The sequence below is a fragment of the Gammaproteobacteria bacterium genome, from assembly GCA_030680605.1.
GTDB lineage: Bacteria > Pseudomonadota > Gammaproteobacteria > SURF-13 > SURF-13 > JAQBXX01.
The window spans coordinates 172279-228555 of sequence record JAUXUQ010000002.1 but is presented as its reverse complement, the minus strand read 5'-3'; the positions used below and the strand labels follow the sequence as shown (position 1 = coordinate 228555).

Here is a 56277-nt window from a genome sequence, read left to right as displayed (position 1 = left end):
AGCCAGGCTTCTGCCGGCACGATCCGTTGCCCCTGCGTGGCGGCGGCGGTGACAACGTCATACGCCGCCAGCAGAACCCGCGCATTGTCCGCCAGCCGTGGCAACAACCTGTCCGGCCCCGGACGCGGATCGACTCGATGCTGGTCCGCCAGCGTGACCGCGTGACGCTTCAGTTGCTCGATACTGAACAGCTCCGAGCGCAGCAACTCGGTATCCCGGTCGTGACGCAGCGCATTGCGTGTGTGCGCCGAAAATCCGAACTCTTTGATGGCTATGACATGCTCCTTGTTCGAACTTTGGATGGTCAACGCAGCCCCGGCCTTATGACCGGTATTTGCCGAAAACGCATCCCACGTGCTTGCGGACCCTCAGCCTTTATCGGCTGATTCTGTCACAATTTATTGTATGCTGTTTTGGCAGGAATTGCGGTCGTCAAGGTGGAAATGAACAGTGGCGTATCGTCCCCGGTGGCCAGACCTGTGCATTCAAAGACACCGAAATTGCGAGCGAGAGAAATAGACCGAACAGCCATCCACCGCCACGGCCAGAGGCCCCTCACTCCCACTCTATTGTTGCGGGCGGCTTGCCGGAAATGTCATAGACCACGCGGCTGACGCCGGGCACTTCGTTGATGATGCGGGTGGAGATGGTGTCGAGCACGTCATAGGGCAGGTGCGCCCAGTGGGCAGTCATGAAATCCACCGTTTCCACGGCGCGCAGGGCAATCACGTGGTCATAGCGCCGCGCGTCGCCCATCACGCCCACCGATTTCACCGGCAGGAACACCGCAAAGGCCTGACTCACCTTGTCGTACAGCGCGTGCCTGTGCAGTTCTTCCATGAGGATGGCGTCCGCCTTGCGCAGGGTGTCGGCATAGGTCTTTTGCACCTCGCCCAGAATGCGCACGCCGAGGCCGGGGCCGGGGAATGGGTGGCGGTAGACCATTTCATACGGCAGCCCCAGCTCCAGGCCGAGCCGACGTACTTCGTCCTTGAACAGTTCGCGCAACGGCTCGACCAGTTGCAACTTCATCTTTTCCGGCAGGCCGCCGACGTTGTGGTGTGACTTGATGACATGCGCCTTGCCCGATTTGGCGGCGGCCGATTCAATCACATCGGGGTAGATGGTGCCCTGCGCCAGCCATTGAATGTTGCGCAGCTTGGCGGCTTCTTCATCAAACACGTCGATAAACAGGCGGCCGATGTGTTTGCGCTTGTCTTCCGGGTCGGCCACCCCCTTCAGCGCAGCGAGAAAACGTTCCTCGGCATCTACCCGCAATACCTTGATGCCCATGTGTTTGGCAAAGGTCGCCATCACCTGATCGCCTTCATGCAGGCGCAGCAGACCGTTGTCCACGAATACACAGGTGAGCTGATCGCCGATGGCCTTATGCAACAGCGCGGCCACTACGGAGGAATCCACACCGCCGGACAACCCCAACAGCACTTCGCTATCACCTACCTGCTGGCGCACCTGCGCGATGCTGTCTTCGATGATGTTGTGCGCGGTCCACAGTGCGGCACAGCCACAGATGTCCAGCGCAAAGCGCTGGAGGATGCGCGCGCCCTGGCGTGTGTGGGTAACCTCGGGATGGAATTGCAGGCCGTAAAAATGACGCGCCTCGTCGGCCATGCCTGCGAGCGGCGCGGACGGCGTACTTGCCATGGCCTTGAAACCCTCCGGCAGCCGTGACACGCGGTCGCCGTGACTCATCCACACATCGAGCAGGCCGTGGCCTTCCGCATTGGTGCGGTCTTCGATATCGCGCAGCAGTTCGGTATGACCGCGTGCGCGTACCTCGGCGTAACCAAACTCGCGCTGCTCGGAACTCTCGACCTCGCCCCCCAGCTGTGCCGCCATGGTCTGCATACCGTAGCAGATGCCGAGCACCGGCACACCGAGGGTAAACACCGCCTGCGGGGCGCGCGGGGTACCGGCCAGCGTCACCGACTCCGGCCCGCCGGAGAGAATCACGCCTCTGGGGGCAAAGGCGCGCAGCGCGTCGTCGCTGATGTCCCACGGGTGTATCTCGCAATAGACGCCGAACTCACGCACGCGGCGGGCGATAAGTTGGGTGTATTGCGACCCGAAGTCGAGGATGAGGATGCGGTCGGCGTGAATGTTAATCATAAAAAAACAGTGGCGAGTAGCCTAGTGGCGAGTAGCGAGTAAAGACCTTTGTTTTTCATGGCTACTCGTCACTCGTTACTGTATTTAATCTATCCTGTAATTCGGCGCTTCCTTGGTGATGGTTACATCGTGCACATGGCTCTCGCGCATGCCCGCTGTGCTGACGCGCACGAAGTGCGGCTTGGTGCGCAGGGCATCGATGGTGCGGCAACCGGTATAGCCCATGCTGGCGCGCAACCCGCCCATGAGCTGGTGCACGATGGCGTGCATGCTGCCTTTGTAGGGCACACGGCCTTCGATGCCTTCCGGCACCAGTTTTTCGGCCTGCCCGATGTCGTCCTGAAAGTAACGCTCGCTGGCGCCGCGCCCCTGCGTCATGGCGCCGAGCGAACCCATGCCGCGGTAGGATTTATAGGAACGACCCTGATACAACTCGACCTCGCCCGGCGCCTCTTCGGTGCCCGCGAACAGGCTGCCAATCATGACCGAGTACGCGCCTGCGGCCAGCGCCTTGGCCAGATCGCCCGAGTAACGTATACCGCCATCGGAAATCAGCGGCACACCACTGGACGCCAGCGCCTTGGCGACATCCATGACCGCGCTCATCTGCGGCACACCCACACCGGTGACGATGCGCGTGGTGCAGATCGAGCCCGGGCCGATGCCGACCTTGATGCCGTCAGCACCCGCCTCGACCAGCGCCAGTGCCGCCGCGCCGGTGGCGACGTTGCCGCCGATGATTTGCAGGTCGCGGTAGGCCTTGCGCAACTGGCGCACGCGGTCGATGACAAACTGCGAGTGGCCGTGCGCAGTGTCCACCACGATCACGTCCACACCAGCCTCCACCAGCGCAGCGACGCGCTCATCGGTCTCCGCGCCGGTGCCGACGGCGGCACCGACCCGCAAGCGCCCCTGTGAGTCCTTGCAGGCGTAGGGATTTTCCTTGGCCTTCTGGATGTCCTTGAAGGTGATCAGGCCGCGCAACTGAAATTTGTCGTTCACCACCAGCACCTTCTCAATGCGGTGCTGGTGCAGCAGTTGCACCACTTCTTCACGCTCGGCGCCTTCGCGCACCGTGACCAGTCGTTCCTTGGGCGTCATGATGCTGGAGACGGGCGCGTCACTCTGTGGCTCGAAGCGCAAGTCGCGCCCGGTGACGATACCTACCAGCTTCGTGCCTTCCACGATTGGCACGCCGGAGATGTTGTTGGCGCGGGTGATGGCGAGCACCTCGCCGATGCTGGTATCAGGCGACACACAGACCGGGTCCTTGATGACGCCACTCTCAAATTTCTTGACCAGACGCACCTGTCGCGCCTGCTCTTCGATGCTCATGTTTTTGTGTACGATGCCGATGCCGCCTTCCTGTGCCATGCTGATGGCAAGTCGGGCCTCGGTAACGCTGTCCATGGCGGCAGACAGCAGGGGGATATGGAGCTTGATTTCGCGCGTGAGCCAGCTGCCGAGCTCGGCCTGCTTGGGCAAGAGATTAGAATGCGCCGGCACCAGCAGCACATCATCAAAGGTCAGACCTTGCTCGGCTACTACGCGCATGGCAGGGTTCCAGATAAAACCAAGCGGCTAATTATAGGGCAAATCGCATTGATTGAGCTATGATTCACGCTATATTATGAGCCTCCCGACCCCCGAAACCGTCCTGCAACGTGATGTCTACAGTGTTTCCCGCCTGAACCGGGAGGCCTGTGAGCTGCTGGAAGGCACTTTCCCGCTGATCTGGGTGGAGGGGGAGATTTCCAACCTCGCCCGCCCCAGCTCCGGGCACCTCTATTTCGCACTCAAGGACGCGGCGGCACAGGTGCGTTGCGCGCTGTTCCGCAACCGCACGCGGCTGCCGTTCACGCCCGAAAACGGCATGCAGGTACTGGCACGGGTGAACGTGAGCCTGTACGAGCAGCGGGGTGAATATCAGCTCATCGTCGAGCACCTGGAACAGGCCGGGGACGGCGCCCTGCTGCGCGCCTTCGAGCAGCTCAAACAACGCCTCGCGGCGGCAGGGCTGTTCGACCCGGCGCATAAACAATCGCTGCCTGCCCTGCCACAGCGCATCGGTGTCATCACCTCGCCCACCGGCGCCGCCGTGCGCGACATCCTCACCACGTTACGCCGCCGCTTCCCTGCCCTGCCGGTGCTGATTTATCCGGTGCCGGTGCAAGGCGCAGTTGCGGCAGAGAAAATCGCGGCCGCTATCCGCCTCGCCGACCAACGCCGCGACTGCGATGTACTGATTGTGGCACGCGGCGGCGGTTCACTCGAAGACTTGTGGGCCTTCAATGAAGAGGTGGTGGCGCACGCCATTCATGCCTGCGGTATCCCCGTCGTCACCGGCATCGGCCATGAGATTGACCTCACCATTGCCGACCTGGTTGCCGACCAGCGCGCACCTACCCCCACCGCAGCGGCGGAACTGGTCAGCCCCGAGACAGGGGTATGGCGGCAGACGCTCGCACGCTTGCAGGCGCGGCTGACGTTCCTGCTGCGCACCCAAATCACTCAGTCACAACAATCGCTGCGCTTTCTGCAGCAACGCCTGCAGCACCCCGGCCAGCGCCTGCGCGAACGCGCGCAACAGCTCGATGGCCTGGAGCAACGCCTGCACCGCGCCCGGTCAGCACTGCTACAGCAGCACAGGCGGCGCATCGCGGAGTTGCAACTGCGGCTCCAGCACCAGACCCCGCGCTACCGCCTACAGCGCTTGCGTGTCCTGCATGACACACTGACACTGCGGCTGGGCTCGGCCATGCGATATCAATTGGGGCAGCAGCGCGCGCGCCTTACCACCCTCACCCGTGCACTGGAGGGCGTCAGCCCACTCGCGACGCTGGCGCGTGGCTATGCCATTGTGCAGCGACTGCCGCAGCATGCACTGCTGCGCTCGGCGCATGACGTCAGTCCCGGAGACCGCATCGAGGCCCGGCTGGGTACGGGCCGCCTGCTCTGTCATGTTGAGAAAACCTTAGATGAATAGGCTGTTACGGGTCGTACTGCTCATCCTGCCGCTGCCTGCACTGGGATTGCCGCAGGCCGAGCCGGTGCCGGGTGGCATCGCCATTCTCCCGCTGGCAGCAGGCAGCAGTGATCGCGCACCGCAGGTGAGCTTCAATGGCGTGCGGGTGCTGGTCGTGCGCGAGGGCGGTCAGTGGCAGGCGGTGGTGGGTCTTCCGCTCGACACCCCGGCCGGTGAGTACAGCGTACGCGTGCAACAGGGCAGCAAGGCGCAAACACTCCCCTTCCAGGTGCGCGACAAGGCTTACGCCACCCAGCATCTCACACTCAAGGACAAACGCAAGGTAGAACCGACAGCGGAAGACTTGGTGCGCATCCAGCATGAAACAGCCGAGATCAAGGCCGCACTGGCCCACTGGAGCGAGGCCGCCTCCGTCGAGACCACCTTCACCCTGCCCGTCGATGGCCGCAGCAGCAGTTCCTTCGGCCTGCGTCGCTACTTCAACGGCCAGCCGCGCAAACCCCACAGCGGGCTCGACATCGCCGCCACGCAAGGCACGCCGGTGGCCGCCCCGGCAGCAGGCACGGTAATCAGTACCGGCGACTACTTCTTTAACGGCAATACGGTGTTTATTGACCACGGCCAGGGACTGGTGACCATGTACTGCCACCTCTTGCGCATCGATGTCCAACCCGGCCAGCAACTCGGCCATGGCGAAGCCCTGGGCACGGTAGGCATGTCCGGGCGCGCCACCGGCCCCCACCTGCACTGGGGGGTGAGCCTGAACCAGGCCATGGTCGACCCAGCCCTGTTTCTGGCCCCAACCACCCCTCACCCTTCGGCCCCGGCTGCCGATATTGAATAGCGGGCGATTTATGTCATAATCGTGCTGTGCTGGGGAGCGTTACCTTCCTGTGGCCATGAAAAAACATCAAATAATAGTTTAAAGATAAGGCACATGAATCCTATACACCTTGCCAAGCTGACACCCTGTCTGGGGCTTGCAGTCGCCTTCACGCTGCTCTCCGGTTGCGCCGTCAACCAGCACACGGATGACAAAAATGACCCGCTAGAGGGCTTCAACCGGGCGATGTACGGCTTTAACGAGACGGTCGACAAGGCCCTGATCAAGCCTCTCGCCGTGGGCTATGAGACTGCCATACCACAGCCAGCGCGTACCGGCGTGGGCAATTTCTTCAACAATCTTGCCTACCCCATCGTCATCATCAACTCATTCCTGCAAGGCAAGTTTGAGCAAGGCGCTGAAGATCTACAACGCTTTATCTATAACTCGACCTTCGGACTGGCTGGCCTGATCGACATCGCCACCCCCATGGGCCTCGAGGCAAATAACGAGGACTTTGGCCAGACGTTCGGCTATTGGGGTTTTGGCAGAGGCTACTACCTGGTGTTGCCATTCTTTGGCCCCAGCACGGTGCGTGACGGCATAGGGCTGTATGTGGATGCACAGTTCGATCTACTCCAGCACCACTCTGATGTCGCCGAGCGCAACCAGCTATGGGCGATCAAGATCATCGACCGACGTGCGCGCTTCCTGGGTGCAGAACGCGTGCTGGAAGCAGCCGCACTTGACCCCTATGTTTTCACGCGCGAGGCCTATTTGCAGCGACGTGACAGTCTGATTCGCGATGGCGTAGCAGCGCCCCGCGAGGAAGACGACGATGACGATGAGGAGGCCTTCGATCCCGGCGCCAAGCACCTGATCGCGCCGTAGTCAGCCGCGCGGCTTGCTCGCGTAGGGGTTGTCCCCGCTCCGGAACTCCACCCTCAGGGGCGTCCCCACCAGCTTGAGTGCACTGCGGAAGCTGTTCACCAGATAACGTTTGTATGATTCAGGAACCGATATAATACGGTTGCCGTGAATCACAATCACCGGCGGATTGTGCCCCCCCTGATGCGCATAACGCAGCTTGATACTGCGGCCCTGCACCAGTGGCGGCTGATGAGCGGCCAGCGCCTTTTCCAGCAGGCGTGTCAGCTCCCCGGTTTCCAGCTTGCGCATGGCCGAGGCATAGGCCTTGTCTACCGAAGTGAATAATTCCGCCACCCGTGTACCGCGCAGTGCCGAGATGAAATGCGTACGGGCAAAATCCACAAATGACAGTCTACGCTCAAACTCCTGCTTGATCCGCGCGCGCTGATCCGCATCCGCGCCATCCCACTTGTTTACGGCGATCACCAGCGCTCGCCCCGACTCCAGCACCAACCCCAGCAACGACGCATCCAGCTCCGTGACACCTTCCGTAGCATCAAGCATCAGGATAATCACATTGGCATCATCAATGGCACGCAGTGTCTTGATCACGCTCAGCTTCTCGATACCTTCGCCCACCCGGCTCTTTCTGCGCACACCCGCCGTGTCGATAAGCGTGTAGTGTGTGCCCTTGCGTTCAAAGGGAATATAGATGCTGTCGCGTGTAGTGCCGGGCGCATCAAACGCCAGCACACGCTCTTCACCCAACAGGCGATTGATCAGGGTCGATTTCCCTGCATTGGGACGACCCACCACCGCAAGCCGGATACTTTTGGGGGTCTCGGGGTCTGGTACCTGGTTCTCCTCCGGCGGAAAATCTGCCAGCACCCCCAGCATCAGCTCTTCCACGCCGCTACCGTGCGCGGCGGAAATAACATGCGGCTCACCCCAGCCCAGGGCATGGAAATCGGCTGCCACCACGGCGGGTTCGCGGCCCTCGCCCTTGTTCACCACCAGAACCACCGGCTTGCCTGCACGCCGCAGACGTTTAGCTATGCGTGCATCCTCGTCTGTCAGCCCCGCACGTCCATCCACAATCAGCAGCGTTACATCCGACTCCTCGACCGCAACCCAGGTCTGCTCTGCCGCCAGCGCCTCGATACCTGCCTGATCCGAGCCAAGGCCTCCGGTATCCACCACAAAAAACGGGCGACCGCCATCCACGCTGCCGTCGCCGTAAATACGATCACGCGTGAGGCCGGGCATGTCTGCCACCAGCGCGCTACGCGTGCGGGTCAGGCGATTAAACAATGTGGACTTGCCGACATTGGGCCGGCCTACGAGTGCGACGACAGGTTTCATGTTTAAGGCAGTGGTGAGTAGCGAGTGGCGAGGGTCAAGAAACCAGAGCCGATCAATTGTATTCTTCTACTGGCCACTCGCCACCCGCTACTTTCTGGAAATACGCAGTGCTGCAAGAACTCCGCCCCTGCCATTCACGTAGAGCAGGTCACCTGCCACCGTAGGCGACGTGATGATGCCAGCCTTATCGATGCGCACACGCGCCACAAACCCGCCGTCAGTCCGCGTCATCCAGTGCAGGTAACCTTCAAAATCACCCGTCACCACGTAGTCGTTGTATACAGCAGGCGCCGTAACTGCGCGGGCACGCAGTTTGTCCTGCTTCCAGAGCGCACGCCCGTCGCGCCGATCCAGGCTGAAAATCTGTCCCTTGTCATCGGTGACATACACGGCGTGCTCGTCCACCGACAACCCGGCATACGATGACATAGCACGCGTCCACATCAGTCTTCCGGATTCAATATCCAGCGCGGCAATGCGGCCTTGATAGCTCGACACATAGACTGTTTGATCAATCACACGCGGTTCGGCGCTGATATCCACCAGCCGCTCCAGCTCTGAACGGCCGCGCGGCTCCGCAATCACGGTCTCCCACAACACCCTGCCGTCACTGATCGACAGCGCAACCAGCCGACCGCTGGCAAACCCACCCAGCACCTTGTCGGCGACAATGACCGGCGCGCTGGTACTGCGCAATGTAAGCGCGGGTACAGTACTGTCATGTGCCCACAGGCGCTTACCCTCGCGCACATCGAGCCCCAGCAGCTTACCGTCTACCGTACGCACCACAACAACTCCGTGTGCTGCTGTTGGCGCAGAGAGGACTTCACTCGGTACACGCGCACGCCAGCGCAGCTCGCCATTGCCTTCCTCCAGCGCCAGCACTTCGCCGTCACTGGTGCCCACGAACACTGCCCCATCGCCACTGCCGGGGCCACCGGAAACCGGCGCCTTGCTCTCCATGCTCCACAGTGCGCGCCCGGTCAACGCATCATAAGCACTGATGCGCCCCTTGCGGTCTGCAACGAACACCTTGCCGTTGGCAACGTTAGGGGTCAGTTTGAAATACTCGTCGTCGCTGCCCGAGCCGACGCGTGCCGACCAGACCGTCTGCACCTGGACACTGTTCTGTAAAACCGTCAGGGGTGCGGCTGGCTCGGCATTGTCTTTGCCGCGCATGAAATCATTAACAGCGCCGCAGCCGCTGACAGCGATCGCGAAGAGGGCTATTGCAACAGTACGTATCATGGCTGAACTGGGGCCTGGCTATCCACCGCACCCAGATCATCCAGTTTCATCTGGATTAGAGCGGCTTGCTCGCTGTTTGCAGGCATTGCCTGCCGCGCCTTTTGGTAGGCGCTACGTGACTGCTCCATCTGCTTGAGAGCAAGGTAAATGTCCCCCAACACAGCATCATAGTCGGCGCGATAGCCCCCAGCATCGGCATTGTGTATAAGCTTGAGCGCAGCTTCGGCATCGTCCTGATCCAGCATCACACGCGCAAGGCGTAATCGCGCCAGCTGCTCCACTGCGGGTTCACTCGCATGCGCCAGCGCCCATTCCAATTGTTGGCGTGCTGCCGTATTGTCGCCATTATCGAGTGCAATCCTGGCGCTGACCAGCGCGGCAAACACGGCGTAAGGTGTGCCGCCATATTCGCGCATGATCCGTTCGCTACGCTCCAGGGCTTCTTGCGCTGCACCGCGCCTGACATCACCCATCAACTGTTCGTACTCCGCAGATGCCTGTATGGCCTGATTGTTGTGATAGTCACGCCAGGCCCAGACAGCAAATGCCACACCGAGCCCGAGAACTACCCCGCCGACAACGGCAACGGTATTCTCACGCCACCATTTTTTCAGCGCCTCAACCTGTTCTTGCTCACTTTGATACGTTTCCATGCAGAAAATCCTGTCTCGCTCAGGAGCACCAAGGTAAAACTACATAACTTACAACACAATATTCAAGTATATACCTTATTTCATTTCCTCACCTTCGGAGGGTGGCAAGGCATACACGCACACATACCCGTCGCCATTATTTATCCGATGCCGGCTTGGCTGCTGACGCACGGTCTTCGGCCTCGGCAATGTGCTGTCGCACAGTCTGCAGGCCTTCAACGTCCGCCGGCATTAGTGTCAACAAGCGCCGCCACGTACTCGCGGCCCTCGTATAATCCTGTTGCTGAAAGGCCGCCATGCCCGACAGCCATAGCGCCTTGGGGTGGTTGCCATCCAGCGCCAGGGCCTGGGTGAAAAGCTCACTGGGCTTGCCGGACAGATCCTGATTGGGACGGCTCAAGGCCATCATCTCGGCATAATCCGTCAGCAGATCTGGCTGCTCGCCAACTAGTGGCAATGCCTTGGCATAGGCCGCAGTCGCATCGGCATAACGCCCCTGCACACTGTATGAACGGGCCAGCATCAACCAGTCCGAGCCATCGCCCGGGTTATCCTTCAGGCGCTGCTCAAGACGTTGCACCATCATCTCCGGCGAAAACCCGCCCGAGCCGTCCGCTCTGGGCGGCGCAGTACGATTTTCACGCGTGTGGTCCAGTTGCAGGTACAACCCGATACTGAGCAAAGGCACGATCAGCGCTATCGCCAGCGCCGTACTGCGGCCTTCGAACAAACGTGGAGCATCTCCTGGCGCAGGTGGCGCATCGCTTGCGACATCCTCCAGCAGTTTACGCTGCAGGTCACGGTTCGCCTGCTCAAATTGCCCAGGACTGATAGTGCCTATTTTGAAGTCGTTCTCAAGCTCGCTCAGCTGATCCTGGTAAATTCTTATGTTGAGCGTATCACGCGCAACCGTAGCCTCACTCTCGCGCCGCAACAGTGGAGGCAACAGAAAGACCAACGCGATGATGAGCATCATCGCGGCCACTACCCAGAATACACTCATCCCTTGTTCTCTCCTCGTACGTCCTGTAGCAGGCTGTGCAGACGCTGCTGCTCGCCCCCTGTCAGCGGCACATCACCCGAGCGCCGGTGACGTCGAACCACATAATAGATCAACGTCAGCGCACCCAGCCCGGCCAGAATAAACGGCCCCAGCCAGAGGACTGCAGTCAGGCCCTTGAAGCGCGGCCGAAACAATACGAAATCACCGTAGCGCGCCACCAGATAATCGGTGATTTCCTTGTCGGTCTTGCCATCCTCCAGCATTGCGCGCACCTGGTTACGCAGATCCTTGGCCAGGTCGGCATGCGAATCCGCAATGCTTTCGTTCTGGCACACCAGGCAACGCAGCTCGGACGCCAGCACCCGGTAGCGTGCCTCCAGCGCTTCGGCCTGCGCTGCCGACGTTGCCGCCCACAAGCTGGCGCCGTACAGCATCAATACCAGTGCAATTACCCTTTTCATCCCTCAAGCTCCTTGATCAGCGGCAGCACCGTGGTTCTCAGGTTTTGTTCCGTCAGCGGTCCAATTACCTTGTAACGGATGATCCCCGCGCGATCGATGACGTAGGTTTCCGGCACACCATACACACCGTAATCGATGCCTACGTTGCCTTGCTCGTCGAACGCGCTCACCAGATAGGGGTTGCCCAGATCATTGAGCCAGCGTAGCGCATCCTGACGCGCATCCTTGTAATTGAGCCCATAGATATTGACCTGCCCGGTTCTGGCCAACGCCACCAGCAGCGGATGCTCCTCACGACAGGCCGCGCACCAGGATGCCCAGACATTAAGCAGGGTCACCTTGCCCAGCAAGTCCCTGCTGCCGATCTGCTGTGTGGGATCGTGCAGCTGCGGCAACATGAATTCCGGCGCGGGTTTGCCAATGAGCGGCGACGGCACTTCACGCGGATTCAGATACAAGCCCGCCCACAGCAACACGACCAGAGCCGCGAAAATCCCGAGCGGGACGAGAGAGCGTGCGCGCATGCGGCTAGCCCTGTGCCGTTGCCGCTGCGTCGGGCATCGTCACCCGGCGGGTAGCCAGACGATAACGGCGATCGGTCACAGCAAGGAAACCACCCAGCATCATGACCAGCGGGCCCATCCAGATCCATTGCACGAAGGGCTTGTAATACACCCGCAGACTCCACGCCTCGTTGCCCACCGGCTCACCCAGTGCAACGTAGAGATGACGGAACATCCCTGCGTCTATGCTCGCTTCCGTAGTGGGATCCTTCTGTACCAGATAGACGCGTTTCTGTGGCCGCATGGTAAACAACTCCTTGCCTGCCTTGCTCACCACGACCACACCCTCCTTGGCTGCGTAATTCGGTCCATTGACATCCTGCACGCCGTCAAATCTAAATGAATAGCCTGCCAGTTCCACACTCTCGCCCCGCTCCATACGCTGCTCTTTCTCCTGGCTGTAGCCGCCGGAGATGCAGACACCGAGCGCGAATATCGCCACACCAAGGTGCGCGAAAAACATGCCGTAGTAACCGCGCGGGATATTGAGCAAACCTCGCGCCAGACCACTCAGGCCATTGCGCCCGGCCACATCCCACAGATTTTTAAGGCTGGAGAGAATAATCCAGAAGGCCATGAAAAAACCGAGACTGATCATGACTGACCATGTACCCAGCAACACCGGCAGCAACAGCGCCGTCACCACACTGACCAGCAGCGCCCAGCGCAGGCGTGTTACCAGATCGGGGATACTGGCCTGCTTCCAGCGCGCCACCGGGCCTATGCCCATAAGAAAGATCAGCGGCGCCATCAGCGGGATAAACACCGCATTAAAGTACGGTGGGCCGACGGATATCTTGCCCAGACCCAGCGCGTCGACAATCAGCGGATACAGGGTGCCCAGCAGGACGCTGGCCGTCGCCACCAGCAACAGCACGTTGTTGCCCAGCAGCATGGACTCGCGCGACACCAGTTCGAAGTCGCCGCCCAGCCCCACGCGCTGTGTCCGCCACGCATACAGCGCGAGCGAGATACCCACCACCAGCCCCAGAAAAATCAATATGAACAGACCGCGCTCCGGATCGGTGGCAAAGGCGTGCACCGATGTCAGCACGCCCGAGCGCACCAGGAAGGTTCCCAGCAGTGACAGCGAAAAAGCCACGATCGCCAGCAACACGGTCCAACTCTTGAAACCACCCCGCTTTTCAGTCACCGCCAGCGAGTGGATAAGCGCGGTAGCCACCAGCCAGGGCATGAACGAGGCGTTCTCCACCGGATCCCAGAACCACCAGCCACCCCAGCCCAGTTCGTAATAGGCCCACCAGCTACCCAGCATAATACCGAAGGTCAGAAATATCCACGCCACCGTCGTCCATGGTCGTGACCAGCGCGCCCAGGCGGCGTCGAGCCTGCCCCCCAGCAGGGCGGCAATGGCAAAGCTGAAGGCAACAGAAAGACCCACATAGCCCATGTACAACATGGGCGGGTGAATAATCAGGCCGAGATCCTGCAGCAGCGGATTCAACTCACGCCCTTCAAGCGCTGCCGGAACCAGGCGATCAAACGGATTCGAGGTCAGCAGCATGAACAGCAGGAAGCCAACGCTGATGAAGCCCATCACACCCAGTACGCGGGCCACAAAATCCTGTGGCAGATTGCGACTGAAATACGACACCGCCAGCATCCAGCCACTCAAAACAAGTGCCCACAGCAACAACGAACCTTCATGCGCACCCCATACTGCCGTCACGCGGTAGTACCACGGCATGGCAGAGTTGGAATTGCTGGCCACGTACAAGACAGAGAAATCATTGGCGACGAAGGCATGCGTGAGGGCAATAAACGCAATCAGCAAAAACACAAACTGGGCGCGTGCCGCCGGCCGCGCCACCGCCATCCACGACAAATTACCGCGCGTCGCACCCACCAGCGGTAACACTGTTTGCACCAGCGCAACACCAAGCGCAATGATCAGCGCAAAATGGCCAAGTTCAGGTATCATTTGGTAGAGCCTCCCTGCATCATCAGTGTGCCTGTGAACTGCTGCGGGGCTTGCGCACCGGATTCACTGGCTTGTTTGAGCGCCTCGGCCACTTCCGAAGGCATGTAATTTTCATCATGTTTGGCGAGCACTTCGTCGGCCATGAACTGGCCGCCGACATTTAACTTGCCCTGGGTGACCACCCCCTGACCCTCGCGGAACAAGTCCGGCAATATACCTTTGTAGGTAACCGGGACACTGGTCACATTATCCGTCACATTAAAGTGTACGGTGAGTCCGTCGTCTTCGCGCCTGACGCTGCCCTGCTCCACCAGGCCTCCAAGACGCAAATTACGCTCATGCACCTTCTCTACGCCCGCGAGCTGGCTCGGCCCGTAGAAAAATACCAGGTTGCCGCGAAAGGCGTTCAGCGTCAGCGCTGCGGCCACACCTACCGCCAGCAGTATCAGCAACACAATCATTAAACGGCGGCGGCGCGGTGTCATGCCTGCCCCCGGTTGCGTTGTGCACCGCGCACCAGCATACGCACCACCTGCCGCTGCTGCTGACGCGCCAACAGCACATTCAGCGCCAGCACCACCAGGGTCACACCATACGAGCCCCAGACATACAGGGCGTAGCCGCCCATATTGAAAAATTCAGCGATATTCATTGCTACTCCTGGTTGTATCCGGAGAGGATTTATCCGTTGCCGCCAACTCCTGCGCCAATTCCTGCACCCATGCCGCGTTGCGCTCACGTTCGAGTACTTCGGTGCGCGTACGCATCAGGAGTATGACCACGTACAGCAGCTTGAAACCCAGCGCCATGAGCAACAGTGGCCACAGCATGCTGGAGTGAATCGCAGACACCCCGACTCCCAGACTCTGTGGCTGATGCAAGGTATTCCACCACTGCACCGAGTAATAAATAATAGGCACATTGACCGCACCGACGATGGCGAGTACGGCAGAGGCGCGCGCAGCAGTGCGACGATCCTCGAAGGCCGACTGCAGGGCGATGTAGCCCAGATACAGGAACAGCAGAATCAGTTCGGACGTAAGCCGCGCATCCCACTCCCACCAGGTGCCCCACATGGGCTTGCCCCACAGCGAGCCGGTCACCAGCGTGATGAAGGTAAACGATGCGCCGATAGGCGCCGAAACTGCGGCAACAATGTCCGCCAGTTTGATATTCCAGACCAGACCAATCGCCGCCGCCGTCGCCATCAGCAGGTAGATAAACATGGAGTTCCACGCACTCGGCACGTGGATGTACATGATGCGTACGCTGTCGCGTTGCTGATAATCGGCGGGCGAGGCGAACAGGCCCAGATACAAGCCGGCCAGAATCAGCAGCGCAGTTGCACCCGCCACCCACGGCAACCACTTGCCTGACACCGTGTAAAAATATTTCGGTGAACCGAATCTATGCAGCCATACCCACATAACCTACTCCACACTGATCCGTAACGCCGCGCCCGCTGCCCACGGCGCCAGACTCAAAGACAACAGCAGCAGCGCGCCCATAATGGACAAATGGGCATCCACCGCCAGACCACTGGCTGCACTGTCTACCGCCCCGGCGCCCATGATCAGTACCGGGATATACAGTGGCAAAACCAGCAACGACAACAACACGCCACCCCGGCGCAGGCCTACGGTGAGGGCCACGCCTATGGCGCCAATCAAACTCAACACCGGCGTACCCAGCGCCAGCGTAACCATCAAAACCACGATGGCATCACCCGGCAGATGCAGCCACAGCGCCAACATCGGCGCCAACAGCAGCAGTGGCAATCCGGACAACAGCCAGTGCGCCAGCACCTTGGCAAGCACGGTGGCAAACACCGGCTGGGGCGCCAACAGCAACTGCTCCAGCGAGCCATCCTCAAAATCCGAATGGAACATCGCCTCCAGTGACAGCATGGCAGACAATAGTGCCGCCACCCACAATACGCCTGGCGCAAGCTTCTGCAGCAGGTTCGGCTCCGGTCCTACACCGAGCGGAAACAATGTGACCACAATCACAAAAAAAACCAGTGGGTTCAGTATCTGCGCCCGCCGTCGCAACGCGAGCAAAAGATCGCGGCGAATTAACACGCCCAACGCCGACAACACCCCAGGTACTTCGCGCATTAACTCAACTCCAGACGCACGATGCCCACCTCGGCGACTGTCACCGGATGGTGCGTGCTCACCGCCGCCAATCCTCCTCGCGCCAGGTGCCGGGACAGCATCTGCTCCACCAACATGACACCGTGGGTATCGAGCGCGGTAAACGGCTCATCCAGTATCCACAGACTTGCATCCATTACCAGCAGACGGGCGAGTGCCACGCGCCGGCGCTGACCCGCCGACAGCGTACGCGCCGGTACATCCTCGAACCCGGCCAGCCCGACCTGTCCCAGCGCCTCATCCAGCGTAATGCCGTTGCGGCTGCAGGCAAGGCCACGAGTAACTCCCAGATTCTCATAGGGCGTGAGGTCACCTTTTACACCTGGATTATGCCCCAGATAAATCAACTCCGACCGGAACTGCTCCGGCGCCTTGTCGACCCCTACCCCACGCCAGCGTATCTCACCGCGGTTGGGCCGCGCCAGCCCGCACAAAATTCGCAGCAGACTGGTTTTACCACTTCCATTAGGCCCTTCGATCAACATTAGGTTCCCGGGCGCCAGCGCAAACGAAAGCTCGCTGAATAACACCCGCTCACCCCGCTCGCACTCGAGATTTACCGCCTCCAGTCCCGCTGGCGGCACGGCAGGTCCACTCATGGTAACGCTCGCCACAGCGCACGGGGTGGCCTGCTGCAGTTTCTGGGAATGGTGCCAGACCGGTTTTTGCCTGCGGCCTCAAAACCCATCTCCATGGGCATGCTGATCATCCTGTCTTTGTTGCAAGAATCGCGCCCTATTGTCACATAAAAACAGTGCGTTTAGCACTGTTTCCCACTGCCCCAGAGGCCTTAAGACAGGTTTTTGCTATCGTTAAAAGCGGTATTTCCAAACTTCAAAATCAAACGAAATTTTAACAACTACGAAACCGCACCAGCGACCGACACTTGGTGTCCTCAATAACCCTTTTTGCCTAACCCGCTCGCACGCCACAGTGCGAGGACTGATACTGGTCAGACGGCTGTCTTCGCCACTCCGCCTAGCAGCATTTCACTACCCCGCCAAGGTCATGAGCAGCGTCTTTGAAAAAGAACATTATCTGTGGCTTAGACCCCCCCGGCAGTGCCTTCCCCAGGCGGGCACCACCCGGTCAGGATATATGTCAAATCGCGCAGAAAACTGGGGGCGATGGTTTGATTAGCAGAAAATTTACACTTTAAAAGCTCAGGCAGGCACGATTTGGACTAGATCTTGTTCGAGAAAAAATCAACCAGTTGCGACTGCGCTATACTTATTTGCTCACCTGAAGTTGCGCGCAAGCCCTTGATGCTGACCTCACCCCGCGCCGCCTCTTCATCACCCAGTATCAGCGCATGGCGTGCGCCGCTTTTATCCGCACGTTTGAGCTGACTCTTGAAGCTGCCACCACCACAGTGCACGGTCAAGCGGAGTGCGGGCAAGGCGTCACGCAAGCGCTCTGCCAGCACCCAGCCGTGTGCCTGCGCTGCATCGCCCACCATCACCAGATAGGCATGCGGCGGTTGCAGCGGCACAGCAGCCGTCTCTGCCATCAGCGCGACCAGCCGCTCCATGCCAAGGGCGAAACCGATGGCGGGGGTGGGCTTGCCACCTATTTGCTCTACCAGCGTGTCGTAGCGGCCACCTGCACACACGGTACCCTGGGCGCCCAGACGGTCGGTCACCCACTCGAACACGGTGTAATCATAATAGTCCAGTCCACGTACCAGGCGCGGGTTGATTTCGTAGCGCAGCCCTGCGCTATCGAGCAGGGCGCACAACCCGGAGAAATGTACGCGTGACACCTCATCCAGATGATCCGCCAGCCGCGGGGCCGCCTCAATCACTGCCTGCAAGGCCGGATTCTTGCTGTCGAGTATGCGCAGTGGGTTGGTATGCAGCCGGCGTTGGCTGTCTTCATCCAGCACGTGACTGTGCCCGGTGAAATAACGTACCAGCTCGCTACGGTAGGCCACACGCGAGGCATGTGAGCCCAGCGAGTTGATCTGCAACACAAGGTCTTCCAGCCCCAGGCTGCGCCACAGCCGTGCACTGAGCAAGATCAACTCGGCATCAATGTCCGGCCCGGGAAAGCCGTAGGTCTCTACACCGACCTGGTGAAACTGGCGGTAGCGGCCCTTCTGCGGACGCTCGTGCCGGAACATCGGGCCCTGATACCACACGCGCTGGGTCTGGTTGTGCAGCAGTCCGTGCTCAATGGCGGCACGCACACAGCCGGCGGTACCTTCGGGGCGCAAGCTGAGACTGTCACCGTTACGATCGGTGAAGGTATACATCTCCTTCTCGACGATGTCGGTGACCTCACCTATGGAGCGTGTAAACAGTTCGGTCGCTTCGACCAGCGGCAGCCGTATTTCGCTGTAGCCATGGGCGACAAACAGGCTGCGTATGCGCGCTTCGATATGCGCCCAGTGCGGTGTCTGCTGCGGCAGGATATCGTTCATGCCGCGTATGGCCTGGATGGATTTCATATAAAGGCAGATTAAAGGGAAAAGATAAAAGGGGAAAGGGTGAACCGCTCTTTTTCCCTTGTATCTTTTACCTGGCTTTAGCAATAGGAATCACAGGGTGCGCAGACTCATGCTGACCGAGTTGTTGGCGTAATTTGATTTTGGCCCGGATGACTTTCTCCAGCTCATCCACCAGTTGTGCGTTGTTGACCTTGTGGTCCGGCTTGCCATCGCTATACAGCAGATTGGGTGCCCCGCCCGCAAGCCCGATCTCCGCCTCCCGGGCCTCGCCCGGCCCGTTCACCACACAGCCTATTACCGCAACATCCATCGGTTCAAGGATGTCCTCGAGCCGCGCCTCCAGCGCGTTCACGGTGCTAATGACATCGAACTCCTGGCGCGAGCACGAGGGGCAGGCAATGAGGTTGATGCCCTTGTTGCGGATATGCAGGCTCTTCAGAATATCAAACCCGACCTTGATCTCCTCCGCCGGATCGGCGGCCAGCGAAACCCGGATGGTGTCGCCGATGCCCTCCATCAGCAGCATACCCATGGCGACGGCGGACTTTACTGTGCCGGAACGCAGGCCACCGGCCTCGGTCACACCAAGATGTAATGGCTGTTCAATCTGTTTGGCCAACAGGCGGTAAGCGGCAATGGTCATGAACACCTCGGAGGCCTTGATGCTGACCTTGAACTGCTTGAAGTTGAGGCGCTCGAGAATTTCGACATGGCGCAGCGCGGACTCCACCATGGCTTCCGGGGTAGGCTCGCCGTATTTTTTTTGCAGATCCTTCTCCAGCGAGCCCGCGTTCACACCGATACGGATTGGAATATTATGATCGCGCGCCGATTCCACCACGGCCCGCACGCGGTCTTCCCGACCGATGTTGCCGGGGTTGATGCGCAAACAGTCCGCACCCAGTTCCGCCACCCGCAGCGCGATCCTGTAGTCAAAGTGGATATCGGCAACCAGTGGCACGGTGACCTGTTGCTTGATCAGGCCAAAGGCCTCGGCGGCCTCCATGGTCGGTGTGGACACACGTACGATATCGGCACCCACCTTTTCCAGGGCGCGAATCTGCGCCACGGTGGCCGCGACATCACAGGTATCGGTGTTGGTCATGCTCTGTACCGATACCGGTGCGTCACCGCCGATCGCAACATTGCCCACCATGATCTGGCGTGACGTGCGGCGTGGCAGGATAATCTGATGTCGCATGGTGTGTCCGTTGGCAGTAATTCAGATGCTCAGGGTGTGTCCGCTTCAGCCAGCGTAAAACGTGCAACGCGGCTATAACTGTAGCGCGACTGGTCAAACAATGTCCCATTATACTCGACCGTCACGGCGGGGGAATTGCCCAGTACTACCTGCAGCGGCGGCGTTGCGCCCTCCAGCACCCGGCTACTGCCGCCGGGCACCAGCTCATACATGATGGTCCTGCCGGTCGCATCGCTGATCATCACCCAACTGTCAGCGACGAAACGCAATACCACTTTAATCTGTGTCGCCACCACAGATCGGTGCTCCGCCCCTGCAGGCGAGGCCAGCGGTTGGCCCTCCACTGCGCTGATCGTGGGTGGCGTTACGACAATCTCCGGCTCTGGCACAACACCGACAGGCTCCTCCCCGGGCGCGATATAGGCGGGAGGAGGGGCAGGTGATGGGATGTCCACCTGTGCAGGCAGGCTTGCAACGGACGCAGGCGGGACATACCAGAGGTAGGCAATGACACCGGCAACACCGGCCACAATGGCGAGCACGATCAGCCAGCGCGATACACTCGGGGGGGTACTGGCCAGCCCCTGGAATTGCACCGGCCCGGCAAACACTGCCTGCTTGTCTGCATCAGACACTGTATAGCACTCGACGATGGCATCTGCAGGGAGTTGCAGTAACAGGGCATAACTGCGCAGATAGCCACGCACAAACACCGGGGCCGCGATCTCGGCATGCCGATCCTGCTCCAATGCCCGTATGTAACGGGCATCCAGATGCAGCTTGTCCGCCACCTGCTCCACCGACCAGCCCAGGCTTTCACGCCTGGCGCGCAACCGCCCACCCGGACCGGCTGCGTTCACATGTTCTGTGTGCGTGCCGCTATCCTGTGCGGCCATGGTGCAGGGTGGGCGAGACTGAACTGTGCTCCGATGCCTGCAACAGTTTCGCCTCGTCCGAATCCGGAAAGTTGCCCTTGAGATAAACCGAGTAGCTTGCTACCGCGTCTTTATCACCCAGCACCCGCTCTATACGGATGCCCAGCCAAAGACTCTGAGGGGTGTGGCTGGCAACCTCTGCATAACGCTGCAGATAGGCGCGCGCAGGCAGATGTCGACCGGTTTCAAAATTGATGAGCGCCATCTGGTACAGGGACACTGGCAGTGTTTGACGCAACTCCAGCGCCCTGCGGAAGTACTGCTCCGCCTTCACCAGATCAGGTTTGCGCTGGGCGCACAGGCCTGCATTTTCGTAGGCCAATTCAGGCGTGGCATACAGCGGGTTTTCCAGCGCCTTCAGAAACTCCTGTTCAGCCTCGTCCAGCCGGTTGCGCCTGCTACAGAGAAAGGTACCGTAATTGTTGTGGGCTGAGGAGTCCTGCGGTGCGAGCGCCAGCGCGCGCTTATAATGCTCCTCCGCAGTATCCACTCGGCCTAACTGATCATAAAGAATGGCAATGGCATTGTGGCCGCTGGCGAGATTGGGGTCGAGCTCGAGGGCACGTTGTAGTTTGCCCAGCGCAATATCCGGCTTGCCTTGCTGCATATAGCCCATGCCCAGCTTTACGTGGGTCTCAGCCAGCGTGTCTGGACGATCCTCGGTAGCCTTGAGCGCATCTGACTGTCTGCCGGTAGAGCTGCAAGCACCTGCTAACATGCCCACGGCCAGCATTGCCAGCAACACACTTGCAGGGTGACGCGTCATTGTGGGCCAGGCTCTGCTGCCAGTGCACGTCGCTGTTGACGTCGACTGCGATCCTGCACCTTGCCCGCCAGCTGGCCACAGGCGGCGTCGATGTCTTCGCCACGGGTCTTGCGCGTGATAGTAACCAGATCAGCCTCCATCAGGATGGTGCGGAAACGCTCAATCGCCCGTGCGCTGGAACGTTTGTAGCGGGTGTCGGGAAACGGATTGAAGGGAATCAGATTCACCTTGCTCGGCACCTCTCGCAACAAACGCACCAGTGCATGGGCCTGCTCCGGGCTGTCGTTTATGCCATCGAGCATAACATACTCAAAGGTGATGCGGCGGCGCGGCTCATCGGCCACATAACGCCTGCAGGCCGCCAGCAACTCGGCTATCGGGTACTTCTTGTTGAGGGGTACCAGGGTATCGCGCAAGCCATCATCCGGCGCGTGCAGTGAAACCGCAAGACTGACCGGGCTTACCGCATGCAACCGGTCTATGGCGGGTACTACACCGGCCGTGCTCAGCGTAACGCGACGCTTCGACAGACCGTAACCAACATCGTCGAGCATGATGTTGATGGCGCGCGTGACATTGTCGAAATTCAGCAGCGGCTCACCCATACCCATCAGCACCACATTGGTGATAATGCGCTCGCCCTTGGGATCACGCTTCAGCGCACGATTCGCCACCCAGACCTGGCCGATAATTTCTGCCACTGTAAGATTACGATTAAAACCCTGTTGCGCCGTAGAGCAAAACGAGCAATCCAGTGCACAACCTGCCTGCGATGAGATACACAAGGTACCGCGCCCTTCCTCGGGAATAAACACGGTTTCAATGCAGTTGCCGGAGTCGAGCCGCAGCAACCACTTGCGGGTGCCATCGACCGCACACTGGTCAAGCACCACCTCGGGCGCGCGGATTTCGGCAATCGTCTTCAGCTTCTCCCGCAACACCTTGCTGATGGTGGTCATCGCGTCAAACTCAGCCTCACCGTAGTGATGCACCCACTGCAACACCTGCTCGGCGCGAAACGGTTTCTCGCCGAGCAGGGTGAAGTATTCACGCAGTGCTGCGCGATCCATGTTCAGCAGATTGGTGGGGGCTGGGCTGTTCAAGGTCTTAGCGCGTGCGGGCGCAAATCTCGTCAGGCTTGAAAAAGAACCCGATTTCGATAGCGGCGTTTTCGAGTGAGTCGGAGCCATGCACGGCGTTTTCATCAACGGTGCTGGCAAAGTCGGCGCGGATGGTGCCCGGCGCGGCCTTTTTAGGATCCGTCGCACCCATCAGTTCGCGGTGCTTGAGCACGGCATTCTCGCCCTCCAGCGCCTGCAACATGACCGGCCCGGAAATCATGAAGCTCACCAGATCGCTGAAGAAGGGACGCTCCTTGTGCACCGCGTAAAAGCCCTCGGCCTGCGCCCGCGTCAGATGCTGCATTCTGGCGGCGATGACGCGCAAGCCGTTGGCCTCGAAGCGCTGATAAATCGCGCCAATCAGGTTTTTGGCCACTGCATCCGGCTTGATAATGGAAAAGGTACGTTCAACCGCCATGTAAAGCTCCTTGAATTGAGTTCAATCAACTTTACATTTTAGCCTGTATGAGGCAGCCGGACAAACCGGCGTGAAAACCCACCTGGCTCTAGGCCGCGATGACTTCCAGCTCCGGCTCTACCGTATGCAGCACATTCTCGATGGCGTTCAGGGTCACCATCGTGGAGCTGGGGCAGGTGCCGCAGGCCCCATGGTAGCGCACCGTCAGCCGGTTGCCCTCCAGCGCCAGCACCTCGATACCGCCGCCATCGGCCAGCAGGGCCGGGCGCACCTTTTCATCCAGCAGCAGGTTGATCTGCGCCAGACGCAGTGCGTCCTCCACGTTCAGCCCCGGCGGTGCGGCAGTTGCTACCCCCGGGCTCAGCGCCTGGGTGGAGGCGGCATCGGTCTCACGAATGGGTACGGCCACCTGCTTCAGCAGCTCATCCCAGTGGGTAACCCCATCCTGGGTCACGGTGAGCCAGCGGTCGACATAAAACACATTGGTCACGTGCGGGATCGCAAACAAGGCCGTGGCCAGCGGGTCACCCGCGGCCTGCTGTGCACTTTCATAGGAGCGCACCACGCCTTGCGTCAGCGGCTCGCGCAACACGAATTTCATCGCGTTGGGGTTAGGTGTGCGCTCGATGTCAGCAATCTTGGGCATATGCAGTCCGTGCGACTTAAAAGTCGCCGGTCTCGGTGGTGGCGCTCGGCTCTTCGTGTACCGCCGCATGCAGCGTGTGCCAGGGCAACACCGCGCACTTCACCCGCGTCGGCAATGCACGCACACCGGCAAAGACATTGAGCCGGCCCAGATTGTTGGTTTGTGCCGCGTCATCCAGTGTGCCGGTCACCATGGCGCGAAACTCCTGCACCAGGGTGTCGGCCTCGCGCACGCTTTTACCCTTGACGCTTGCGGTCATCATGGAGGCGGAGGCCTTGCAGATGGCACAGGTCTCACCCTCAAAGGCGATCTCGTGTATCAGGTCGCCATCGAGGCGCAATGCCAGACTGATGTGGTCACCGCATAACGGATTATGACCTTCCGCACGGCGGTTGGCGGTCGCCAGCGCACCGTAATTGCGGGGCTTTTTGTTGTGATCCATGATCACTTCCTGATACAGCTGGCGCGCGTCGCTCATGCGAACACCTGCTGCACCTTGCGCACACCTTTCACCAGCGCATCGACCTCGGCAAGAGTGTTATAAAAGGCAAACGAGGCGCGTGCCGTGGCGGGCACACCAAAGCGCTGCATCACCGGTTGCGCACAATGATGCCCGGCACGGATGGCGACCCCTTCCAGGTCGAGCAGGGTACCCGCATCATGCGGATGAATACCGTCCAGGGTGAATGACAACACCGCCGCCTTTTCCCGGGCCGTACCGATGAGCCGCACGCCCTTGAGCTGCCCCAACTGCTCCGTGGCATAGCGCAACAAGGCCTGTTCGTGGCGGGCGATCGCATCCATACCGATGGCGCTCAGATAATCCACCGCCGCGCCCAGGGCAATCGCGGCCGCGATGGGTGGCGTGCCGGCCTCGAATTTGTACGGGATGGCGTTGTAGGTGGTCTTTTCAAACGTCACGTTCAAAATCATGTCGCCACCGCCCTGATAGGGCTGCATCTTCTCCAGCAGTGCGGCTTTGCCGTACAACACGCCAATACCGGTCGGGCCACACATCTTGTGGCCGGAAAAGGCATAAAAATCACAGTCCAGCGCCCGCACATCCACTGCCATATGCGGTACGGCCTGTGCACCGTCCAACAGCACTGGCACCTCATGCCGGTGCGCAATCTGAATCATTTCATGCACCGGATTGACCGTGCCGAGCGCATTGGAGACATGTGCCAGCGCTACCAGCCGGGTACGGGTAGTGAACAGCTTGTCATATTCATCCAGTAGCAGCTCGCCGGCATCGTTCATGGGTATGATGCGCAACTGCGCGCCTTTTTCCTCGCACAGCATCTGCCACGGCACAATATTGGAGTGGTGCTCCAGCGCCGACAGGATGATTTCATCACCCTGCCGGATAAATGCGCGACCAAAACCCTGCATCACCAGGTTAATACCTTCGGTAGTGCCGCGGGTAAAGATGATCTCGCGCTCCTCGCGGGCGTTGATAAACTGCATCAGCTTGCGGCGCGCCGCCTCGTATTCGTGTGTGGCAATCTCGCTCAGGGCATGCACTGCACGGTGCACGTTGGCATGCTCGGCCTGCTGATACTGCACCCAGCGCCCTATGACCTGCCGCGGCATCTGACTGCTGGCTGCATTGTCCAGATACACCAGCGGATTGTCGTGCACCCGGCGGGCAAGTATGGGGAAATCTGCGCGTATGGCTTCCACGTCCAGCGCCGCGGAGGTTGGCTGTATTGCGGATGCCGGGGTCATTGCATCACCTCTGCCGCTGCATGCGCGTGGATACGCTCACGTATCAGCGCACTCAGACGTGAGCGCAGCGAAACCAGCGGTATCTTCTCGATGATCTCGCCGGCAAACGCATAGGTCAACAAGTTGCGCGCCGCACTGTCAGAGATACCACGACACTTCAGATAAAACACCTGCTCCTCGTCAAGCTGCCCTACGGTCGCCCCGTGGCTGCACTTCACATCATCTGCCAATATCAACAGCTCGGGTTTGGTGTTGATGCGCGCACGCGCCGACAACAACAGGTTGCGGCTTTGCTGCCGGGCATCGTTCATCTGCGCATCCCGACGCACGACAATCTTGCCATTAAACACGGCGTGCGCGCTTTCATCCACAATGCACTTGTTGAGCTGGGTGCTGCTGCCCTGTGATGCCGCATGATCAATCACACTGTGCGTATCGGCAAGCTGCTGGCCGCCTACCAGCGTCAGGCCTTTCACCACACATTCGGTACCGGGAGCTTGGTGCGCCACCGCCAGATTATAGCGCGACAGCCGCGCCCCCAGCGTGATGGCTATGGACTGGTAACAGGCATCGCGTGCCAGCGCTACAGCATGGTTCGTCATATGGAATGCCGTGCGGGGCTCATCCTGTAGCCGTACATGACGCACATGCGCGCCCTCCTCGACCACCATCTCACTCACCGCATTGGTAAACGTGACACCCTCACCCAGCCCCACATACTCCTCTACCAGGGTGCAGATACTGCCACGCTCGCCCACTACCAGACAGCGCGGTGAATTGAGTATCGGGCCCTGTTGTGCAGTGGCAATAAACAACAGGTGCAGGGGGCGCTCGCACACGACATCGCGCCCAATATGCAACAACGCTGCATCTGCAAACAAACGTGTATTGAGGGCGGCGAACACGTCATGCTGCATGTCTGCATACCGCGCCAGGTGCGCAGCAACGGACATGGCTTCCTCACACTGCCGTGCACTCAGAGGGGTCAGCGTGACGCCTCGCGGCACATCATGGGTATCGGAGAGTTCCGGCGCGTAGTGGCCGTTCACAAACACCAGCCGGGTGGCAGCAGCCTCGGGGAATATCAGCCGTTCAAAATCGGCAAAGGGGGCATGCAGTGTTTGCGCACACGCGGGCTCCAACGCAAGCTCGCTGAGCGCACTGAGATCGGTGAAACGCCAGGCCTCGTCACGCTTGCACGGGAAACCCAGCGCAGCGACACGTTCACCAGCGCGTACTCGCAACGCCTTGAGCCAGCCTGCATCATTAACACACGGCTCGGCCTTGTACTGAGCCAGCCTTTCCAGAAAGCTGTCACTCGTCATGGGCTGTACTGCGCTCATGCCAGTTGACTCGCCACCCGCTCCTCGCGCACCCAATCGTAACCGCGCTGCTCCAGTTCCAGCGCCAGTTCCTTGCCGCCGGTCTTGACGATACGCCCCGCCTGCATGACATGCACAAAGTGCGGCATAATATAATCAAGCAGGCGTTGATAGTGAGTCACCATGATCACTGCGTTGTCGGGCCGCAGCAGCTTGTTGACGCCACCAGCCACCTCACGCAGCGCGTCGATATCCAGGCCCGAATCGGTCTCGTCCAGCACCGCCAGCACGGGCTCCAGCAATGCCATTTGCAGTATCTCGTTGCGTTTCTTTTCGCCGCCGGAGAAGCCTTCGTTCACGCTGCGATCAAGGAAGCTTGCATCCATATCCACCAGCTTGAGTTTTTCGCGCACCAGATCATCAAACTCCAGCGGATCGAGTTCCTCGCCGCCGCGCTGCTTTTGCACGGTGTTATAGGCCAGACGCAAAAATGAGGCATTGGAGACACCGGGAATCTCCACCGGATACTGAAAGGCCAGAAACACGCCAGCCTGCGCGCGCTCCTCGGCCGCCAGCGCCAGCAGGTTCTCGCCCTTGTACAGAATCTCGCCGCCGGTCACAGTGTACGCCGGGTGCCCCGCCAGCACCTTGGAAAGGGTGCTCTTGCCGGAGCCATTCGGCCCCATGATGGCATGCACCTCGCCCGCCCGTATCGTCAGGTCAATCCCCTTCAGGATTTCCACGCCCGCGACGGCGGCATGCAGATCGTGCACATCCAACAACACATTCTTCGCCATTAACCCACCGCGCCTTCGAGCTTGAGCCCCAGCAATTGTGTTGCCTCCACTGCAAACTCCATCGGCAGCTGCATGAAAACATCCTTGCAGAAACCATTGATAATCATTGAAACCGCTTCTTCCGGGCCGATGCCGCGGCTGGCAAAATAAAACATCTGATCTTCTCCGATCTTGGAAGTGGTCGCCTCGTGCTCCACCTTGGCGCTGGGGTTGCGCACTTCGATATAGGGGAATGTATTGGCCGCACAGCGTGACCCGATTAGCAGTGAATCACACTGCGAATGATTGCGCGCACCCTGCGCCGTTGGGTTCATGCGTACCAGTCCGCGATAACTGTTGCTGGAGTAGCCCGCCGAAATGCCTTTGCTCACAATGCGGCTGCGGGTATTTTTGCCGATGTGGATCATCTTGGTGCCGGTGTCGGCCTGCTGCTTGTGATTGGTCAGCGCCACCGAGTAGAATTCCCCCACCGAGTTGTCGCCCAGCAGGACACAGCTCGGATACTTCCAGGTGATCGCCGAGCCGGTTTCCACCTGGGTCCAGGAGATCTTCGAGTTTACGCCCCGGCACATGCCGCGCTTGGTAACGAAGTTGTAAATACCGCCCACACCCTTTTCGTCACCCGCATACCAGTTCTGCACTGTGGAATATTTGATCTCGGCGTTGTCCAGCGCTACCAGCTCTACCACTGCAGCGTGCAACTGGTTGGTGTCAAAACGCGGCGCGGTGCAACCCTCCAGATAGCTCACGTGGCTGCCTTCCTCGGCAATGATCAGCGTGCGCTCAAACTGGCCCGACGCCTGGTTGTTGATACGAAAGTAGGTGGACAGTTCCATCGGGCAGCGGGTGTGCTTCGGGATGTAGCAGAATGAGCCGTCGGTGAACACCGCTGAATTGAGCGCGGCATAGTAATTGTCGCCCTGCGGCACCACGCTGCCCAGATATTTCCGCACCAGCTCCGGGTGCTCCTGCACGGCCTCAGAAAACGAGCAGAAGATGACACCGACCTCGGCCAGCTTTTTCTTGTAGGTCGTGGCCACCGACACCGAATCAAAGATCACATCGACCGCCACCCCGGCCAGCGCCTTGCGTTCATGCATGGGCACACCGAGCTTCTCAAAGGTGCGCAACAACTCCGGATCAACCTCATCCATGCTCGCGAGCGTCTTCTTCGGCTTGGGCGCGGAGTAGTAAACGATGTTTTGAAAGTCGATTTTGGGATAATGCACGTCCGCCCACACCGGCTCCTCCAGGGTCAGCCAGTGGCGGTAGGCCTTGAGGCGAAACTCCAGCAGCCAATCCGGCTCGTTCTTCTTGGCTGAAATCAACCGAATGGTGTCCTCGCTCAAGCCCTTGGGCGCGCTCTCCGACTCCACGGGCGTGACAAAACCCGCCGTGTAGGGCCGGTTGATCAGGCTTTCCAGTGTCGCGCCCATAGCTTTATCAAACCCTTAACTTTAAATTGCGGTTGTGCGAGGAATATACAGCACCACAAGATACTAAATCCTACTGATTTAGTCAAGATTAAGCAGGCATCACTCGACGCTGAAGCTCTCCCCGCAGCCACAGGCACCTGTCATCTGCGGATTAGAAAACTGGAAACCCTGCTTGAAGGTCTCCTTTTTAAAATCCAGCACGGAACCCTCCAGAAACGGCAGGCTTTTGGCGTCCACCAACAAAGTAGCGCCATATTGTTCAAATTTGCTGTCATCTGCATTGATTGTGTCGGCATAATCATAAGTGTAAGCCAGGCCAGCACAGCCTACGTGCTTGATTCCAACGCGCAATCCTACCCCACTGCCTCGCCTGGCCAATGCCGTTTGAATCTGCTGAGCTGCGCCTTCTGTCAATATCACTGCCATACCTTATACCCCTCCACTGCATTTTATGGGCGTGGGAATACACAATCCTGGACTCATGCAAAAAGCCCTTTGGCTTTCCGGATTAGGCCACACTCTGCACCTGCCACGCGCGTTGCGCCCCTATCAACTGCTGTATATTATCCACCAAGCTGTCGACATCCACCTCTGTCGTGTCAGCTCCGAGGCTCACGCGCAGCACATTACGCATAGCATCGCGCGCCACGCCCATCGCCGTCAGCACGTGACTGGGCGCTATCTGTCCGCTGGAGCAGGCCGAACCACTGGATAATCCGTAACCAGCCTGCTCCAACTTCTCCAGCAGTGTTTCGCCCGCAAAAGCCGGCACGCTGAACTGCACGGTATTCGGCAGGCGCTCGGCCGCCGCAGCGTAAACAACGATGTTCAGCGCCCGCAACCGTGCTTCCAACCTGTTGCGCGATGCACGTAATCGCGCCATGCGCTGCACCAACCCCACACGCGCAAGTTCGGCCGCCGCCCCAAAGCCGATAATGCCGGCAACATTTTCGGTACCTGCTCGCAGCCCTTTTTCCTGACCTCCTCCCTGCAACACCGGCTTAAGCAACCCGGGCTGCTCCACAATCAGCGCGCCCACACCCTTGGGGCCACCCATCTTGTGTCCCGCAATTGACATGAATTGTACTTTGCTCGCGGCAAAATCCACCGGCACCTTGCCGACGGCCTGTATGGCATCGGTATGCACCCAGGCACCCGCATCCTGGGCGCACCGGGCAATCGCGTAGACATCCTGGAGTGCGCCGGTTTCATTGTTGGCCCACATCACCGACACCAGCCTGGTTTCCGCATGATATGCGAAGTCGATCTGCACCCGGCACTCTGCATCCACCGGGATCACATCCACTCGCCAACCACTGTCTGCCAGTGACTGTGCCGGGGCGCGCACGGAAGCGTGCTCAATCGCACTGAGCACCAGCCGCGCCGGCGGTTGATGCTGCAAGGCCCCGAACAAGGCCAAATGGTTGGCCTCGGTACCTCCGCTGGTGAAGATCACCTGCTCAGGCCGGGCATTGACCAGGCTTGCCACCTGCGCCCGCGCTGACTCCAGTGCCTGACGCACGCCACGTCCGGCATGGTGGGTACTGGACGGATTAGCGTAGTGGCTGGTCAGATAGGGCAGCATGGCGTCCAGCACGCGCGCATCCATCGGCGTGGTGGCATTGTGATCCAGGTAAATCATGTGCAGGTTATGAGTGGCGCCGCCCACTGCACACGGTCACCGGAAACTGCGCTGCACCCTGTTGGCGCGCCGCCACCTCCTGTACACCGCGTTGCTCGACCAGTTGCGCCAGGGTAATCCCGCTCAGAAACTGGTATATCTTGCCGCTCAAGTCCTGCCACAAGTCATGCGTGAGGCAGCGCTCATTACCCTGACAGTTTTTCTTGCCCGCGCAACGTGTCGCATCCACTTTTTCGTCCACCGCGCTGACGACATCAGCGATCGAAATGACGCCTGCTGCTGCACCCAGACGGTAGCCGCCCCCCGGCCCGCGCACGCTGCTCACCAGACCCTGCCGGCGCAGCTTGGCGAACAACTGTTCCAGATAGGACAATGAAATACCCTGGCGACCGGCAATGTCCGTCAACGCCACCGGGCCACCCGTATCGTGCAGGGCGAGATCCAGCATCGCGGTAACGGCGTAGCGACCTTTGGTGGTAAGTTTCATAAGGCTTAGTCTACAATACCAAGTTAAATAGTCAACTATTCGACGGGCGGTGGCTGGGCCTGTGGCTTGTCGTCGTCCACGGCGTAGGACTCAAGCTGTGGCAGCTTGATGTCTTCCACCTTCCCGCCCAGATTTCTGATGGCCGCGCTCATCGCCTCCAGCTTGGTGTCCATCACGTGCACGTGATCCAGCAGGCCATTGATGGCATTCACCACCGGATCCGGCATATCTTGCGTGGTGCCATAGGCATCGAAGCCGATCTTCTCGGCAAACTGCTTGCGCCGCTGCAATTCGGAGTCTGCGCGTTTTTTTACCACCCGGCCCGGCACACCCACCACGGTCGCACCCGGCGGGATGTCTTTCACCACTACGGCATTCGAGCCCACACGCGCATCTTCGCCCAAGGTGATCGGTCCCAGCACCTTGGCGCCGGCGCCCACCACTACATTGTTCATCAGCGTGGGATGGCGCTTGCCTTTCTGCCAGCTGGTACCACCCAGTGTGACGCCTTGGTAGAGGGTGCAGTCGTCACCAATTTCGGCGGTCTCGCCAATGACTACACCCAACCCGTGATCAATGAAAAAACGCCGCCCAATGCGCGCACCGGGGTGGATCTCGATACCGGTCAGCCAGCGCATTACGATAGACAGCCAGCGCGCCAGCCATTTCAGCCCCATACGCCACAAGCCGTGATTGACGCGATGCATCAACACTGCGTGCAGCCCCGGATAAGTGGTCAGCACCTCAAACGTGTTGCGCGCGGCGGGGTCGCGCTCGAAGATGCAGGCGATGTCCTCCCGTAATCGATGCAGCCACATGGTCGATCTAAATACTCGTTAAATCAATTAGCTATAGTGTACTACCAAAGGCCATCCAAAATATAGGGCTAACCTGTCTGCTTGCGCGCTATCTCGGTCAGCATTCCCCGCAGGATGTTGATTTCATTCTGGTCGGGGCGCGCGCGGCCAAACAGCCGCCGCAGCCGGCGCATGAGTTTTTTGGGGTGGAGCGGATTGAGAAACCCGATCTGTACCAGTACCTGCTCAATATGGGTATAAAACAGCTCCATCTGCTCTACACCCACCGGCGTATGTGTGTCCTGCGCAGGCACGCTGTCCGTCTGCGCCAACAGGATTTCATAGGCGAATATCTGCACTGCAGCGGCAATATTGAGTGAAGCGAATGCGGGGTTGGCGGGTATACGCGTGAGATAGTGGCAACGGTCCAGTTCCTCGTTCGACAAACCGGAGTGCTCGCGCCCGAACACCAGCGCCACAGCGCCTTGCGCCGCCCCCTGCACCAATTGTGTGGCGCATGCGCGCGGCGTGAGTTCAGGCCACTCAATGGTACGCGTGCGCGCACTGGCGCCCACCACCAGTACACAACCACTCAAGGCCTGCTCGAGAGAGTCACAGACGCCGGCATTCAGCAGGATGTCGTCTGCACCCGCAGCGCGCGCAGTGGCCTCATCGCTGGGGAACAGCTTCGGCTGCACCAGATACAGCTTGGCCAGCCCCATGGTCTTCATGGCACGCGCGCAGGCCCCGATGTTGCCGGGGTGGCTGGTGTTCACCAAGACAATACGGATATTGGATAAGGACATTAAGTGACAAGTAACTAGTGGCGAGTGGCGAGTAAGAAGTATAATGCAGTCAGGCAGCATCTTCTGCACATACTCCGATACCCGCTATCCATCACTGACTCATGCACCCTCTGCTCAACATAGCGGTACGCGCCGCACGGGCCGCTGGCAACCTGATTGCTCGCTCCGTCGAACGCCTGGACAGCTTCGAGATCACGCAGAAGAGCAAAAATGACTTTGTCAGCGAGGTGGACCTGCAGGCCGAGCAGGCGATTATCAAGGTTATCCACAAGGCCTATCCCAGCCATGCCATTCTGGCCGAAGAGAGTGGCCTGCACGCAGGCGATGACTACCAGTGGATCATCGACCCGCTCGACGGCACCACCAATTTTCTGCATGGCTTCCCCCAGTTTGCCGTCTCTATCGCACTCGCCCACAAGAGTGTGCTGGAACATGCGGTGGTCTATGACCCGATGCGGCAGGAACTCTACACCGCCAGTAAGGGCGCGGGTGCGCAGCTAAACGGGCGGCGCCTGCGTGTCACCCGGCTCAAGGGTCTGGACGGCGCGCTGCTCGGCACCGGCTTTCCGTTTCGCAACACCGAGCATCTCGCCGCCTACCTGAAGATGTTCCATGAACTCACGCTGCTTACCGCCGGCCTGCGTCGCCCCGGCTCTGCCGCGCTGGATCTGGCCTATGTTGCGGCAGGGCGCATGGACGGCTTTTGGGAGATCGGCCTCAGCTCCTGGGACATGGCGGCAGGCGCCCTGCTGATACAAGAAGCCGGCGGCCGGGTCGGTGATTTCAGCGGTGGCGACCAGTTTCTGGAGACCGGCAACATCGTGGCAGGTGCCCCCAAAGTCTATGAGGCCCTGCTGAAAACCATCACCCCCCACCTCACCCCCGGCATCCGAAAATAGTCCTGCCGCAGGGCGGAATCTATGGGATACTTTGGTGTTGTGCCGTAATGGAGTAAAGCTATGGAAGACAACAAGAAAAAGGCCTTGAGCGCAGCGCTAGGGCAGATCGAAAAGCAGTATGGCAAGGGCGCCGTCATGCGCATGGGCGATGCTGGCGTGGTACGCGACGTGGAGACCATTTCCACCGGCTCGCTCGGACTCGATATAGCGCTTGGCATCGGTGGCCTGCCGCGCGGGCGCGTAGTTGAAATCTATGGCCCGGAGTCCTCCGGCAAGACCACCCTCACCCTGCAAGTCATCGCCGAGGCCCAGAAACTGGGCGGCACTGCGGCGTTTGTCGACGCCGAGCACGCGCTCGACCCGCAGTACGCGCAGAAGCTGGGCGTCAATGTGGACGACCTGCTGGTGTCGCAACCCGACACCGGCGAACAGGCACTGGAAATCACCGACATGCTGGTGCGCTCCGGCGCGGTGGACATCGTGGTGGTGGACTCGGTCGCCGCGCTCACGCCTAAGGCCGAGATCGAAGGCGAAATGGGTGACTCCCACATGGGCCTGCAGGCGCGCCTCATGTCGCAGGCGTTGCGCAAGCTCACTGGCAACATCAAGCGCTCCAATACCATGGTCATTTTCATCAACCAGATCCGCATGAAGATCGGCGTCATGTTCGGCAACCCCGAAACCACCACCGGCGGCAATGCCCTCAAGTTTTATGCCTCGGTGCGACTCGACATTCGCCGCATCGGCGCCATCAAGAAAGGCGATGAAGTCGTAGGCAGCGAGACCCGGGTAAAGGTGGTCAAAAACAAAGTGGCGCCGCCCTTCAAACAGGCGGAATTTGAAATCTACTACGGCGAAGGCATCTCGCGCGAAGGCGAACTGATCGAGCTTGGCAACCAGACCGGCATCGTCGACAAAGCCGGCACCTGGTACAGCTATGACGGTAATCGTATCGGCCAGGGCAAAGACAACGTGCGCAACTATCTCAAAGAGCACCCGGATACCGCGCGGGAAATTGAAGCCAAAATCCGCGCCAAACTGCTCGTGAAGGTGCCCGCCGTACAGGAAGCGGTCGAGGTTGAAGACTGAGACCCTCACCAAGGCCCTGGATCTCCTTGCCCGGCGCGAACACAGCACGCATGAGCTGCGCCGCAAACTACTGGACAAGGGGCACACTGCCGCAGATATCGACACCGCAATAAGCGCCCTTGTCCATGATAAACTGCTGAGCGACGGGCGCTTTACCGAGATGTATGTGCACGCACGCACGGCCAGAGGCTACGGCCCTTTGCATATCGCAGCGGCATTGCGTGAGCGTGGTATCGACAAGGGGTTGATTGCGCAGCACGTACACAGCAACGATCCGGTCTGGCGCGAGCGCGCAGCAGCAGCACGGCGTAAGCGCTTTGGGCGCCCACTGCCTGCCAGCCTGGCAGAGCGCGCACGGCAAACCCGTTTTCTCGCGGCGCGCGGGTTCACCCACGAACAGATAGGCAGGGTTTTGAAAGACGATGACAGTTGGGAAGTGAACTGACTGCGCACTGCAAAACGGACAGGTAGCCTCGGCAAGCGTGGCGCCCACCCCTTGACACCCCGTGCTTTCTTCACGGCAAGGTACGGGACATGAACTCACTACACACGGACAGTAACGTGAAAAACAGCAGCACCGAATTACGCCAGAGCTTCCTTGACTACTTCCATAATCTCGGCCACGAAGTCGTGGCGAGCAGCCCGCTGGTGCCCGCCAACGACCCCACCCTGCTGTTCACCAATGCCGGCATGGTGCAGTTCAAGGAGGTCTTTCTTGGCCTCGACCAGCGCGCCTGCAAGCGCGCGGTCAGCAGCCAGCGCTGCCTGCGCGCAGGCGGCAAACACAACGACCTCGAGCAAGTGGGTTACACCGCTCGCCACCATACTTGTTTCGAGATGCTCGGCAACTTCAGCTTCGGCGACTACTTCAAGCATGATGCGATTCGTTACGCATGGGAGTTTCTCACCGGCGTACTGAAGCTGGCGCCTGAAAGACTCTGGGTGACGGTATATGAGCAGGACAACGAAGCGGCCGACATCTGGCTCAAGGAAATGAAAATTGACCCGCAGCGCTTCTCGCGCTGCGGGGAAAAAGATAACTTCTGGTCCATGGGCGACACCGGCCCGTGTGGGCCGTGCTCGGAAATATTTTATGACCACGGAGCACACATTGCAGGCGGCCCACCGGGCAGTCCGGACGCGGACGGTGATCGCTACGTGGAGATCTGGAATCTGGTGTTCATGCAGTACGAGCGCAGCGCCGACGGCACACTCAACCCACTGCCCCACCCCTCGGTCGATACCGGCATGGGACTGGAACGGTTGGCCGCCGTCATGCAGGGCGTACACAGCAACTACGAGATCGACCTGTTTCAGAGCCTGATGCAGGCGGCGGCAAAGCTCGCGGGTGTAAGCGACCTCAACAACAGCTCATTGCGCGTCATCAGCGATCATATCCGCGCCTGCTCATTCTTGGTACTGGACGGTGTCACCCCCGCCAATGAGGGGCGCGGTTACGTGCTGCGCCGCATTATCCGTCGTGCATTGCGTCATGGCAGCAAGCTGGGGCTGAAAGAATCGTTTTTCCACAAACTCGTTGCGCCACTGGTCAAGGAAATGGGGGCCGCCTACCCCGACCTGCCCAAGAACCGCGAGCGTATCGAACGCGTGTTGCGCCAGGAAGAAGAGCGTTTTGCCGAAACCCTTGAACAAGGCTTGCACATTCTGGAGCAGGACATCGCCCGCATGAGCGGCAGCGTCATTGGCGGCGAGATCGTGTTCCGCCTCTATGATACCTACGGCTTCCCGGTTGACCTCACCGCTGATATCGCACGCGAGCGCGGGTTGACACTGGACATGGCAGGCTTCGAGCTGGCCATGGAGGAGCAGCGCACGCGGGCGCGCGCCGCGAGCCATTTTGAAGTCGACTATACCGATAAAATTGAGATAGACGCCGATACCGAATTCACCGGCTATGAAGCGCTGAATGGTGCGGGCCGCGTGCTCGCCATTTACCGCGAGGGCGCCACGGTGTCGGAACTGAACGCCGGCGAAACCGGCATGGTGATACTCGACCGTACACCGTTCTACGCCGAATCCGGTGGGCAGGTCGGTGATCGCGGCATTCTGCGCAACAAGGACATGTTGTTTGAGGTCAGTGACACGCGCAAGCAGGGGGCAGCGCACGGCCACTTCGGCAGCGTCAAATCCGGACGGGTATACAGCGGCGACACGGTCAGCGCCCACGTCAATGCCGAAACACGTCAGGCCACCATGCTCAACCACTCCGCCACTCACCTGATGCACGCCGCCCTGCGCCGCATACTCGGTGACCACGTGACGCAAAAAGGTTCGCTGGTGGGCCCGGAGCGGCTGCGTTTCGATTTCTCCCATTCTGAGCCCCTGACCCAGGCGCAGATTCATGACATCGAGCGCCTGGTGAATGCACACATCTGCGCCAATCACGAGGCCGAAACCCGCATTATGGCGCGGGACGATGCGATGAAAAGCGGTGCCATGGCCCTGTTTGGCGAAAAATACAGCGACCAGGTGCGCGTGCTGCGCTTTGCCGACTTCTCTACCGAACTGTGTGGCGGCACCCATGTGCGCCGCAGTGGCGACATCGGCCTGTTCAAAATCATCGCCGAAGGCGGAGTGGCCTCTGGCGTACGGCGCATCGAGGCGGTCACTGGAACCCGGGCGCTGGCCTGGATCAAGGAAACCGAGCGCCGCCTGTCCGAGATTGCCGGCCTGCTCAAGGCTGGCCATGACACGGCAGAGGACAAACTGCGGCAATTACTCGACAAGTCGCGCAGGCTGGAAAAGGAGCTGGAACACCTCAAGGCAAAATTTGCCAGCGTGCAGGGCTCAGATATCGCCGACCAGGCAGAACAGATCAACGGCATCAAGGTACTGGCAGCTCGACTCGATGGTGCGGACTCGAAGTCGCTGCGTGACACGGTCGATCAACTCAAGAACAAGCTGGGCTCTGCCGCAGTGGTACTGGCAGCCGTTGCTGACGGCAAAGTCAGTCTGGTCGCGGGCGTCACCGCCGATTACAGCCAGCGCATCAAGGCAGGCGAACTCGTCAACCTGGTTGCTAGCCAGGTGGGCGGCAAGGGTGGTGGCCGCGCCGACATGGCACAGGCAGGCGGCACCAATCCCGCCGCACTGGATAGCGCACTGAAATCCGTAAGTAGCTGGGTGCGCAAGCAACTCGGTTAAGCATAGCGCACACGCACATGGCATTAATCGTACAGAAATTTGGCGGTACCTCCGTCGGCAGTCCTGAGCGCATTGCGCATGTCGCCGAGAAGGTCATGGCATCCCGGGCGCAGGGCCACGAAGTAGTGGTCGTGGTATCCGCCATGAGCGGCGAAACCGATCGCCTCGTCAAACTTGCCAAGGAGCTGGATCCACGCCCCAATGAGCGCGAACTGGATGTGCTGCTTGCAACCGGCGAGCAGGTCACGATCGCACTGCTCAGCATCGCACTCGCCAAACGCGGTTGCCAGGCACGCTCCTATACCGGCGCCCAGGTCTGTATTCGCACCGACAGCGCGCACACCAAGGCGCGCATCATGAACATCGGCGCCGAGCGCATCCTGAGCGACCTGAAGACCGGTCGCGTGGTCGTGGTGGCAGGCTTTCAGGGTGTGGACGAGCATGACAACATCACCACCCTCGGACGTGGCGGCTCGGATACCACCGCCGTCGCGCTGGCTGCCGCGCTCAAGGCCGATGAGTGCCAGATTTACACCGATGTGGACGGCGTCTATACCACCGATCCGCGCATCGAACCCAAGGCGCGCCGCCTGGAGCGCATTACCTTCGAGGAAATGCTGGAGATGGCCAGCCTCGGCGCCAAGGTATTGCAGATCCGCTCGGTGGAGTTTGCTGGAAAATATAACGTGCCCTTGCGTGTATTGTCCTCGTTCGAGGAGGGCACTGGCACCTTGATCACCAATGAGGAAGCCAATATGGAACAAGCCCTGATTTCCGGTGTTACCGCCAACCGCGACGAGGCCAAGATTACCGTGGCCGGTGTACCCGACCAGCCGGGCATCGCCCACCGCATACTCGGCCCCATCGCCGCAGCCAATATTGAAGTGGACATGATCGTGCAAAATGTGGGGGATCATGGCCTCACCGACTTCACCTTTACCGTACACCGCAATGACTACGACAAGGCGCTTGATACCGTAAGGAAAACCGCAAAGGAAATGGGCGCACGCGAGGTACAGGGCGATAACCGCATCATCAAGGTATCGATCATCGGTGTCGGCATGCGCTCGCATGCCGGAATTGCCAGCCAGATGTTCCAGACCCTGGCCGTTGAAGGCATCAACATCCGCATGATCTCCACCTCCGAAATCAAGATTTCGGTGGTGATTGATGAAAAATATCTGGAACTTGCCGTGCGTGCACTGCACAAGGCCTTCAACCTCGAGCAGGGCACCCCAGCCTAACAGCAGAACAACAGCGTGCCGCCAGCACAAAAATACCGGCAGCACTCAGGCAGACGGACTTGACACAAGGAGTCAGACGATGCTTATTTTGACGCGGCGCGTAGGGGAAACCCTGATGATCGGGAGTCAAGTCACGGTGACGGTGCTGGGGCTCAAGGGCAATCAGGTACGTATCGGCGTCAATGCGCCCAAAGACATTACCGTGCACCGCCAGGAAATTTATGAGCGCATCCACAATGACACGCCACGCAAGGAGGCTGTTCTGCCCGATGGGGATCAGGGATAGGCGAATTTGCACGCGCAGACAGGTATAATACGCCAGCATCATGGAGAGATGGCCGAGTGGTCGAAGGCGCTCCCCTGCTAAGGGAGTATGGGGCTTAAAACTCCATCGAGGGTTCGAATCCCTCTCTCTCCGCCATCTTCGCATCCAAAGTTAGAGACGAAGCCCTGGAAAGTCGTTAAAATGGGCAGTTCAGTTTTACACTTACGCGCCCGTAGCTCAGTTGGATAGAGTACCTGGCTACGAACCAGGCGGTCGGGAGTTCGAATCTCTCCGGGCGCGCCATTTAATCAAGGGGTTACGAAAACGTAGTCCCTTTTTCGTAAGTGCGAACGTAGCTGGGTCGTATTCACTATCCACTCCTACCCGCAGCCCCAAGCTATCTCTTGTTTTCCCGTTTGCCGGAAGATTTTTCTGGCTTGGAAACCTTGCCTGCAAGCTGATGTACCAGACTAGACTGGCGCTGGTAAAATCCCTCTGTGTGCAGTGAATGTGCGAGCGCGGCCGATTGTGAGCATAGACGCGAGTGCAGTCCATCATGGACTTATTACGTATCGTGCAAGGACTCACGATGCAACGGCAAGTCCAATGTAGGGGGCCGCTTGCGCGGCCCCCTACATTTATAGCCGAACCCGGCTACGCGTGTTGCTTGCGGTACTTATTGACGCACTGGCACCAGGGTGATCTCGACGCGGCGGTTCTGCGCGCGGCCGGCCTCTGTGTTATTGCTGGCTATCGGGCGACTCTCACCGGCACCGACGACAATCATGCGCTGATGCATGACGCCGCGCGAACCGAGGAAGCCCGCCACTGCATTAGCGCGGCGCTCGGACAGGGACTGGTTGTAGGCATCCGAGCCAACGCTGTCTGTGTGGCCGGCGACCTCGACGATGGTCTGGTTGAATTCGGTAAGGGTGCGGGCAACGTTGTCGAGTACCGGCCGGAACTCCGGCTTGATGTCGGAGCGGTCGAAGTCGAAGGTGATGGCGCCCGGCATGTTCAGGGTGATGTTGTCGCCCTGGCGCACGACCTCGACGCCAGTGCCGGCCATGCGCTGGCGTAGCTCAGCTTCCTGGCGATCCTGATAGACGCCGATGGCGCCGCCAGCAAGTGCGCCGACACCCGCGCCGATGAGTGCGTGCTGACGGCGCTCGGTGGCATCGTCGCCGCTCAACAGGCCAGCGACCGCGCCGAGACCGGCGCCGATCAGCGCACCGGTGCGTGTCCGGTTAGGGTCGTCGGGTGCGGTGGTCTGGCCGGTGTAAGTGGCGCAACCGGCGAGCGACAGCACTCCCAGTAGCGCAACAGTGAGTGCGGTCTTCGGGAAGTTCGGATGCATAGTGTCTCTCCTGGGGTGGGGGAAATGCGACATCAGTTGAACGGCCACCACCAGCGTGGCCCCTGCTTGGCGGTGTCCTTGTCCTTGCGGTTATCATCATCCCTGCCTAAGAGGAAATCGTACCAGTGGTGTTCCTTTCCAGACCGCGCATGCTCGTCAGCCTTTTCAGCGTGGCGTTGTTCCGCACGTTCCAGGCCGCGGGTAGAGTCGGGGTCGGACTGCCGGTTGCTGTTTTCATTGTCCCAACTGCCGTTCTGGCCCCGGTGCTCGTTGCCGTCATTATCATGCATGCGGGGATTAGTCGCCCCCTGCTCGTGCCCGGCCTTGTTTGGGTGGTTATCCATATTGCCGGGTGCGGCAGTGGCGCCCAGCGCAAATGCCGCGAGCATGACACCTGCGGCTGCGACGGTAAGCCTCTTAGTATTCATCATTGCGATATCCTTCTGTTCGTTAACTGTATTGTATGTACTTGCCGCATTTGTACCTCTTCTGCCGAAGGTATTCTGTGCGCTGGCGTACATAAGGCGAAAGAGGTAATGGCCCCCGGCTGGCAGGGGGATTCAAAAGTTGACTGTGATGTTAGTCTCTTGAAGCACCGCACGCCGGATGCGCGGAGGCAGTTCGACAACTGAAAAGAAGCTGGGCGGGTGAAATTAATCTTCACCTGATTCATCAACGACGCGGGCTAACTCCACTCCAATGAAGAAAAGTTCAGGCAGCGGTGCCTCGAGGAACACCATCGGTGTCGGGGTGCATACTTTCGGTAACGTCCTTTCCGATCCCGCGGTAGCCGGTAAAGTTGCCAAGCGTGTCGTACATCGGTTCCCCGCTCACCATCAAATATTGCTGCGAGCCGTCGGAGCTGATTCGGCTGTAGACGAAATCCAGGAAGGGCCGTCTGGCGGCCAGGTTCGCTTCCAGTATTTTTCGCTCATCTTCATTCCAGCGTGCGCCTCGATCTTCCCTTGCGTTGCCCAGTGCGTCGTCGACGCGGATGCCGAGCATTTCAAGCACCGGGCCGAAAATCTTGGTGAAATGCCCGTTTTCGTCCTGCTCCCAATACCAGTCGGACGACAACTCGGTCAGGCGGCGAAAGCGCGCTTCGCTTTCCCGCAGTTCGGCGGTGCGTTCCAGCACTGCCTGTTCCAGCGCCTTGTTATGATTCTCGAGTTTCCTGTACAACAGCCGCACTTCCAGCATGTTATGGATACGCGTCTGTACTTCAACCAGATCAAACGGTTTGCTGACAAAATCCTTCGCACCGGCGGTGAGCGCCTGCAGCTTGTGGCCTGGTTGGGCGGTGATCACAAGCACCGGAAGGTAACCGTCCGTTTCGATTTCCTTCAGGCCTGCCAGCACCTGGAAACCATCCATGCCGGGCATCTGCAGATCGAGCAAAATCAGGTCGTAGCGGTTTTTGCGATGCAGCCCGCAAACCTCACGCGGATTCATTGTAGATGCAACGCAAGTATAGCCGGCGCCAGACAGCATTTGCTCAAGCAATCTGATATTAGCTTCCTGATCGTCCACAATCAGAATGCTGGCGTTAAGAATTTCCTGTTCGCTAATCATCGTATTTTTCCGGTTTCATGTGCGTTGACCAATCCCGTTTCCGCAAATTCCAGCGCCACGTCCAGTGCCTCCATGAACTCGTCGACCTTGATAGGCTTGGTGAGATAGCGGAAGAATCCTGCCTCCAGGCCTTTCTTGATATCGCGCGGCATGGCATTGGCACTGAGGGCCACGATGGGGATGTGCGCCGTGGCCGGGTCTGCGCGCAGGATTTTCAGCGCCTGGATACCGCTGATGCCGGGCAGATTGATGTCCATCAGAATCGCCTCCGGCTGATAGGTGCGCGCCAGCGCAATGCCACGCGTGCCATCCCCCGCAGCCAGCAAACGTATATCTGGACGGCGCGCGATGAGTTGCTCTACCAGAGTCAGGTTGGCCTGGTTGTCTTCTACATACAGCAGGGTACGCAGCGGCGCGCCATGGCGAACATGCGCTTGAATCGGTGCAAGCGGTTCGGCTGCGCCGGCGGCATGTTGTGGTTCAGCCGCCAGGTTCAGTTCGATCCAGAATACACTGCCTACCCCGACGGTGCTTTCCGCGCCGATTTCGCCCCCCATCAACTCGACCAGCCGCTTGCTCACCACCAGGCCGATGCCGGTGCCCTCCTCGGCGCTGGCCTCTTGTCCGAGACGATTGAACGGCTGGAACAGTTGTGCGCGTTTTTCGGGTGACAATCCTTCGCCGGTATCCTGCACACTGATGCGTATGCGTTCCGAGCTGCTCGCGCTGCACGTCACTTCGACCGCCCCGCCCGCGCGGTTGTATTTGATCGCGTTGGAGATCAGATTGATAAGCACCTGCTTCACCCGGGTTCGGTCGGCCTTAACAAAATAAGCGATTTCGAGCTTGGGGAAACTCATGCGGATGCCGCTTTTTTTCGCCTGCGGTTCGATCATGGCCTGACATTCGAGCATGACGTCGGCCAGCGACATGGGTTCCAGCGACAGTGACAGTTTGCCGGACTCGATCAGCGCGAGATCGAGGATCTCGTTAATCAGCTCCAGCAGATACCATCCCGCCTTGAGAATCTGGTCGATGCTGGCCTTTTGGGTGGGCGTTGGCGGCGGCGAGCCGGACTCCATCAATTGGGCGAAACCGAGAATCGCATTGAGCGGGGAACGCAGCTCATGACTCATGCTGGAAAGGAAATCCGATTTCGCGAGGTTGGCTTTTTCCGCTACGGCCATGGCGTTTTTCAGCTCTGCTTCCACCTGCTTGCGCACGGAATTATCGGCGCCAATCAACAGGTAGCCGATAATTTCATTATAATCATCGCGTAGCGCCGTGATCGACACGATCGCCGGAAAGCGGCTGCCATCCTTGCAGATATAGGTCAAATCATAGCTGTCTTCGATCCCGCGCGAAGCCTTGAAGGCCAATGCCTCGAAGCCCGGCGTAATCGTGGTGGCAAGCTCGTGGCTCAAGGCTTGAGCGCGCGCCTTGACCTCGTGCGGATCATGAATGTCGCTGGGGTTGATCTTGTTCACGACTTCGGCGGCCATATAGCCCAGCATGCGCTCGGCGCCGATATTGAATAATTGAATGATGCCTTTCTCGTCGGTGGCAATAATCGAGAAGTTGGCGCTGTTGAGAATCGCGTTCTGTAACGCCCCCGTTTTGAGCAGCGCCTGCTGACGTTGAACCTCCACTGTACCGGCGTCGCTGTCTGGCAGGGTTGAATCGCGGTTTTTTCCGAACATGGTCGACCCTCCTCCGTGAAAAGCGTGAACTGATCTGGAGGCGGATCACGCGGCCGGGGTCGGGGTCGCGGGAAAAGCACAGAAGAACTAGCTGCTGATGCAGCTTAACTTATACTCCAATTTTGACAGGCACATACGTATATTATCATTAAGGGGTTGCAGATCCTGCAGGAAGCATCCAGCCCGTGCTACCACTGCAAGATAGTGGTGATTGGTACGGATACGCCTTATGGCTATAGTCCCCTGCTGCTGAAGCCGCCCTCTGTGCGCTGGCGCACATTCAGCAAAGGTGTTTTAAATGTCCTGGCGGTTTTGTACATCGCAGAGCAAGCGATGGAATTCTCTCTTGACCACGCTGTAGCACTCGCAAACGTGGGTTTCAAGTCCCGAGCGGTCAAGTATTGTGATATGGCCGCGGCGATGACCAATAAAACCAGCGTGCTGTAATTTACCAACAGCCTCCGTGACGCCTTCACGGCGCACGCCGAGCATGCCGGCAATCAATTCCTGCGTGATGGTCAGCTCATTCGAGGGCAATCGATCGAGGGTTAACAACAGCCAGCGGCACAGTTGCTGCTCCACCGAATGGTGCCGGTTGCACACTGCAGTCTGTGCCATCTGTGTAATCAGCGCCTGGGTGTACCGCAACAACAAGCCCAGCATCAGCCCGGCGCGATTGAATTCCTGCATCATCAACTGCGCCTTCAGCCGGTAGCCGTAGCCCGCAGTCTGCACAACAGCCCGGCTGGGCGTGGTTTCGCCCCCCATGAAAAGCGAAATGCCGAGTATGCCCTCATTACCTACCCCTGCGATTTCGGCTGATGCCCCACTCTCCATGATGTACTGCAGAGACACGATGGCGGTCGCGGGAAAATAGACGTGCGACAACTTGCCTCCGGATTCGTAGAGGACCTCGCCGAGCGGCATCGCGACCAGTTCCAGATGGGGGGCCAGTCGCTCGAATTCGGCCGTGGGCAGCGCGGCGATAATATGATTTTGGTTGGGGCTCTGCGAGATGGTCGACATGGGCGATCTTCCGAGCTTCAGTAGGGTGCTGTTGCCAATATAGCCAAACCAAGGGCATACATGCAATACCCTTAAAGTCTATGAATTTTGCCATATGTGTGCGCCAGCGCACAGAGCACCCTGAAGTGGAGGGGGGACAATCACCGCTACGGTCAGAGGTGCAAGCGATTCACCCCAGGCTGCACGATCGTCCAACGGCGGGGAGGGATGGCGCGAGTTTTTAGAGTCATATTTACTTTACAGGGAGAACTTCACTATGAAACAACTTAAATACATGTCTGCTTTTATCCTTGCCCTTATGCTGGCCACTGCCGTGGGTTGTGTTTCCACTGCGAAACATGAGGGCACTGCAGAGTATATTGACGATACCGTCATTACCACCAAAGTGAAGGCAGCAGTTTTCAATGAACCTTCACTGAAGTCGGCCGAGATCAACGTTGAAACCTTCAAGGGTGTAGTTCAGTTAAGTGGCTTCGTCCATGACAGTGCCGACATTAGCAAGGCGGCCGAGGTTGCGCGCCAGGTCAAGGGTGTGGTATCTGTCAAAAATGACCTCCGACGCAAGTAAGTAAGGCCAAGGTGGGGCATGACAATTCGGTCATGCCCCATGCGGCGATGCCGTGAGGTCCATCATCATACGGCCTGTAGCAGCCACTTCCACCTTTGCCGTATTAAGGTAGCCGGAGGGGCTCTGCCTCCCCATAACGGGAATTTGTCTTCAGAACCGCTTGCAGGACAAGGCAAAGGTGCCACAGAAATCTAACGCCATGCCTGCTTTCCGAATTTTCACAGCACTATCATTCAGCTTTTCTACATGGACTCCCCCTGTGTCAAGCAACTGCGATCAAATCCAGTTCAGGCGTCAGACTGCGGCTCTACATTCGGCCTGTTAGTGAGCATGCGCCCTGGCCATGATGATGCTGCGCGAGGTGAATGCCTGATTCGTTAGACGGTCTTTGTGGACCCTTAAGCTAAACAGGCTCTTCCACCCGGGTCTTGCCCTTCTCTAGTCATCGATTGCCGTTGCAGTGACTCGGTTGGCTACCGCTTTGCTTACATCAACGCTGTAACTAGACCTCTTTCAGTTGATACGATTCACCGCGAACCATCAGCGCCCACAGAGGGTGCGGGCGTTCTTGGCCGCCAGCGCGACCGTCGCTCGTTTGTAACTGCGCTGTTCGATTAGTGCACGCAATCACATGCTGATTCGATCTGACTTGTCTTTCAGGTTGGCCAACACGGCACGGGTGCCGTGGATCAAGAGCGTGCGCAGATAGGCATCACCCTTTTGGTGATCCGGCCCAACCGGATTTTACCGCCGGTTGTGTATTGCCGGGGTGTCAACCCGAGCCAGGCAGCGAACTGCCGGCCATTCTTGAACTGCTGTGGATCGCCGACGCTAGCCAGCAACGCGGTGGCGATGATCGCGCCGATGAAAGCGAAGCAGATCGCATTGGTCTGGAGCTTACGGCACGTGCCGGCTACGACCTGCGGGCCGGAATTACCTTGTGGCGGAAAATGATCAATGCAAACAGCGGCGGGGGCCCTCCCATATTTCTGAGCAACCACCCGGCAGGCTCAACCCGTGTCCGGGAGATCGAGTCACTGTTGCCGACCGTTATGCCCCTCTATGAAGCCGCACGGCGGCGGGGCTGAGGCTGGAAGCAAACTGCGCAGGTGCGCGCGCACCAAACAGCCGCGTAAACGCGCGTGCTGCGCCTGCTTATCTCCGCCATTTCCAACTGCTTCCAATCATCGAGACAACCCACTCGCTACCCAGTACAAGCCGGTACTGACCAGGAGCAGTTGAGTTCCGCTGCCAACAATTCTCAATCAGCTGCAATGAGTTGAACTGGGGCAAGAAATCAAGGGCAACGTTAAGCAGCTATGGGGCATGCTTACCGACGACCAGTTCGACATCATGGAGGAAATCAAGATCGGCTCGTCGCAATATCCAGGAAACGTATGGGATATCAACAGACGAGGTCGAGAAGAAAGGCTCCGACTGGAAAAAACGCCAGCGCGAGCTTAATCTCCCCGATTAACCAGAGGGCACGGGAAAACACAGGATAATCGTGAATGCCCCAGAATTCCGCCGTAACAGCGAATTCCAGCTGTAGATGTTCAGTAATATAAGGGCATCTCCATAATCGGCGAAAACTAACTCTGACTTGCCTGGGCCCGCAAAGAAATGTTAACAGTCATTCCGGGCTCGGCGGCAAGCAGACGATTCCCGGAGGGATGCGTCTCGCGGATAGCGAGACTATCGTCGCCGCCCCACGCACTACTGCTACTCGGCCGGAGCCGGAACAATCAGGTAGGTGTCACCGCCAGTGTTTCCGGTTTCCCCCTGCAGGCCTTCATCACCTTGTGAGCCAGTGTCTCCTTTGCTCCCTTCATTGCCTTGCATGCCCGTTGCGCCTTGCGGTCCTGCGGGGCCCTCAACTGCCGCTCCCGGGACCACGACCACATCCGCCCTTTCACATGCGCTCAATCCAAGTACCGCTATACATGCTGCAAATAATATTGAATATTTCATGGTGATATCTCCTTAATGTGTATAGAAAAACTGCGCACGCTACCGTGAGCAGTCTGGCAAGCCTAATCAATCATTGGCAACTATGATTAGTGCATGCTGAGAAACGTCACGGATGGCTTTCTCAGAGCTTAGCTCAGGATACGCCGAATACTGGCCGACTCTGTACGCTGCCACACATAGCGTACACAACTGCAATTCTGCGTGGTCGGCAGTTCTGATCGTGAGATTACCCAGAAAATGAAGATTTGAAACAGATCAGGCTGCCCTCGCATCAGGGTGCAGGCCGTCGAGGCTGGGCAGCAAGCAGCGGCACAGTTCCTGATTCAGCGAATGATGCCGATTGCAGGCCACCTGACTTGCAGGATAACCGCTCTATGTGCGGCAGCGTACAGATACGGCAGAGGATTTGATGCAACCTTATTTTTCCACACAGCAGGCAGCAGGTAACGGCTAGGCAGTTCTCTCCCTTAGAGTGCGGTTCGCCGCACTTTTTTTACCCGCTTGCAGTTCTCATACGCTCACTGTGACGAGCCATAGACTTATGTGCGTCACCGTACCGACTGCGTTTGGTTTTGCGATTACGGTAACAGCTCTATTTCCAAGTATGAGGATTTTTTATGAAACTGACAAAAATGCCAATAGTCATTGCAACGTGTCTGGCCGCCGCCCTTGCGGGTGGCTGCGCCAATACTAATCCCCGGAGCGAGACATCCCAATCATACCCCACCAGCACCCAGTCCAGCGGTTATGGGGTAATTAAATCTATAGAGACAACTCGGAGCAGTGGTAACGAGATTGGCATGGGCACCGTCATCGGCGGCGTCGTCGGCGGCGTGCTTGGCAGCCAAGTGGGTGGTGGTAGCGGTAAAACTGCGGCGACGGTGGTCGGCGCGGTGGGTGGCGCTGTGGTCGGGCACGAGATTGAAAAGAGTAATCAGACCCGGGATGCATACCACATACGAGTCAGATTCGATAGCGGGAATTATCAAACTGTGACGCAGGACAGCATAAACGACTTGCAGGTCGGGGATCGCGTTCGTGTCGAGAACAACCGCGTGTCACGCTCTTACGGGAATGACTACGGCTACCGTTACGATGCGCACGGTAATCGCTACTAGTCCTTGACTGCGTAGCCGGCATCCGCTGGCATTGATTGAAAACATGTACAGAGCCGGGATGCCGGCAAGGCCAAAGTTCCTGGTCAGCATGCCCGTCCATTAGGTTACACATACAGGAGATGGAAATGAACTGGGATCAAATTGAAGGCAGCTGGAAGCAAATCAAGGGCAGCGTCAAGGAGCGCTGGGGCATGCTTACCGACGACCAGCTCGACGTGATCGCAGGAAACCGCGATCAGCTCGTCGGCAAGATACAGGAAACGTATGGTATCTCAAAAGACGAGGTCGAGAAGCAGATATCCGACTGGCAAAAACGCCAGCGCGACATCAATCGCCCCGCTTAACCAGCGGGCAGGGTAAAACATGGCCTGATCGTGAATGGCCTCCGCATTCCACCGTAACAGCGAATTCCAGCTGCGGATGTTCATAAATTAACATGAACGATAAGGTGCTTCTCATCGGGGACGATACCGCCGATGCCGACTTGATCAAGGAGGCGCTCGCTGACGCGCGAGATGGCTTCTTCGATTTTGAATGGGTTAGACAACTCTCCGATGGTCTTGATCGACTGAGCAAGGGAGGCATCGGGGTAATCTTGCTCGATCTGTTCCTGCCCGACAACCAGGGTATTGATACATTCGACAAGCTGTTCCTGGCCGCGCCCCACGTCCCAATCCTGATTCTCAGCGGACTGGATCATGAAGACATCGCCAGCCAAGCCGTAAGGCAGGGAGCACAAGATTATATTCTAAAGAACCACCTCGACAGCTACTGGTTGCCCCGGGCCTTACGTTACGTCATCGGGCGCAAGGCGGCGGAAGAGACGTTGTTCGCGGAAAGGGAGCGCGCCCAGGTCACACTCAACTCCATCGGTGACGCCGTACTCAGCACTGACATCGAGGGCAACGTCACCTACCTCAATCTGGTCGCGGAAAAAATGACCGGCTGGTCTCGCGAGGAAGCATCCGGTCGGCCCCTTGCTGAAGTGTTTCAAATCATCGACGCTGAGACACGCAAACCCGTGCAGGATCCCATGGAGCTGGCCATCCGGCAAAATAAAACCGTGAGCCTCAGCGCGAACTGCTTGCTGATCGCACGCAATGGATCTGAATCTGCCATCGAGGATTCCGCCGCCCCCATCCACGACCGGGGCGGGCGGGTTATCGGCGCCGTGATGGTTTTCCACGATGCGAGCCAGGCACGGGCGATGGTACTCAAGATGTCCCATTTGGCCCAACACGACTTGCTCACCGATTTGCCTAACCGGTTGCTGCTGAATGACCGGCTTATCCAGGCGATCGCGTTAGCCCAGCGTCATGGCACCCAGCTCGCGGTGTTGTTTCTGGATTTGGATCGCTTCAAACACATCAACGATTCCCTGGGTCATGCGATCGGCGACTACCTGCTGCAGTCGGTTGCAGAACGCCTGGCGGCGTGTGTACGCAGCTCGGACACCGTAAGCCGCCAGGGCGGGGATGAATTCGTGATACTGCTTTCAAAAGTCGAGCACGCCAAAGATGCGGCCCGCAGTGCGGAAAAGGTACTCGCTGCGCTAACAGCACCGTATGACATCGCTCAGCACGATCTCCATGTCACTGTGAGCATTGGTATCGGCATTTACCCCGATGACGGTCAGGATGCGGAAACCCTCCTCCAGAGCGCGGATACCGCCATGTACCACGCCAAGGAAAATGGGCGTGACAATTACCAGTTCTTCACGCAGGACATGAACACCCGCGCTGTCGAGCGGCAATCCCTGGAAGGCGGTCTGCGCCGAGCCCTGGAGCGGCAGGAGTTTGTGCTGCATTACCAATCGAAAGTAAATCTTGAAACAGGCGCGATTACCGGCGCCGAAGCGCTTATACGCTGGCATCATCCAGACCGGGGACTCGTCCCTCCTGCGCAGTTCGTGCCCATCGCCGAAGACTGTGGCCTTATTCTACCGATCGGCCGATGGGTTCTACGCGAAGTATGCAGGCAAGCCCGCGCCTGGCTGGATGCCGGCCTGCGACCGGTGCCCGTGGCGGTCAACATCTCCGCAGTAGAGTTCCGGGCCAGGGATTTTCTCGAAAGCGTGCGCGCGGCCCTGGAAGATACTCGCCTGGAGCCACGCTATCTCGAGCTCGAACTGACCGAAAGCGTCCTCATGCAGGATGCCGAGTCCACTAACGCCGTGCTCCAGGCCCTCAAGGCCATGGGAGTGCAGCTTACGGTCGATGACTTTGGCACCGGTTATTCCAGCTTAAGCTATCTGAGGCGGTTTCCAATCGACGCCCTGAAGATCGACCAGTCGTTCGTGCGCGACATCACCAGCGATCCAGACGATGCCACTATCGTCAGCGCAGTGATCAGTATGGGCAAGAGTCTCAAGCAACGGGTCATTGCGGAGGGCGTGGAAACACGAGAGCAGCTCGCATTCCTCCGGTCTCAGGGCTGTGACGAGGGACAAGGCTACTATTTCAGCCGTCCGGTGGTTGCCGAGGAGTTCACCAGGTTACTTGGAACCACTGTATCCGAAACGGCACTAAATCCCCCCCCCCCCCACCGCGCCTCGATCCGGAGGCTTCGCGCCAACCCGTAAATGGGCTGCAAGAATACCGGATGATACTTAAGAAGGTTGCCTGTGTACGCCAGCGCACATACTGCACCTGGCTTTTTAACTAGGCTGTCCTGGAAGGTTTCGAGCAGGAGATGGATATGAATTGGGACATTGTTGAGGGCAACTGGAAGCAGTTCCAGGGCAAGGTGCAAACACGATGGGGCAAACTTACCGACGATCACCTCGATGTAATTGCCGGAAAGCGTGTTCAGTTGGCTGGCAAGCTTCAGGAAGTCTATGGCATCACTCAGGATGAGGCCGAGAAACAGATCAAGAGATTCGAACAGTTCAACAAAGACCTCCATAACCCGATTGACCCCAGCCTGGCCTGAGCAGACTGTGTACTGTATACAACAATCCACCGTGCATGACGTCACCTTTCACCAACGCAGCAGCGCCTGCCTCACCACATAAAGGAATTACCATGAGAAAACTACACAGCACTGCAATCGCCGCCACAATCAGCCTCGCGTTCAGCGCCGGCGCGATAGCCCAAAGCATGTCTAAGGACGACTACCAGGTTAGCAAGAACCGTATCGTGGCTGAATACAAATCCGCCACGGCAAGCTGCGACACATTTTCTGGCAACGCAAAAGATATATGCATCGCCGAAGCCAAGGGTAAGGAAAAGATCGCGCTGGCCGATCTTGACGCCAGCTATAAACCTACAACGAGCTCCCATTACAAAGTACACGTCGCCAAAGCAGAAGCCGCTTATGCGGTAGCCAAGGAAAAATGCGATGACCAGGCTGGCAACCTGAAAGATGTTTGCCTGGAAGAGGCAGAGGCTGCTGCGATAACTGCCAAGGCCGATGCCAAGGCGCAAATGAAGGTCTCCGCGGCGAAAGAGTTAGCTAACGATAAATCCGCCCACGCGCAAGCGAAAGGCCATGAACAGGCAGGCGAAGCACATATGAAAGCCAACGAAGAGTCCTCTGAGGCGCATATGAAAGCAAATGAAAAAGCGACCGATGCTCGCAAAGACGCAGCGGCAGACAAGCGTGACGCTGAGTACTCGGTGGCAAAGGTTAAATGTGATGCCTTGGCCGGTGATGCCAAGGAGTTGTGCATGCATGAGGCGAAGGCGCGCTACGGTAAATCGTAAACCGCACTCGACCAGATATGGATTTCCCTATAACCCGATGTTTTACCAAGAGGTATCCCAATGAAAACAATACAAGGATTTACAATCAGTGCGGTGGCCGTGGCAGTGCTGCTCGGCTTGGGTGGTTGTAGCGGGATGTCGACGCAGGACAAGAACACTGCCATCGGTGCCGGTGTCGGCGCTGTCGGTGGTGCTGTCCTTACCGGTGGCAGCGCAGTCGGAACGGTTGGCGGTGCTGCGGTCGGTGGCGTCATAGGCAGCCAGGTCGGCGACTAATAACCAGCGGACGACGCGCCTCGCCAGACGCGAAGCGCGTCGACGTTTCTTGTTACGAGACTGTCCTCACATAGCAGTGCCTTGAACGTCGTTCAAGATGGTTCCGCACGAAAGGAAATCCACATGGAAACGCAAGTGAAGAAATCGCCCCACGCGCTGCTGTGGATCACAGGCATCGCGGTGATCCTGTTCAGCGCCACCGGAATTGCAGCCATCATGGGCTGGATCCCGGACTCGTTCGGCACTCCCGGCAGCAACGCTGCACCCGAAATTTCAATGAACACCACTAAACCCGCTGCCCCGCAGGTGCATGCCCATACCACTCCGGCACAGGTGGCAAACAATACATCCTCCATGAAGTGCGCCGAATGCGGCGTGGTCGAGTCGGTGCGCGAGATTGTGCGTAGCGGTGAAGCCAGCGGACTGGGCGCAGCTGGTGGCGCTATTGTGGGCGGTGCGCTAGGTAGTCAGGTGGGTGGCGGTAAAGGTAAAACCGCAGCGACTGTAGTTGGTGCGGTAGGTGGCGCAGTCGCCGGCAACATGATCGAGAGACAGGTGAAATCGACTGCGGGTTATGAAATCACAATCCTGCTGGAGAATGGATCGCGCCGCGTGATTACCGTAGCTGACGCGCCGACGTGGCGCCCCGGCGATCACGTCAAGGTCACCAACGACGTGATCCAGTCGAATTCCTGATACAGGATAATGACCGGTGGCGTGCCGCCGGGATGAGCAGCACTTTCACGACCGCGAGCAACGCGATTGCTGGCGTGATCGACAGTAGTTAATATTACAGCGGGAGGAGAAAAAAATGCTCGAGACACTGGTAGTAATCCTGGTTGTTCTGTGGTTAATTGGTTTGGTCTCCTCGTATACCCTGGGCGGACTCATTCACATTCTCTTGGTCATCGCGATCGTGGTGATTCTGGTGCGCGTCATTCAAGGTCGAAAGCCCCTGTAGCAGCCCTGGGAGAGTTTTATAGGGCGTGAATTCAGCAGTATCACTTCAGGAGAAGATAAGATGAATGCAGTCAAAATTGCAGCGCTCGCACTGATCATAGGCGGCACCCTGGGATTGGCGTATGGCAGTTTCAGTTACACCAAGGAGACTCACGACATCAAGCTGGGGCCGCTTGAGATGTCTGTTCAAGAAAAGGAAACAGTCAACGTCCCGGTCTGGGCGGGTGTTGGGGCCATCGTAGCGGGCGCGCTGCTACTGGTCGTGGGCGTCAAACAGCCCTAGAAACATATGCCATGAAAAATAAATTCCTTACAACGAATCAAGCCGTTCCTGTCACAGACAATCAGAGCTCACTGACTGTGGGTGAGCGCGGGCCCGTCCTGCTGCAAGGCGTACATCTGATTGAGAAGCTCGCGCACTTTGACCGTGAGCGCATCCCGGAGCGCGTGGTGCATGCCAGGGGCGCAGGTGCCCACGGCTACTTTCAGGTGTACAAAGCAATGGCGAGCCACACGCGCGCAAAAGTTTTTCAAGACCCGGCCAAGCAGACGCCTGTCTTTGTCCGCTTCTCCACGGTCGTGGGGGCGCGTTGGTCGGCAGAAACAGTGCGCGACCCCAGGGATTTTGCGGTGAAGTTCTACACCGAAGAAGGAAATTACGATCTGGTCGGCAACAATCTTCCCGCCTTCTTTATCCGCGACGCCGTCAAGTTCCCGGATATGGTACATGCGTTTAAACCCGCTCCCGACACGAACATCCCCACCAGCTCATCCGCGAACAGCCGTTTTTGGGATTTCATCTCACTGACTCCCGAATCCACCCACATGATCGTTTGGCTCTTTTCCGACCGAGGCACGGTCAAGAGTTTCAGGAAGATGGAGGGTTTCGGCGTCAACACCTGCAAGTGGGTAACCGCAGAAGGCAAGGCGATCTATGTCAAGTATCATTGGAAACCCGCCGCCGGGATTGAAACAATAGACCGCGGCGAATCGACCCGGCTTGCCGGGGAAGATCCGGATGTCGCCACCCGCGACCTGCATGACACGATTGCCTCCGGCGCAACGGTGGAGTTTGAGCTGAATATCCAGACGATGGAGATCGCCGACGAATTGAAACAGGGCTTCGATCCTCTGGATGCCACAAAAACCTGGCCTGAAGACAAATTTCCGCTGCTGCTGGTGGGTAAAATAGTGCTGAACCGCAATCCGGAAAATTATTTTTCCGATGTGGAGCAGGCCGCTTTCTCTCCAGCCGCTATCGTCCCCGGCATCGAGCTTTCAGCCGACAAGCTTCTGCAAGGCCGGGTGTTCTCGTACACCGATACTCAGCGCTATCGGGTGGGCACAAATAACCTGCAACTTCCCATCAATAGGCCTTTGGCGCCCGTCAACAATAACCAACGTGATGGGGCCATGCAGCATGAGTTCCATGGTGGCGGAACGGTAAACTACGATCCCAACACGCCGGCGGACGGGATGCCTTGTGAGGCGCTGCTGACAGGCACGCCAGCCGTTGATCACGTTGCGGATGACATCGTGCGCCAGAAGATCACCTTGGCCAATGACTACACCCAGGCAGGCGAACGCTATCGCTTATTCAGCAAGATGGAACAAGATCATTTGGTTGACAACATCTCCGACTCCTTAGGAAAGGCGATCAAGCCAATCCAGCAGCGCATGGTTGATCACTTTATCAAAGCCGACCCGGAGCTTGGCAAGCGCGTTGCCATGGGGTTGAAATCATAAGAAGAGAACACAGTGCTCACACCGCTGCCATGGCGGAAATACACTTAATGGATCAGGGCAGCTTCACATTTTCAACCGGCCAGGAGAAGTAATAATGGATCTAAATAAATATCTCGTAGATGTAAGTACTGTGGGTGATTGGGACAATCAGGAGCAGCTTATTGCCGACAACTTCAATCGTATTTATCAGGCACTCAACCTCCGCATCGGTCCGATACTCATCGTCGGGAGTGAGCAGCAATGGGATCCAAATCTCTACGATGAAATCATGAGTCATGTGCGAGGCGCCTGGGTGAGCAAAGACAAACTGCTCTCCCTCACCGACGCACAAATCGAGGAATATGTGGAATCCCAGGCGGCGATCTACCATATTCCGCCGGTACCACCACCGGTAGTAGACAATGTTGAGATTGTAAAAGAGCCGGAAGCGGCTAACTGACTTCGCTGCTCTAGCGGCCTAGTCATCAGAGTATCCAAGGAGAAATAAAATGTCATTAGGAACGATACTATTGGTAGTTTTGATTCTGATGTTGCTTGGTGCGATTCCAGCCTGGCCGCACAGCAGGGCATGGGGTTATGGCCCCAGTGGCGGTCTTGGATTGGTGTTATTGATAGTTTTGATTCTATTTCTGCTGGGCATGATATAGCCTGCTGATTAGATTTTTTCTTTCCGGCGGCGGCTATCCGTCGCAAAGCAATGTGCGAGGTGAGGTTCGGATTTTAGCATCGCGACAAGGGTGTGTCGTAGGAACCCTTTATGTTTTCAGCATTGAAGGGTATTTGGCTTAAGGAAGCTCTGAATAAGTCCATCCTGGACTTCTCAGAGCACGAAAAGCAAAAACGTGGTTTTTGCTTTTCTTCATTTTTCA

At 58.6% G+C, this 56277-nt stretch carries 59 protein-coding genes, 2 tRNA genes and 2 pseudogenes (1 of these 63 only partly in view); 25 read left to right on the top strand and 38 right to left on the bottom strand.

Going from position 1 to position 56277, the window contains the following annotated elements:
• The 3 genes from Q8L89_02605 to guaB all read right to left on the bottom strand — a co-directional run.
• Positions 1-206: the 5' end (the start) of a glucoamylase family protein gene (locus Q8L89_02605; protein MDP1707947.1), read on the bottom strand. The gene continues 8326 nt to the left of window position 1, outside the view; 206 of the gene's 8532 nt are visible here — the first part of the coding sequence; it begins with the start codon at positions 204-206; the stop codon falls past the left edge of the window.
• Positions 207-555: 349 nt separating this feature from the next.
• A complete protein-coding gene (gene guaA / locus Q8L89_02600; protein ID MDP1707946.1) occupies positions 556-2130 on the bottom strand; it encodes a glutamine-hydrolyzing GMP synthase in 1575 nt (524 codons plus the stop codon).
• An 84-nt stretch (positions 2131-2214) separates the two neighbouring features.
• Entirely contained in the window at positions 2215-3684 is a 1470-nt protein-coding gene (gene guaB, locus Q8L89_02595; protein ID MDP1707945.1) for an IMP dehydrogenase, read from the bottom strand.
• 76 nt (positions 3685-3760) lie between these two features.
• Between guaB and xseA the strand changes: the two genes are divergently transcribed.
• The 3 genes from xseA to Q8L89_02580 all read left to right on the top strand — a co-directional run bounded on the left by xseA (position 3761) and on the right by Q8L89_02580 (position 6830).
• Positions 3761-5116 carry an exodeoxyribonuclease VII large subunit gene (xseA, locus tag Q8L89_02590; GenBank protein MDP1707944.1) on the top strand — a complete coding sequence of 452 codons (1356 nt, stop codon included), beginning with the start codon at positions 3761-3763 and terminating at the stop codon, positions 5114-5116.
• The gene (locus Q8L89_02585; GenBank protein ID MDP1707943.1) at positions 5109-5960 is read left to right on the top strand and encodes a peptidoglycan DD-metalloendopeptidase family protein; all 852 of its coding nucleotides are present in this window, start codon (positions 5109-5111) and stop codon (positions 5958-5960) included. Before xseA ends, Q8L89_02585 begins: the two co-directional genes overlap by 8 nt.
• A gap of 93 nt (positions 5961-6053) precedes the next feature.
• A complete protein-coding gene (locus tag Q8L89_02580) occupies positions 6054-6830 on the top strand; it encodes a VacJ family lipoprotein (GenBank protein ID MDP1707942.1) in 777 nt (258 codons plus the stop codon).
• Here the strand turns inward: Q8L89_02580 and der are convergent, their stop codons facing one another.
• The 29 genes from der to trmJ all read right to left on the bottom strand — a co-directional run bounded on the left by der (position 6831) and on the right by trmJ (position 32748).
• Positions 6831-8171, bottom strand: a complete 1341-nt coding sequence (gene der, locus Q8L89_02575; protein MDP1707941.1) for a ribosome biogenesis GTPase Der — start codon at positions 8169-8171, stop codon at positions 6831-6833.
• An 87-nt stretch (positions 8172-8258) separates the two neighbouring features.
• Complete coding sequence (gene bamB / locus Q8L89_02570; protein ID MDP1707940.1) at positions 8259-9419, bottom strand: outer membrane protein assembly factor BamB; 1161 nt, start codon at positions 9417-9419, stop codon at positions 8259-8261.
• Positions 9416-10072: a tetratricopeptide repeat protein gene (locus tag Q8L89_02565; GenBank protein ID MDP1707939.1), complete on the bottom strand. Its 657-nt coding sequence runs from the start codon at positions 10070-10072 to the stop codon at positions 9416-9418. Before Q8L89_02565 ends, bamB begins: the two co-directional genes overlap by 4 nt.
• A 136-nt stretch (positions 10073-10208) precedes the next feature.
• Complete coding sequence (gene ccmI, locus Q8L89_02560; GenBank protein MDP1707938.1) at positions 10209-11075, bottom strand: c-type cytochrome biogenesis protein CcmI; 867 nt, start codon at positions 11073-11075, stop codon at positions 10209-10211.
• Positions 11072-11536, bottom strand: a complete 465-nt coding sequence (locus Q8L89_02555; GenBank protein MDP1707937.1) for a cytochrome c-type biogenesis protein CcmH — start codon at positions 11534-11536, stop codon at positions 11072-11074. The genes ccmI and Q8L89_02555 overlap by 4 nt, the downstream gene beginning before the upstream one ends.
• Positions 11533-12060, bottom strand: coding sequence for a DsbE family thiol:disulfide interchange protein (locus Q8L89_02550; protein MDP1707936.1), 528 nt, complete (start codon positions 12058-12060; stop codon positions 11533-11535). Before Q8L89_02550 ends, Q8L89_02555 begins: the two co-directional genes overlap by 4 nt.
• A 4-nt stretch (positions 12061-12064) precedes the next feature.
• Entirely contained in the window at positions 12065-14041 is a 1977-nt protein-coding gene (locus tag Q8L89_02545) for a heme lyase CcmF/NrfE family subunit (GenBank protein ID MDP1707935.1), read from the bottom strand.
• The gene (ccmE, locus tag Q8L89_02540) at positions 14038-14526 is read right to left on the bottom strand and encodes a cytochrome c maturation protein CcmE (protein MDP1707934.1); all 489 of its coding nucleotides are present in this window, start codon (positions 14524-14526) and stop codon (positions 14038-14040) included. Before ccmE ends, Q8L89_02545 begins: the two co-directional genes overlap by 4 nt.
• A complete protein-coding gene (gene ccmD, locus Q8L89_02535) occupies positions 14523-14693 on the bottom strand; it encodes a heme exporter protein CcmD (protein ID MDP1707933.1) in 171 nt (56 codons plus the stop codon). The genes ccmE and ccmD overlap by 4 nt, the downstream gene beginning before the upstream one ends.
• A complete protein-coding gene (locus tag Q8L89_02530; GenBank protein ID MDP1707932.1) occupies positions 14680-15468 on the bottom strand; it encodes a heme ABC transporter permease in 789 nt (262 codons plus the stop codon). The genes ccmD and Q8L89_02530 overlap by 14 nt, the downstream gene beginning before the upstream one ends.
• A 3-nt stretch (positions 15469-15471) precedes the next feature.
• Positions 15472-16158, bottom strand: coding sequence for a heme exporter protein CcmB (gene ccmB / locus Q8L89_02525; GenBank protein ID MDP1707931.1), 687 nt, complete (start codon positions 16156-16158; stop codon positions 15472-15474).
• Positions 16158-16796, bottom strand: coding sequence for a cytochrome c biogenesis heme-transporting ATPase CcmA (gene ccmA / locus Q8L89_02520; GenBank protein MDP1707930.1), 639 nt, complete (start codon positions 16794-16796; stop codon positions 16158-16160). The genes ccmB and ccmA overlap by 1 nt, the downstream gene beginning before the upstream one ends.
• A 584-nt stretch (positions 16797-17380) precedes the next feature.
• Positions 17381-18646 (bottom strand): histidine--tRNA ligase, encoded by a 1266-nt coding sequence (hisS, locus tag Q8L89_02515; protein MDP1707929.1) that lies wholly within the window; start codon positions 18644-18646, stop codon positions 17381-17383.
• A gap of 67 nt (positions 18647-18713) precedes the next feature.
• Complete coding sequence (gene ispG / locus Q8L89_02510) at positions 18714-19847, bottom strand: flavodoxin-dependent (E)-4-hydroxy-3-methylbut-2-enyl-diphosphate synthase (GenBank protein ID MDP1707928.1); 1134 nt, start codon at positions 19845-19847, stop codon at positions 18714-18716.
• A 29-nt stretch (positions 19848-19876) separates the two neighbouring features.
• The gene (locus tag Q8L89_02505; protein MDP1707927.1) at positions 19877-20743 is read right to left on the bottom strand and encodes a DUF4115 domain-containing protein; all 867 of its coding nucleotides are present in this window, start codon (positions 20741-20743) and stop codon (positions 19877-19879) included.
• The gene (gene pilW, locus Q8L89_02500) at positions 20727-21548 is read right to left on the bottom strand and encodes a type IV pilus biogenesis/stability protein PilW (GenBank protein MDP1707926.1); all 822 of its coding nucleotides are present in this window, start codon (positions 21546-21548) and stop codon (positions 20727-20729) included. The genes Q8L89_02505 and pilW overlap by 17 nt, the downstream gene beginning before the upstream one ends.
• Positions 21545-22651: a 23S rRNA (adenine(2503)-C(2))-methyltransferase RlmN gene (gene rlmN, locus Q8L89_02495; protein MDP1707925.1), complete on the bottom strand. Its 1107-nt coding sequence runs from the start codon at positions 22649-22651 to the stop codon at positions 21545-21547. The genes pilW and rlmN overlap by 4 nt, the downstream gene beginning before the upstream one ends.
• 4 nt (positions 22652-22655) lie before the next feature.
• A complete protein-coding gene (gene ndk, locus Q8L89_02490) occupies positions 22656-23087 on the bottom strand; it encodes a nucleoside-diphosphate kinase (protein ID MDP1707924.1) in 432 nt (143 codons plus the stop codon).
• A gap of 88 nt (positions 23088-23175) precedes the next feature.
• On the bottom strand, positions 23176-23733 hold the full coding sequence (locus tag Q8L89_02485; GenBank protein ID MDP1707923.1) for a NifU family protein: 558 nt from the start codon (positions 23731-23733) through the stop codon (positions 23176-23178).
• A gap of 16 nt (positions 23734-23749) precedes the next feature.
• A complete protein-coding gene (locus Q8L89_02480) occupies positions 23750-24211 on the bottom strand; it encodes an SUF system NifU family Fe-S cluster assembly protein (GenBank protein MDP1707922.1) in 462 nt (153 codons plus the stop codon).
• A complete protein-coding gene (locus Q8L89_02475) occupies positions 24208-25461 on the bottom strand; it encodes a cysteine desulfurase (protein MDP1707921.1) in 1254 nt (417 codons plus the stop codon). The genes Q8L89_02480 and Q8L89_02475 overlap by 4 nt, the downstream gene beginning before the upstream one ends.
• On the bottom strand, positions 25458-26804 hold the full coding sequence (sufD, locus tag Q8L89_02470; protein ID MDP1707920.1) for a Fe-S cluster assembly protein SufD: 1347 nt from the start codon (positions 26802-26804) through the stop codon (positions 25458-25460). The genes Q8L89_02475 and sufD overlap by 4 nt, the downstream gene beginning before the upstream one ends.
• Positions 26801-27580, bottom strand: coding sequence for a Fe-S cluster assembly ATPase SufC (sufC, locus tag Q8L89_02465; GenBank protein ID MDP1707919.1), 780 nt, complete (start codon positions 27578-27580; stop codon positions 26801-26803). The genes sufD and sufC overlap by 4 nt, the downstream gene beginning before the upstream one ends.
• Positions 27580-29016, bottom strand: coding sequence for a Fe-S cluster assembly protein SufB (sufB, locus tag Q8L89_02460; protein MDP1707918.1), 1437 nt, complete (start codon positions 29014-29016; stop codon positions 27580-27582). The genes sufC and sufB overlap by 1 nt, the downstream gene beginning before the upstream one ends.
• 99 nt (positions 29017-29115) lie before the next feature.
• The gene (locus tag Q8L89_02455) at positions 29116-29442 is read right to left on the bottom strand and encodes an iron-sulfur cluster assembly accessory protein (GenBank protein MDP1707917.1); all 327 of its coding nucleotides are present in this window, start codon (positions 29440-29442) and stop codon (positions 29116-29118) included.
• Positions 29443-29524: 82 nt separating this feature from the next.
• Positions 29525-30658: a cysteine desulfurase family protein gene (locus Q8L89_02450; protein MDP1707916.1), complete on the bottom strand. Its 1134-nt coding sequence runs from the start codon at positions 30656-30658 to the stop codon at positions 29525-29527.
• 7 nt (positions 30659-30665) lie between these two features.
• Positions 30666-31145, bottom strand: coding sequence for a Fe-S cluster assembly transcriptional regulator IscR (gene iscR / locus Q8L89_02445; protein ID MDP1707915.1), 480 nt, complete (start codon positions 31143-31145; stop codon positions 30666-30668).
• A gap of 35 nt (positions 31146-31180) precedes the next feature.
• Complete coding sequence (cysE, locus tag Q8L89_02440) at positions 31181-31963, bottom strand: serine O-acetyltransferase (protein MDP1707914.1); 783 nt, start codon at positions 31961-31963, stop codon at positions 31181-31183.
• A 68-nt stretch (positions 31964-32031) separates the two neighbouring features.
• Entirely contained in the window at positions 32032-32748 is a 717-nt protein-coding gene (gene trmJ, locus Q8L89_02435; protein ID MDP1707913.1) for a tRNA (cytosine(32)/uridine(32)-2'-O)-methyltransferase TrmJ, read from the bottom strand.
• Positions 32749-32849: 101 nt separating this feature from the next.
• Between trmJ and suhB the strand changes: the two genes are divergently transcribed.
• From suhB to Q8L89_02395, 8 genes are all read left to right on the top strand, one after another.
• Positions 32850-33647: an inositol-1-monophosphatase gene (gene suhB, locus Q8L89_02430; protein ID MDP1707912.1), complete on the top strand. Its 798-nt coding sequence runs from the start codon at positions 32850-32852 to the stop codon at positions 33645-33647.
• Positions 33648-33707: 60 nt separating this feature from the next.
• Positions 33708-34736 carry a recombinase RecA gene (recA, locus tag Q8L89_02425; GenBank protein ID MDP1707911.1) on the top strand — a complete coding sequence of 343 codons (1029 nt, stop codon included), beginning with the start codon at positions 33708-33710 and terminating at the stop codon, positions 34734-34736.
• Positions 34726-35181 carry a regulatory protein RecX gene (locus tag Q8L89_02420; GenBank protein MDP1707910.1) on the top strand — a complete coding sequence of 152 codons (456 nt, stop codon included), beginning with the start codon at positions 34726-34728 and terminating at the stop codon, positions 35179-35181. The genes recA and Q8L89_02420 overlap by 11 nt, the downstream gene beginning before the upstream one ends.
• An 89-nt stretch (positions 35182-35270) precedes the next feature.
• A complete protein-coding gene (gene alaS, locus Q8L89_02415) occupies positions 35271-37901 on the top strand; it encodes an alanine--tRNA ligase (protein MDP1707909.1) in 2631 nt (876 codons plus the stop codon).
• A gap of 17 nt (positions 37902-37918) precedes the next feature.
• Complete coding sequence (locus Q8L89_02410; GenBank protein ID MDP1707908.1) at positions 37919-39145, top strand: aspartate kinase; 1227 nt, start codon at positions 37919-37921, stop codon at positions 39143-39145.
• A 79-nt stretch (positions 39146-39224) separates the two neighbouring features.
• Positions 39225-39431 carry a carbon storage regulator CsrA gene (csrA, locus tag Q8L89_02405; GenBank protein MDP1707907.1) on the top strand — a complete coding sequence of 69 codons (207 nt, stop codon included), beginning with the start codon at positions 39225-39227 and terminating at the stop codon, positions 39429-39431.
• A gap of 42 nt (positions 39432-39473) precedes the next feature.
• A tRNA-Ser gene (locus Q8L89_02400) sits at positions 39474-39566 on the top strand.
• Positions 39567-39636: 70 nt separating this feature from the next.
• Positions 39637-39713 (top strand) — tRNA-Arg (locus Q8L89_02395).
• A gap of 373 nt (positions 39714-40086) precedes the next feature.
• On the opposite strand, the gene Q8L89_02390 is transcribed toward Q8L89_02395, so the two are convergent.
• From Q8L89_02390 to Q8L89_02370, 5 genes are all read right to left on the bottom strand, one after another.
• Positions 40087-40767, bottom strand: a complete 681-nt coding sequence (locus Q8L89_02390; protein MDP1707906.1) for an OmpA family protein — start codon at positions 40765-40767, stop codon at positions 40087-40089.
• Between the two features lie 32 nt (positions 40768-40799).
• Positions 40800-41198 carry a hypothetical protein gene (locus Q8L89_02385; GenBank protein ID MDP1707905.1) on the bottom strand — a complete coding sequence of 133 codons (399 nt, stop codon included), beginning with the start codon at positions 41196-41198 and terminating at the stop codon, positions 40800-40802.
• A gap of 280 nt (positions 41199-41478) precedes the next feature.
• A complete protein-coding gene (locus tag Q8L89_02380; GenBank protein MDP1707904.1) occupies positions 41479-42339 on the bottom strand; it encodes a response regulator in 861 nt (286 codons plus the stop codon).
• On the bottom strand, positions 42336-44039 hold the full coding sequence (locus Q8L89_02375; GenBank protein ID MDP1707903.1) for an ATP-binding protein: 1704 nt from the start codon (positions 44037-44039) through the stop codon (positions 42336-42338). The genes Q8L89_02380 and Q8L89_02375 overlap by 4 nt, the downstream gene beginning before the upstream one ends.
• A 294-nt stretch (positions 44040-44333) precedes the next feature.
• Positions 44334-45065: a Crp/Fnr family transcriptional regulator gene (locus Q8L89_02370; protein ID MDP1707902.1), complete on the bottom strand. Its 732-nt coding sequence runs from the start codon at positions 45063-45065 to the stop codon at positions 44334-44336.
• Positions 45066-45321: 256 nt separating this feature from the next.
• Between Q8L89_02370 and Q8L89_02365 the strand changes: the two genes are divergently transcribed.
• Complete coding sequence (locus Q8L89_02365; protein ID MDP1707901.1) at positions 45322-45633, top strand: BON domain-containing protein; 312 nt, start codon at positions 45322-45324, stop codon at positions 45631-45633.
• Between the two features lie 540 nt (positions 45634-46173).
• On the opposite strand, the pseudogene Q8L89_02360 reads toward Q8L89_02365, so the two are convergent.
• Positions 46174-46484: pseudogene (locus Q8L89_02360) on the bottom strand (transposase).
• 6 nt (positions 46485-46490) lie between these two features.
• On the opposite strand from Q8L89_02360, the pseudogene Q8L89_02355 reads away from it, so the two are divergent.
• The 13 genes and pseudogenes from Q8L89_02355 (at position 46491) to Q8L89_02295 (ending at position 56055) form a co-directional block, all read left to right on the top strand.
• Positions 46491-46721, top strand: a pseudogene (locus Q8L89_02355) (M48 family metalloprotease).
• A 1500-nt stretch (positions 46722-48221) separates the two neighbouring features.
• Positions 48222-48722 carry a glycine zipper 2TM domain-containing protein gene (locus Q8L89_02350; protein ID MDP1707900.1) on the top strand — a complete coding sequence of 167 codons (501 nt, stop codon included), beginning with the start codon at positions 48222-48224 and terminating at the stop codon, positions 48720-48722.
• A 125-nt stretch (positions 48723-48847) separates the two neighbouring features.
• A complete protein-coding gene (locus Q8L89_02345) occupies positions 48848-49066 on the top strand; it encodes a CsbD family protein (protein MDP1707899.1) in 219 nt (72 codons plus the stop codon).
• 92 nt (positions 49067-49158) lie between these two features.
• Positions 49159-51303: an EAL domain-containing protein gene (locus tag Q8L89_02340; GenBank protein ID MDP1707898.1), complete on the top strand. Its 2145-nt coding sequence runs from the start codon at positions 49159-49161 to the stop codon at positions 51301-51303.
• A 116-nt stretch (positions 51304-51419) separates the two neighbouring features.
• A complete protein-coding gene (locus Q8L89_02335) occupies positions 51420-51653 on the top strand; it encodes a CsbD family protein (GenBank protein ID MDP1707897.1) in 234 nt (77 codons plus the stop codon).
• Positions 51654-51745: 92 nt separating this feature from the next.
• Positions 51746-52426 carry a hypothetical protein gene (locus tag Q8L89_02330; GenBank protein ID MDP1707896.1) on the top strand — a complete coding sequence of 227 codons (681 nt, stop codon included), beginning with the start codon at positions 51746-51748 and terminating at the stop codon, positions 52424-52426.
• A gap of 60 nt (positions 52427-52486) precedes the next feature.
• Positions 52487-52702, top strand: coding sequence for a glycine zipper 2TM domain-containing protein (locus Q8L89_02325; GenBank protein ID MDP1707895.1), 216 nt, complete (start codon positions 52487-52489; stop codon positions 52700-52702).
• A 123-nt stretch (positions 52703-52825) separates the two neighbouring features.
• Positions 52826-53398 carry a glycine zipper 2TM domain-containing protein gene (locus Q8L89_02320; protein MDP1707894.1) on the top strand — a complete coding sequence of 191 codons (573 nt, stop codon included), beginning with the start codon at positions 52826-52828 and terminating at the stop codon, positions 53396-53398.
• Positions 53399-53513: 115 nt separating this feature from the next.
• Entirely contained in the window at positions 53514-53663 is a 150-nt protein-coding gene (locus Q8L89_02315) for a lmo0937 family membrane protein (protein MDP1707893.1), read from the top strand.
• A gap of 60 nt (positions 53664-53723) precedes the next feature.
• Positions 53724-53945 (top strand): hypothetical protein, encoded by a 222-nt coding sequence (locus Q8L89_02310; protein ID MDP1707892.1) that lies wholly within the window; start codon positions 53724-53726, stop codon positions 53943-53945.
• Positions 53946-53956: 11 nt separating this feature from the next.
• A complete protein-coding gene (locus tag Q8L89_02305; GenBank protein ID MDP1707891.1) occupies positions 53957-55408 on the top strand; it encodes a catalase in 1452 nt (483 codons plus the stop codon).
• Positions 55409-55502: 94 nt separating this feature from the next.
• Complete coding sequence (locus Q8L89_02300) at positions 55503-55847, top strand: hypothetical protein (GenBank protein ID MDP1707890.1); 345 nt, start codon at positions 55503-55505, stop codon at positions 55845-55847.
• Positions 55848-55896: 49 nt separating this feature from the next.
• Positions 55897-56055, top strand: a complete 159-nt coding sequence (locus Q8L89_02295; protein ID MDP1707889.1) for a DUF3309 family protein — start codon at positions 55897-55899, stop codon at positions 56053-56055.
• The last annotated feature ends 222 nt before the right edge of the window (positions 56056-56277 follow it).

What these genes read in the sequence shown, in the direction of transcription:
- Q8L89_02550 (MDP1707936.1), bottom strand. Translation starts at nt 12,060, where the DNA reads ATGCGCGCACGCTCTCTCGTCCCGCTCGGGATTTTCGCGGCTCTGGTC.
- hisS (MDP1707929.1), bottom strand. Translation starts at nt 18,646, where the DNA reads ATGAAATCCATCCAGGCCATACGCGGCATGAACGATATCCTGCCGCAG.
- guaA (MDP1707946.1), bottom strand. Translation starts at nt 2,130, where the DNA reads ATGATTAACATTCACGCCGACCGCATCCTCATCCTCGACTTCGGGTCG.
- der (MDP1707941.1), bottom strand. Translation starts at nt 8,171, where the DNA reads ATGAAACCTGTCGTCGCACTCGTAGGCCGGCCCAATGTCGGCAAGTCC.
- Q8L89_02320 (MDP1707894.1), top strand. Translation starts at nt 52,826, where the DNA reads ATGGAAACGCAAGTGAAGAAATCGCCCCACGCGCTGCTGTGGATCACA.
- ispG (MDP1707928.1), bottom strand. Translation starts at nt 19,847, where the DNA reads ATGCGACATCAGATTATCCTGCCACGCCGCACGTCACGCCAGATCATG.
- Q8L89_02455 (MDP1707917.1), bottom strand. Translation starts at nt 29,442, where the DNA reads ATGGCAGTGATATTGACAGAAGGCGCAGCTCAGCAGATTCAAACGGCA.
- sufD (MDP1707920.1), bottom strand. Translation starts at nt 26,804, where the DNA reads ATGAGCGCAGTACAGCCCATGACGAGTGACAGCTTTCTGGAAAGGCTG.
- alaS (MDP1707909.1), top strand. Translation starts at nt 35,271, where the DNA reads ATGAACTCACTACACACGGACAGTAACGTGAAAAACAGCAGCACCGAA.
- Q8L89_02485 (MDP1707923.1), bottom strand. Translation starts at nt 23,733, where the DNA reads ATGCCCAAGATTGCTGACATCGAGCGCACACCTAACCCCAACGCGATG.
- Q8L89_02390 (MDP1707906.1), bottom strand. Translation starts at nt 40,767, where the DNA reads ATGCATCCGAACTTCCCGAAGACCGCACTCACTGTTGCGCTACTGGGA.
- Q8L89_02325 (MDP1707895.1), top strand. Translation starts at nt 52,487, where the DNA reads ATGAAAACAATACAAGGATTTACAATCAGTGCGGTGGCCGTGGCAGTG.
- pilW (MDP1707926.1), bottom strand. Translation starts at nt 21,548, where the DNA reads ATGACGCGTCACCCTGCAAGTGTGTTGCTGGCAATGCTGGCCGTGGGC.
- recA (MDP1707911.1), top strand. Translation starts at nt 33,708, where the DNA reads ATGGAAGACAACAAGAAAAAGGCCTTGAGCGCAGCGCTAGGGCAGATC.
- Q8L89_02380 (MDP1707904.1), bottom strand. Translation starts at nt 42,339, where the DNA reads ATGATTAGCGAACAGGAAATTCTTAACGCCAGCATTCTGATTGTGGAC.
- cysE (MDP1707914.1), bottom strand. Translation starts at nt 31,963, where the DNA reads ATGTGGCTGCATCGATTACGGGAGGACATCGCCTGCATCTTCGAGCGC.
- ccmE (MDP1707934.1), bottom strand. Translation starts at nt 14,526, where the DNA reads ATGACACCGCGCCGCCGCCGTTTAATGATTGTGTTGCTGATACTGCTG.
- Q8L89_02310 (MDP1707892.1), top strand. Translation starts at nt 53,724, where the DNA reads ATGAATGCAGTCAAAATTGCAGCGCTCGCACTGATCATAGGCGGCACC.
- Q8L89_02555 (MDP1707937.1), bottom strand. Translation starts at nt 11,536, where the DNA reads ATGAAAAGGGTAATTGCACTGGTATTGATGCTGTACGGCGCCAGCTTG.
- Q8L89_02370 (MDP1707902.1), bottom strand. Translation starts at nt 45,065, where the DNA reads ATGTCGACCATCTCGCAGAGCCCCAACCAAAATCATATTATCGCCGCG.
- Q8L89_02585 (MDP1707943.1), top strand. Translation starts at nt 5,109, where the DNA reads ATGAATAGGCTGTTACGGGTCGTACTGCTCATCCTGCCGCTGCCTGCA.
- ndk (MDP1707924.1), bottom strand. Translation starts at nt 23,087, where the DNA reads ATGGCGGTTGAACGTACCTTTTCCATTATCAAGCCGGATGCAGTGGCC.
- Q8L89_02315 (MDP1707893.1), top strand. Translation starts at nt 53,514, where the DNA reads ATGCTCGAGACACTGGTAGTAATCCTGGTTGTTCTGTGGTTAATTGGT.
- Q8L89_02365 (MDP1707901.1), top strand. Translation starts at nt 45,322, where the DNA reads ATGAAACAACTTAAATACATGTCTGCTTTTATCCTTGCCCTTATGCTG.
- suhB (MDP1707912.1), top strand. Translation starts at nt 32,850, where the DNA reads ATGCACCCTCTGCTCAACATAGCGGTACGCGCCGCACGGGCCGCTGGC.
- Q8L89_02450 (MDP1707916.1), bottom strand. Translation starts at nt 30,658, where the DNA reads ATGATTTACCTGGATCACAATGCCACCACGCCGATGGATGCGCGCGTG.
- ccmA (MDP1707930.1), bottom strand. Translation starts at nt 16,796, where the DNA reads ATGAGTGGACCTGCCGTGCCGCCAGCGGGACTGGAGGCGGTAAATCTC.
- Q8L89_02350 (MDP1707900.1), top strand. Translation starts at nt 48,222, where the DNA reads ATGAAACTGACAAAAATGCCAATAGTCATTGCAACGTGTCTGGCCGCC.
- Q8L89_02580 (MDP1707942.1), top strand. Translation starts at nt 6,054, where the DNA reads ATGAATCCTATACACCTTGCCAAGCTGACACCCTGTCTGGGGCTTGCA.
- ccmB (MDP1707931.1), bottom strand. Translation starts at nt 16,158, where the DNA reads ATGCGCGAAGTACCTGGGGTGTTGTCGGCGTTGGGCGTGTTAATTCGC.
- Q8L89_02345 (MDP1707899.1), top strand. Translation starts at nt 48,848, where the DNA reads ATGAACTGGGATCAAATTGAAGGCAGCTGGAAGCAAATCAAGGGCAGC.
- Q8L89_02565 (MDP1707939.1), bottom strand. Translation starts at nt 10,072, where the DNA reads ATGGAAACGTATCAAAGTGAGCAAGAACAGGTTGAGGCGCTGAAAAAA.
- Q8L89_02505 (MDP1707927.1), bottom strand. Translation starts at nt 20,743, where the DNA reads ATGGCCGCACAGGATAGCGGCACGCACACAGAACATGTGAACGCAGCC.
- Q8L89_02530 (MDP1707932.1), bottom strand. Translation starts at nt 15,468, where the DNA reads ATGTGGGTATGGCTGCATAGATTCGGTTCACCGAAATATTTTTACACG.
- Q8L89_02385 (MDP1707905.1), bottom strand. Translation starts at nt 41,198, where the DNA reads ATGATGAATACTAAGAGGCTTACCGTCGCAGCCGCAGGTGTCATGCTC.
- ccmI (MDP1707938.1), bottom strand. Translation starts at nt 11,075, where the DNA reads ATGAGTGTATTCTGGGTAGTGGCCGCGATGATGCTCATCATCGCGTTG.
- Q8L89_02375 (MDP1707903.1), bottom strand. Translation starts at nt 44,039, where the DNA reads ATGTTCGGAAAAAACCGCGATTCAACCCTGCCAGACAGCGACGCCGGT.
- sufC (MDP1707919.1), bottom strand. Translation starts at nt 27,580, where the DNA reads ATGGCGAAGAATGTGTTGTTGGATGTGCACGATCTGCATGCCGCCGTC.
- Q8L89_02295 (MDP1707889.1), top strand. Translation starts at nt 55,897, where the DNA reads ATGTCATTAGGAACGATACTATTGGTAGTTTTGATTCTGATGTTGCTT.
- Q8L89_02340 (MDP1707898.1), top strand. Translation starts at nt 49,159, where the DNA reads ATGAACGATAAGGTGCTTCTCATCGGGGACGATACCGCCGATGCCGAC.
- Q8L89_02335 (MDP1707897.1), top strand. Translation starts at nt 51,420, where the DNA reads ATGAATTGGGACATTGTTGAGGGCAACTGGAAGCAGTTCCAGGGCAAG.
- bamB (MDP1707940.1), bottom strand. Translation starts at nt 9,419, where the DNA reads ATGATACGTACTGTTGCAATAGCCCTCTTCGCGATCGCTGTCAGCGGC.
- sufB (MDP1707918.1), bottom strand. Translation starts at nt 29,016, where the DNA reads ATGGGCGCGACACTGGAAAGCCTGATCAACCGGCCCTACACGGCGGGT.
- Q8L89_02300 (MDP1707890.1), top strand. Translation starts at nt 55,503, where the DNA reads ATGGATCTAAATAAATATCTCGTAGATGTAAGTACTGTGGGTGATTGG.
- csrA (MDP1707907.1), top strand. Translation starts at nt 39,225, where the DNA reads ATGCTTATTTTGACGCGGCGCGTAGGGGAAACCCTGATGATCGGGAGT.
- Q8L89_02475 (MDP1707921.1), bottom strand. Translation starts at nt 25,461, where the DNA reads ATGACCCCGGCATCCGCAATACAGCCAACCTCCGCGGCGCTGGACGTG.
- Q8L89_02480 (MDP1707922.1), bottom strand. Translation starts at nt 24,211, where the DNA reads ATGAGCGACGCGCGCCAGCTGTATCAGGAAGTGATCATGGATCACAAC.
- Q8L89_02305 (MDP1707891.1), top strand. Translation starts at nt 53,957, where the DNA reads ATGAAAAATAAATTCCTTACAACGAATCAAGCCGTTCCTGTCACAGAC.
- xseA (MDP1707944.1), top strand. Translation starts at nt 3,761, where the DNA reads ATGAGCCTCCCGACCCCCGAAACCGTCCTGCAACGTGATGTCTACAGT.
- Q8L89_02545 (MDP1707935.1), bottom strand. Translation starts at nt 14,041, where the DNA reads ATGATACCTGAACTTGGCCATTTTGCGCTGATCATTGCGCTTGGTGTT.
- guaB (MDP1707945.1), bottom strand. Translation starts at nt 3,684, where the DNA reads ATGCGCGTAGTAGCCGAGCAAGGTCTGACCTTTGATGATGTGCTGCTG.
- Q8L89_02330 (MDP1707896.1), top strand. Translation starts at nt 51,746, where the DNA reads ATGAGAAAACTACACAGCACTGCAATCGCCGCCACAATCAGCCTCGCG.
- iscR (MDP1707915.1), bottom strand. Translation starts at nt 31,145, where the DNA reads ATGAAACTTACCACCAAAGGTCGCTACGCCGTTACCGCGATGCTGGAT.
- ccmD (MDP1707933.1), bottom strand. Translation starts at nt 14,693, where the DNA reads ATGAATATCGCTGAATTTTTCAATATGGGCGGCTACGCCCTGTATGTC.
- Q8L89_02410 (MDP1707908.1), top strand. Translation starts at nt 37,919, where the DNA reads ATGGCATTAATCGTACAGAAATTTGGCGGTACCTCCGTCGGCAGTCCT.
- trmJ (MDP1707913.1), bottom strand. Translation starts at nt 32,748, where the DNA reads ATGTCCTTATCCAATATCCGTATTGTCTTGGTGAACACCAGCCACCCC.